48 protein-coding genes and 2 riboswitches (2 of these 50 running past the window's edge) are annotated in these 57,671 nt (G+C 50.8%); of the genes, 34 read left to right on the top strand and 14 right to left on the bottom strand.

The features are described 5' to 3' along the window. Nucleotides 1–538: the 5' portion of an NAD(P)/FAD-dependent oxidoreductase gene (locus tag ACLD72_RS04640; RefSeq protein WP_410996229.1), read on the bottom strand. Its footprint begins 464 nt before the window's first position; the window shows 538 of its 1,002 coding nt (coding positions 1–538); the start codon lies at nt 536–538; its stop codon lies off the left edge, out of view. A gap of 347 nt (nt 539–885) precedes the next feature. Here ACLD72_RS04640 and ACLD72_RS04635 point away from each other — a divergent pair, with 347 nt between their 5' ends. Then, on the top strand, nt 886–2,079 hold the full coding sequence (locus ACLD72_RS04635) for an NAD(P)/FAD-dependent oxidoreductase (RefSeq protein WP_410996227.1): 1,194 nt from the start codon (nt 886–888) through the stop codon (nt 2,077–2,079). Nucleotide 2,080: 1 nt separating this feature from the next. After that, on the top strand, nt 2,081–2,329 hold the full coding sequence (locus tag ACLD72_RS04630) for a hypothetical protein (RefSeq protein WP_410996225.1): 249 nt from the start codon (nt 2,081–2,083) through the stop codon (nt 2,327–2,329). A 396-nt stretch (nt 2,330–2,725) separates the two neighbouring features. Here the strand turns inward: ACLD72_RS04630 and hemQ are convergent, their stop codons facing one another. Next, nucleotides 2,726–3,472 (bottom strand): hydrogen peroxide-dependent heme synthase, encoded by a 747-nt coding sequence (gene hemQ / locus ACLD72_RS04625; RefSeq protein ID WP_251591335.1) that lies wholly within the window; start codon nt 3,470–3,472, stop codon nt 2,726–2,728. A 227-nt stretch (nt 3,473–3,699) separates the two neighbouring features. On the opposite strand from hemQ, the gene ACLD72_RS04620 reads away from it, so the two are divergent. Next, nucleotides 3,700–3,993, top strand: a complete 294-nt coding sequence (locus tag ACLD72_RS04620; RefSeq protein WP_036620114.1) for a YuiB family protein — start codon at nt 3,700–3,702, stop codon at nt 3,991–3,993. Between the two features lie 473 nt (nt 3,994–4,466). Here the strand turns inward: ACLD72_RS04620 and ACLD72_RS04615 are convergent, their stop codons facing one another. The 4 genes from ACLD72_RS04615 to ACLD72_RS04600 form a co-directional block, all read right to left on the bottom strand. Further along, nucleotides 4,467–4,802: a helix-turn-helix domain-containing protein gene (locus ACLD72_RS04615; protein WP_251591333.1), complete on the bottom strand. Its 336-nt coding sequence runs from the start codon at nt 4,800–4,802 to the stop codon at nt 4,467–4,469. 152 nt (nt 4,803–4,954) lie between these two features. Beyond that, the gene (locus ACLD72_RS04610; protein ID WP_410996222.1) at nt 4,955–5,548 is read right to left on the bottom strand and encodes a TasA family protein; all 594 of its coding nucleotides are present in this window, start codon (nt 5,546–5,548) and stop codon (nt 4,955–4,957) included. Between the two features lie 99 nt (nt 5,549–5,647). Continuing rightward, nucleotides 5,648–6,232: a signal peptidase I SipW gene (gene sipW, locus ACLD72_RS04605; RefSeq protein WP_410996220.1), complete on the bottom strand. Its 585-nt coding sequence runs from the start codon at nt 6,230–6,232 to the stop codon at nt 5,648–5,650. Nucleotides 6,233–6,235: 3 nt separating this feature from the next. Continuing rightward, nucleotides 6,236–7,456, bottom strand: a complete 1,221-nt coding sequence (locus ACLD72_RS04600; RefSeq protein ID WP_410996218.1) for a hypothetical protein — start codon at nt 7,454–7,456, stop codon at nt 6,236–6,238. A gap of 600 nt (nt 7,457–8,056) precedes the next feature. Here ACLD72_RS04600 and ACLD72_RS04595 point away from each other — a divergent pair. From ACLD72_RS04595 to dnaI, 3 genes are all read left to right on the top strand, one after another. Beyond that, complete coding sequence (locus ACLD72_RS04595; RefSeq protein ID WP_251591328.1) at nt 8,057–8,233, top strand: anti-repressor SinI family protein; 177 nt, start codon at nt 8,057–8,059, stop codon at nt 8,231–8,233. 223 nt (nt 8,234–8,456) lie between these two features. Beyond that, a complete protein-coding gene (locus ACLD72_RS04590) occupies nt 8,457–9,989 on the top strand; it encodes a helicase DnaB (RefSeq protein ID WP_410996216.1) in 1,533 nt (510 codons plus the stop codon). A 40-nt stretch (nt 9,990–10,029) separates the two neighbouring features. Continuing rightward, complete coding sequence (dnaI, locus tag ACLD72_RS04585) at nt 10,030–10,983, top strand: primosomal protein DnaI (RefSeq protein WP_410996214.1); 954 nt, start codon at nt 10,030–10,032, stop codon at nt 10,981–10,983. A 577-nt stretch (nt 10,984–11,560) separates the two neighbouring features. On the opposite strand, the gene ACLD72_RS04580 is transcribed toward dnaI, so the two are convergent. Further along, nucleotides 11,561–11,716: a YqzM family protein gene (locus ACLD72_RS04580; protein ID WP_115311354.1), complete on the bottom strand. Its 156-nt coding sequence runs from the start codon at nt 11,714–11,716 to the stop codon at nt 11,561–11,563. Nucleotides 11,717–12,039: 323 nt separating this feature from the next. Here ACLD72_RS04580 and trxA point away from each other — a divergent pair, with 323 nt between their 5' ends. Both trxA and uvrC read left to right on the top strand, forming a co-directional pair. Next, nucleotides 12,040–12,357 carry a thioredoxin gene (trxA, locus tag ACLD72_RS04575; protein ID WP_128629680.1) on the top strand — a complete coding sequence of 106 codons (318 nt, stop codon included), beginning with the start codon at nt 12,040–12,042 and terminating at the stop codon, nt 12,355–12,357. A 167-nt stretch (nt 12,358–12,524) separates the two neighbouring features. Continuing rightward, nucleotides 12,525–14,675, top strand: coding sequence for an excinuclease ABC subunit UvrC (gene uvrC / locus ACLD72_RS04570; RefSeq protein WP_410996514.1), 2,151 nt, complete (start codon nt 12,525–12,527; stop codon nt 14,673–14,675). A 624-nt stretch (nt 14,676–15,299) separates the two neighbouring features. Here uvrC and ACLD72_RS04565 read toward each other — a convergent pair. Further along, nucleotides 15,300–17,027 (bottom strand): CPBP family intramembrane glutamic endopeptidase, encoded by a 1,728-nt coding sequence (locus ACLD72_RS04565; protein ID WP_410996210.1) that lies wholly within the window; start codon nt 17,025–17,027, stop codon nt 15,300–15,302. 282 nt (nt 17,028–17,309) lie between these two features. After that, nucleotides 17,310–17,476: riboswitch (cyclic di-AMP (ydaO/yuaA leader) on the top strand. A 64-nt stretch (nt 17,477–17,540) separates the two neighbouring features. On the opposite strand from ACLD72_RS04565, the gene ACLD72_RS04560 reads away from it, so the two are divergent. The 3 genes from ACLD72_RS04560 to ACLD72_RS04550 are packed head-to-tail and all read left to right on the top strand — an operon-like array spanning nt 17,541 to nt 20,874. Further along, nucleotides 17,541–18,884: a TrkH family potassium uptake protein gene (locus ACLD72_RS04560; RefSeq protein WP_410996208.1), complete on the top strand. Its 1,344-nt coding sequence runs from the start codon at nt 17,541–17,543 to the stop codon at nt 18,882–18,884. Nucleotides 18,885–18,907: 23 nt separating this feature from the next. Further along, nucleotides 18,908–19,570 (top strand): potassium channel family protein, encoded by a 663-nt coding sequence (locus tag ACLD72_RS04555; protein ID WP_410996206.1) that lies wholly within the window; start codon nt 18,908–18,910, stop codon nt 19,568–19,570. 56 nt (nt 19,571–19,626) lie between these two features. Then, nucleotides 19,627–20,874 (top strand): cation:proton antiporter, encoded by a 1,248-nt coding sequence (locus ACLD72_RS04550; protein ID WP_410996204.1) that lies wholly within the window; start codon nt 19,627–19,629, stop codon nt 20,872–20,874. Nucleotides 20,875–20,942: 68 nt separating this feature from the next. Here ACLD72_RS04550 and ACLD72_RS04545 read toward each other — a convergent pair whose 3' ends face one another. Beyond that, the gene (locus tag ACLD72_RS04545) at nt 20,943–23,837 is read right to left on the bottom strand and encodes an S-layer homology domain-containing protein (protein WP_410996202.1); all 2,895 of its coding nucleotides are present in this window, start codon (nt 23,835–23,837) and stop codon (nt 20,943–20,945) included. Between the two features lie 107 nt (nt 23,838–23,944). Continuing rightward, on the bottom strand, nt 23,945–24,856 hold the full coding sequence (locus ACLD72_RS04540; RefSeq protein WP_410996512.1) for a LysR family transcriptional regulator: 912 nt from the start codon (nt 24,854–24,856) through the stop codon (nt 23,945–23,947). 347 nt (nt 24,857–25,203) lie between these two features. Between ACLD72_RS04540 and ACLD72_RS04535 the strand changes: the two genes are divergently transcribed. The 4 genes from ACLD72_RS04535 to ACLD72_RS04520 all read left to right on the top strand — a co-directional run bounded on the left by ACLD72_RS04535 (nt 25,204) and on the right by ACLD72_RS04520 (nt 35,199). Next, on the top strand, nt 25,204–25,875 hold the full coding sequence (locus ACLD72_RS04535; RefSeq protein ID WP_251591316.1) for a succinate dehydrogenase cytochrome b558 subunit: 672 nt from the start codon (nt 25,204–25,206) through the stop codon (nt 25,873–25,875). A gap of 212 nt (nt 25,876–26,087) precedes the next feature. Then, nucleotides 26,088–27,833, top strand: coding sequence for a succinate dehydrogenase flavoprotein subunit (sdhA, locus tag ACLD72_RS04530; protein WP_410996200.1), 1,746 nt, complete (start codon nt 26,088–26,090; stop codon nt 27,831–27,833). An 18-nt stretch (nt 27,834–27,851) separates the two neighbouring features. Continuing rightward, nucleotides 27,852–28,631: a succinate dehydrogenase iron-sulfur subunit gene (sdhB, locus tag ACLD72_RS04525; protein WP_251591669.1), complete on the top strand. Its 780-nt coding sequence runs from the start codon at nt 27,852–27,854 to the stop codon at nt 28,629–28,631. 646 nt (nt 28,632–29,277) lie between these two features. After that, nucleotides 29,278–35,199 (top strand): S-layer homology domain-containing protein, encoded by a 5,922-nt coding sequence (locus ACLD72_RS04520; RefSeq protein WP_410996198.1) that lies wholly within the window; start codon nt 29,278–29,280, stop codon nt 35,197–35,199. 83 nt (nt 35,200–35,282) lie between these two features. Here the strand turns inward: ACLD72_RS04520 and ACLD72_RS04515 are convergent, their stop codons facing one another. After that, entirely contained in the window at nt 35,283–35,984 is a 702-nt protein-coding gene (locus tag ACLD72_RS04515; protein WP_410996196.1) for a response regulator, read from the bottom strand. After that, a complete protein-coding gene (locus tag ACLD72_RS04510; RefSeq protein ID WP_458475583.1) occupies nt 35,971–37,524 on the bottom strand; it encodes an ATP-binding protein in 1,554 nt (517 codons plus the stop codon). The genes ACLD72_RS04515 and ACLD72_RS04510 overlap by 14 nt, the downstream gene beginning before the upstream one ends. Nucleotides 37,525–37,970: 446 nt before the next feature. Beyond that, nucleotides 37,971–38,136, top strand: a riboswitch (cyclic di-AMP (ydaO/yuaA leader). Between the two features lie 107 nt (nt 38,137–38,243). Here ACLD72_RS04510 and ACLD72_RS04505 point away from each other — a divergent pair. The 7 genes from ACLD72_RS04505 to ACLD72_RS04475 all read left to right on the top strand — a co-directional run bounded on the left by ACLD72_RS04505 (nt 38,244) and on the right by ACLD72_RS04475 (nt 47,062). After that, a complete protein-coding gene (locus tag ACLD72_RS04505) occupies nt 38,244–38,648 on the top strand; it encodes a hypothetical protein (RefSeq protein ID WP_410996192.1) in 405 nt (134 codons plus the stop codon). A gap of 126 nt (nt 38,649–38,774) precedes the next feature. Then, nucleotides 38,775–38,852, top strand: a complete 78-nt coding sequence (gene kdpF, locus ACLD72_RS04500) for a K(+)-transporting ATPase subunit F (RefSeq protein WP_128635115.1) — start codon at nt 38,775–38,777, stop codon at nt 38,850–38,852. A gap of 248 nt (nt 38,853–39,100) precedes the next feature. After that, on the top strand, nt 39,101–40,780 hold the full coding sequence (gene kdpA / locus ACLD72_RS04495; RefSeq protein WP_410996190.1) for a potassium-transporting ATPase subunit KdpA: 1,680 nt from the start codon (nt 39,101–39,103) through the stop codon (nt 40,778–40,780). A 24-nt stretch (nt 40,781–40,804) separates the two neighbouring features. Next, the gene (kdpB, locus tag ACLD72_RS04490; RefSeq protein ID WP_410996188.1) at nt 40,805–42,838 is read left to right on the top strand and encodes a potassium-transporting ATPase subunit KdpB; all 2,034 of its coding nucleotides are present in this window, start codon (nt 40,805–40,807) and stop codon (nt 42,836–42,838) included. Between the two features lie 46 nt (nt 42,839–42,884). Continuing rightward, nucleotides 42,885–43,502 carry a potassium-transporting ATPase subunit KdpC gene (kdpC, locus tag ACLD72_RS04485; protein WP_410996186.1) on the top strand — a complete coding sequence of 206 codons (618 nt, stop codon included), beginning with the start codon at nt 42,885–42,887 and terminating at the stop codon, nt 43,500–43,502. Nucleotides 43,503–43,889: 387 nt separating this feature from the next. Beyond that, nucleotides 43,890–44,723, top strand: coding sequence for an alpha/beta fold hydrolase (locus ACLD72_RS04480; protein ID WP_458475581.1), 834 nt, complete (start codon nt 43,890–43,892; stop codon nt 44,721–44,723). After that, nucleotides 44,720–47,062, top strand: a complete 2,343-nt coding sequence (locus ACLD72_RS04475; RefSeq protein ID WP_410996182.1) for a histidine kinase — start codon at nt 44,720–44,722, stop codon at nt 47,060–47,062. The genes ACLD72_RS04480 and ACLD72_RS04475 overlap by 4 nt, the downstream gene beginning before the upstream one ends. Before the next feature lie 332 nt (nt 47,063–47,394). Here the strand turns inward: ACLD72_RS04475 and ACLD72_RS04470 are convergent, their stop codons facing one another. Further along, the gene (locus tag ACLD72_RS04470; protein ID WP_410996180.1) at nt 47,395–47,775 is read right to left on the bottom strand and encodes a hypothetical protein; all 381 of its coding nucleotides are present in this window, start codon (nt 47,773–47,775) and stop codon (nt 47,395–47,397) included. After that, the gene (locus ACLD72_RS04465) at nt 47,772–48,032 is read right to left on the bottom strand and encodes a hypothetical protein (RefSeq protein ID WP_251591300.1); all 261 of its coding nucleotides are present in this window, start codon (nt 48,030–48,032) and stop codon (nt 47,772–47,774) included. The genes ACLD72_RS04470 and ACLD72_RS04465 overlap by 4 nt, the downstream gene beginning before the upstream one ends. Nucleotides 48,033–48,358: 326 nt before the next feature. Here ACLD72_RS04465 and ACLD72_RS04460 point away from each other — a divergent pair, with 326 nt between their 5' ends. The 12 genes from ACLD72_RS04460 to ACLD72_RS04405 all read left to right on the top strand — a co-directional run. Further along, nucleotides 48,359–48,856, top strand: coding sequence for a ribosomal-processing cysteine protease Prp (locus ACLD72_RS04460; protein ID WP_410996178.1), 498 nt, complete (start codon nt 48,359–48,361; stop codon nt 48,854–48,856). Between the two features lie 303 nt (nt 48,857–49,159). Further along, complete coding sequence (locus ACLD72_RS04455) at nt 49,160–49,597, top strand: GNAT family N-acetyltransferase (protein ID WP_410996176.1); 438 nt, start codon at nt 49,160–49,162, stop codon at nt 49,595–49,597. An 81-nt stretch (nt 49,598–49,678) separates the two neighbouring features. Continuing rightward, complete coding sequence (locus tag ACLD72_RS04450) at nt 49,679–50,050, top strand: GNAT family N-acetyltransferase (RefSeq protein ID WP_410996174.1); 372 nt, start codon at nt 49,679–49,681, stop codon at nt 50,048–50,050. Between the two features lie 25 nt (nt 50,051–50,075). Continuing rightward, nucleotides 50,076–50,471 (top strand): RDD family protein, encoded by a 396-nt coding sequence (locus ACLD72_RS04445; protein WP_410996172.1) that lies wholly within the window; start codon nt 50,076–50,078, stop codon nt 50,469–50,471. Between the two features lie 66 nt (nt 50,472–50,537). Continuing rightward, complete coding sequence (locus ACLD72_RS04440) at nt 50,538–50,876, top strand: DUF3024 domain-containing protein (RefSeq protein ID WP_251591291.1); 339 nt, start codon at nt 50,538–50,540, stop codon at nt 50,874–50,876. Between the two features lie 39 nt (nt 50,877–50,915). Then, the gene (locus ACLD72_RS04435; protein ID WP_410996170.1) at nt 50,916–51,533 is read left to right on the top strand and encodes a GNAT family N-acetyltransferase; all 618 of its coding nucleotides are present in this window, start codon (nt 50,916–50,918) and stop codon (nt 51,531–51,533) included. 87 nt (nt 51,534–51,620) lie between these two features. Then, on the top strand, nt 51,621–52,064 hold the full coding sequence (locus ACLD72_RS04430) for a DinB family protein (protein ID WP_410996168.1): 444 nt from the start codon (nt 51,621–51,623) through the stop codon (nt 52,062–52,064). 64 nt (nt 52,065–52,128) lie between these two features. Beyond that, the gene (locus ACLD72_RS04425) at nt 52,129–52,878 is read left to right on the top strand and encodes a class I SAM-dependent methyltransferase (protein WP_410996166.1); all 750 of its coding nucleotides are present in this window, start codon (nt 52,129–52,131) and stop codon (nt 52,876–52,878) included. Nucleotides 52,879–53,322: 444 nt separating this feature from the next. Then, the gene (locus ACLD72_RS04420) at nt 53,323–55,128 is read left to right on the top strand and encodes a sensor histidine kinase (RefSeq protein WP_410996164.1); all 1,806 of its coding nucleotides are present in this window, start codon (nt 53,323–53,325) and stop codon (nt 55,126–55,128) included. Next, the gene (locus ACLD72_RS04415; RefSeq protein WP_410996162.1) at nt 55,121–55,876 is read left to right on the top strand and encodes a response regulator; all 756 of its coding nucleotides are present in this window, start codon (nt 55,121–55,123) and stop codon (nt 55,874–55,876) included. The genes ACLD72_RS04420 and ACLD72_RS04415 overlap by 8 nt, the downstream gene beginning before the upstream one ends. Nucleotides 55,877–55,933: 57 nt before the next feature. Then, nucleotides 55,934–56,887: an ABC transporter permease gene (locus ACLD72_RS04410; protein WP_410996160.1), complete on the top strand. Its 954-nt coding sequence runs from the start codon at nt 55,934–55,936 to the stop codon at nt 56,885–56,887. Between the two features lie 43 nt (nt 56,888–56,930). Continuing rightward, nucleotides 56,931–57,671, top strand: the 5' portion of a protein-coding gene (locus ACLD72_RS04405) for a carbohydrate ABC transporter permease (protein WP_410996158.1). The gene runs 114 nt beyond the window's last position; the window shows 741 of its 855 coding nt (coding positions 1–741); the start codon lies at nt 56,931–56,933; its stop codon lies beyond the right edge, outside the window.

Genomic DNA, 57,671 nt, shown 5'->3' with positions numbered 1-57,671 from the left:
CGATCGGTTCAAGCATGAGCGCCCAGTCTACGGCGGAGTCGCCGCCGCCGCTGATCAGCACTTTTTTGCCGCGGAACCGGTTCATGTCGCTGACGAAATAATGAAGGTTCGTTTTCTCGAACGCTTCGGCGTTTTCGAGTTCCAGCCGGCGTGGTTCGAAGGCGCCAACACCTGCGGTAATAATGATGGCGCGTGCCTGATGCACGTCTTTATCGGTCGTTACGACAAAATGGCGTTCGTCCTTTTTCTCGATTTGCAGCACTTTTTCCTCCAGCCGGATGTCCGGCTGAAACAGCTTGAGCTGCTCGTTCAGGTTGTTGATGAGCTCCTGACCGGTGATCTTGGGAAAACCGGCGATATCATAAATATATTTCTCAGGGTAAAGGGCAGCAACCTGTCCCCCCAGTTGAGGCATACTTTCGATAAGTTTGACGGAAGCCTTTCTCATTCCTCCGTAAAAGGCGGCAAACATACCTGCCGGGCCGCCGCCGATAATCAGCAGATCGGTAAATTCACCGCTATTGCTTTGGGATGACACGGGCCAAACACCTCCAGATGGTTTCTCTTTTATAAATGTCATTTCTACTTTATTATAAACGCCCCGCTTCGACTTGCAAAGGAAAGGCCGGTCAGGCGGAAAAACGTCAAGAAAAAGGTGGAAAGTCCCGGAATGGCGGGCAAATTAAGACTTGATCTTTTATGTAAAAGTCGATATTATTCAAATGTATGTACATTTATATGTGACGAAAAAAGTACATTTATGAAAAATACTGCTCCATTGATATAAAGTCGATAGAAGCTTTTCTTATGTGTGAATTTTCACATAAACATAAATGGGGTAATAAATAAATATAGAGTGTTTACATTTGGAAGGAGAACAAGTTCATGAGTACCATACCGAAGATCGTGATTCTTGGGGCGGGGTATGGCGGGATTTTGACCGCGCAACGTCTGCAAAAGGAATTGAACTACAACGAAGCGGACGTTACCCTGGTGAACCGTCACGATTATCATTATTTTACGACCCATCTGCATATGCCTGCGGCGGGAACCGATTCGATCGATCATACCCGCGTAGCGATTTCCAAGCTGATCGATGAATTCAAAATCGATTTGGTGAAATCCAATGTTCAGGAAATCCGCCTGGCCGATAAGAAAGTCGTGCTTCAGGACGGCACGTTGTCATACGATTACCTTATTATTGCGCTGGGCGGCGAACCGGAATCGTTTGGCATTCCCGGGCTGACGGAATACGCGATGACGATCCGCAGCATCAACTCCGTGCGCTTGATCCGGCAGCATATCGAATATCAGTTTGCGCTGTACAAATTGGATGAAACCCGCACCGATCGTTTGAATTTCGTGGTGGGCGGGGCCGGGTTCAGCGGCATCGAATTCGTGGCCGAGCTGGCCGACCGCATCCCGCAGCTATGCAAAGAGTACGACGTTGATCCTAACCTGGTCAATGTCTACAACGTGGAGGCGGCTCCGACGGCGCTGCCAGGCTTTGATCCCGAACTGGTTGAATACGCGATGGAAGTGCTCCGCAAGAAGGGTGTCCAGTTCAAAATCGGCGTGGCGATCAAGGAATGCACGCAGGATGGCGTGGTTTTGGCTACGGGTGAAGAAATCAAATCGGCCACGGTGGTTTGGACCGGCGGGATCCGCGGCAACCGGCTGATCGAAGCGGCAGGCTTCGAAACAGCTCGCGGGCGGGTGAAAGTCGATGAGTATTTGCGGGCGCCGGGACATGACAACATTTATATTATCGGCGATAATTCGCTGGTATTTAATCCGGAAGGCCGGCCGTATCCTCCGACGGCGCAAATCGCCATGCAGCAGGGCGTTACCTGCGCGCAAAACGTCGTAGCTTCGATCCGCAGCAAGGAAATGAAAAAGTTCGTATTCAGCCATAAAGGAACGGTAGCTTCCCTCGGCAAAGGCGAAGCGATTGCTTCGGCTTTCGGCAAGACCTATAAAGGCTGGGTGGCGGCCCAGATTAAAAAATTGGTGGATATGCGCTACCTGTTTATTATCGGCGGCATTCCGCTCGTGCTGAGAAAAGGCAGATTTTTCTAAAATGCGCCACTGCAGCGTTCAGGTGCGCGGACTGTTGACCCGGGAGGAACTGGACCGGTACAATGCGCTGATGGAAGTCGGGTCCTTCCTCGAGTCGCAGCAGCGTTACGATTTGTCATATACGATCCAGAAGGAAGTCGATATTCTGATCCTTCCGGCGATCGAGCGGCTGAGGGAGAAAAGCCGGGACCGCGACCGGGCGACGGCAGAATTCCTCGAATCGCTGAGATCCGGGGAAGAGGACGAGTAAAAGAAGGGTGTAAAAGAAGGGTGTGCCCGTGATGTTAAAGGGGCGCGCCCTTTTTTTCGTCCGTATCTTTTTATGTGGGCCCTTTTTGTTTGAACGAAGTGCAAAAGTACATCTTATTGGGCCGAATTTTCCCTTTTTGAGGCAACGGGCTGCAAAAGTGCAGTTGAAAAGAACGAAATTGTAAAAATATGGCTGTATGAGCGAAGACAAACTGCACTTTTGCATTTGAGCGGCTATTTTGGGGGAGTTTGGCGGAAATAGACTGCACTTTTGCGGTTCGTGGTGGTAGTGGAGTGTGATAGGGGAGCAGTACGACGTTGAACAAAGAAAAAGGGATATGGGGCAGGACAGCGAAAGCGTCCGCGAAGCCTCATATCCCTTATTTGCTTGTTACAGCTACAGCTTCAACATTTCGTCGAGCAGCTCCGAGTTCAGCAGATTGCCAACGTAAAAGCTGCCGAATTCGCCGAACCGTGCGCTCACTTCGTCGAAGCGCATTTCGTACACCAGCTTTTTGAATTGCAGCGGGTCATCGGAGAACAAGGTGACGCCCCATTCCCAATCATCAAAGCCGACGGAGCCGGTGATGATCTGCTTCACTTTGCCGGCGTAGCCTCGCCCGATCATGCCGTGGCTGCGCATCATGGCGCGGCGCTCCTCCATTGACAGCATGTACCAGTTGTCGCTGAGGTCGCGCTTTTTGTTCATCGGGTAGAAGCACAGGTGTTTTGCTTTAGGCAAAATCGGCTGCAGACGGGCCATCACTTCCGGGTTGGCTTTAGGGTCGCCATCGCCGGAGCCCAAATAGTTGCTGAGCTCGACAACGCTGACGTAGGAATAAGCCTTGGTCGTATATTCCGCGAAGGTCGTTTTGTTGAAGGCCGTTTCCAGCGCGTTCAGCTCCTCCATCGTTTCCCGGAGATGCATAAACACGATGTCCGCTTTTTGGCCGACGATCGAGTAGACCGCGGTGCTGCCCGTTTTATTTTGCTCCATGTCGTTCCATTCCTGCAGGAAGTGGTGCAGCTCCTCCAGGGCGCCGGCGCGTTCTTCGTCGTCCGCCGCTTTCCAGGCTTTCCAGTTGATTGTGCGAAAATCGTGGAGGGCATACCAACCGTCCAGGGTTAATGCCGCTTCGTTCATTTATAATCACTCCTAGATCAATATCTAACCATTATCCATGTATAGGAAATTGCGTTGCTCTTATTGTATCGCATGGTAGGCGGACGGGGCAAACCGATTCACCAATATTTCATGCAAAGTTCATTGCTTCGTTACATTTTTTCTAGTAAACTAACTACTAGCTTGAATTCGTGTGATTTATTTTATGGTTCGCGTTTTGAACTACCTCTTAGAAAGGTGGGAGAACGATGGGCTGGCTCATCGTGTTAATTCTGATGGTTTTGTTTTTCGTCATGATGTTTGGCATCGGTTTCATACTGAACATGTTGATGAAAACGACGTGGTTTCCCGCATACATTTTCATTTTGGTCATTTTGCCGATCGTCGTTTATACCTTGTGGAACCATGATAAAAGCTTTGGCGTGTATTTGGCATCGTTTCGGCTGGTCGATTATCTGACGGCGCTGGCCGGGCTGGGCGGAGCCATCTTAAGCGGATGGACGATCCGCAAGCTGCGGCAGGCTGGATACAAAATGTTTTAAGGCGAAGAAAAACTACCTCTAAACGCGGTCGGGCTTCCTTAAAAGTAAAGCGGATGATGCGCAGGTAGAGAGGGGAAGAGGGATCTGGAGGCTAAGGGACACCAGAGCCGTTATTTGCGGAAAAACGGAGGTTTGCAAAATGTAACGGACACAGATGACCTTATTTACCTAAAATCGGCCCGGATGAACTGGGTTTGAGCCAAATAGCGTCATGTGGGTCCGTTAGGCTGGGAAATACTCGGGAAATGGACGGATAAGGTCGCTGGAGTCCCTTAGAGCAGCGTCCAAAGTTTAGAAAGAGCCGAAATCCTCGGTGCTTCTGCTGATGAAAGAAGGGAAGGGTTCTCGGAGTAAAACCGAAGAGGGGAATGGATATAGGGTGAAACCCCATACCCATTCCCCCCGCGCATCCAACATATGGGATTGCGCAGGCAAAGGACCTCGCCGGCGGTGAGGTTTTTTTGCGCTGGCCGTTATTCCTTTTGACCCAGTTTCCACTTCTGGTATTCGAGGAAGTCCTTGAACTCCTTTTTGCTGACGCCAGAAGCCATCGCTTCCTGCACCAGCTCCCACCATTCCGGGTCAAGCAAGTCTTCCGCAGGGCGGTCGCCGTACAAGAGCAGGTTGATCGAGACGTTTAAAGCGTCGGCAATTTTCTCGATGAAGGAAATGGAAGGATTCGATTGAATATTTCGTTCAACATTGCTCAGGTAGGATTTTGCCACATCCGCTTTATCCGCAAGCTCGGACAAGGAATATCCCCGGTCCTGGCGGATTTTCTGGATGCGCTCGCCAATACGTTCTGCCATGTAGCGATCGCCCTTCTATCAGAATAATTTGATGCCATTATATCAAAATATACGTGATAGGACAAAGGCGTATAGTCGGAATTTTCGTGAAGAAAAGAACACCTTAACCCGAGGAATGGGGCAAGGTGTTCTGCTTTGATTTGACGGCTGAATTATTTGGCTTCTCCTGCGCCTTGCTTCGCTTCGAATGTCCATTTCAGGTTCAAAGCGTCACCTTGGAATTCGTTTTGATCCTGACCGTTATCCTTGAATTCAAATTTGACGATCAGGTCGTCGGTATCGCCGGCTTTCAGGCCCCCGTGCTCTTCGAACCAGCCTACCCATTTGTTTTCCACGGCGTCAGGGGCTAGTTTTTGCAGATCATATAGCGTAGTTTCGTAAATGACGATGTCCTTTTTGTCGAGGTTCGTTAAAAATCTAACGATGATATGTTTGCCGAAGTCATCCACGTTTTCAGGGGCTCCCGGCTTATTCGTAACCGTATAGCTCGTTTTCAGCAGTACCTTGGAGATGTCGAGCGTACCGTCGTTTATCAGTTTGAACGTACGGGTTGCGAAATCCCCCGGTTTGAGATTGCCCACGTCAATGATCGCTGTCGGATCGGCGTTGAGATCCAGGGTGCCTGCGGCGAACGTGCCGGTCGTTTCAATGGAATCGCTAAAGTAAGCGAACGTGCCTCCACCGATCAAAGTCAATCCAAGCGCTGCGGTAGCTACTCCAAAACCCAATGTCTTTTTGATACCCATACCCAATTCCTCCCTAATTTTAATTAATTTTTTATTATTGCACCCTTATGAAGTCATAAGGAGAACAACCGAAAGTTAGAAACAAGCGATTTAAATGCCTCATGGAGCCTTGGTGTCCGGTTGGGATGCGTTTGGGTCCGGTTTCTTGTCTTCCAGCGCGGAAATGACTTTCCATAAGGACGCTAAGGCATATAGGAACAAAAGGACCCCCGGGATAATCAACAGCGTGACGTTCCCCAATTTCGTCCCGGCGAAGTTGAGAACATATCCTGCGTAAGGGACGGTAAAGCCGGTGTAAACGCCGGTGATATTGGCCGGATCAACCGGCTCCAGATCGGCGGCATCGTTGTTGTCCCCCTTGGTCCGGTAAAGGAGTTGGCCGGTTTGCTCATTGCTGATTACTTCGACGATGCGGTGGGTAATCAGCTTCTCTTCGTCCGCCCGGAAGGTGATGACATCACCGGCGGCAAATCGGGTCATGTCGCCTCCGGGCTTAATGGCCACGATGGAACCGGTAGGTATGGAGGGCTCCATCGAGCCGGACAACACGGTTTTCAACTGATAACCGTAGAAACTCGGTCCGCTGCCGGACATTTTCGACATGACGACGGAGCCGGCCACGGTTATAAAAGCAGCCACCATCAGAATCGTCAGCGCATTTCCCAACCATTTTCGAATCCGCATAACTCATTCACCGCCTTCCGAATCATTTGCGGAAGAGGGGGCGGCATCGGCATCGGCGGAATCCGCCTGGCTTTGCTTATCCTCATCCTCATGTTCATCTTCGTTTTCGTCCGCCGAATCGCCGCCGTCGTCGCCATCCACAGGGGTCTGTACATCCCCGTTGTCCGTCTCGCCAGCCGTCGGGGACTGCCCACCGCCAGGCGTTTCATCCGTTGCCGGTTGTTCGTCTCCCGGCGGAGGCGTTGTGCCATCGCTTGGGTTCTCGGTCTCGTCCGGTGCGACCGGATCTTCCTCTCCGGCTTGCTCTTCTTGTTTGGCCTGCTCTTCCTGCAGCTGCTTCAGCCGTTCGATTTCCGCCAAACGCTGTTCTTCCGCCTCTGCCAACAGCTGCGCTCTCTGCTCCTCCAGACTGGAGATGTCGGTGGTCAGACCGTCTATGGCCGACTGCAGGGAGGCCTGCACGCTTTCAAAGTAAGCGAGCAACTCTTCTCCCATGAGATCCCCATCGATGGTCCGGCCATGGAAAGGTTGGGCGAAGGCAACAGCTGCGTCGCTATCGGCTTCAACGCCGTCAGACGCCGTCAAACCTAATTGATGAACGGAACGCAAGTAGTTCAGGATCTCTTGCAGCGTCCCGCCTAGCGGACCGGAGTGCAATCCGTGCTGATCCAAAAGGCCGGTGATCCGGTCCAGCAGTGTCGTTTGCGACAGTTCGGCGCAATTCGGCTCCAACTCGTTCAGCGAGGTTAGCAGTTCATGAATCGGCACGGAGGCGGCGGCAATTTCCTGCTGCAGTTCCTGCCAAATGGACTGATTCAAGGCCTTTTGCTGCTCCAACTGCTGAATCATGGCGTTCAATTCGCCGATTCGTTCCGCCAGGCCATCCGCGGCCGCCTCCAACCGGCTGCTGGCCTCGAATCCGCTTTCGATTTCGCTACCGGACGAATCGCCGCCGGCATAAACCGAGTCGGTAGCGGATGGATCATAGGCAGCAGGGATCACGGTAACGCTCACCAATCTTCCTTTTAATGAAACGGCCCGTTCGAGGTGTTCGGCCAACAGCGAAAGTTGGCTTTCGATTTGGCTGGGAAATACCCGGCAAGCCTTAATTTCCGAATTATCCTCGCTTACGCTGGTGTATTCCCCGAAGGTCGTGCCGACTTGCTGGGAGGTCCACAATAACAAGGTAGAAAGGATCAATCCGGATCGCAGCGATTTAACCATATTTTGTTTCTTGCGTTTTTGGCGCCGTTTGCGGATCGCGTCAGTTCGGGATCTTCGCAGAAAAGGTCTCTCCTTTCTATGCGGGATTCAATTCGTTCGTTGTATTGTTCATTATTAAGAACGAATTCCTTGGCTTGAATATACATCAATTCCAAAAGAAAGGAAAATAGGGAATTGATTCAAAAATTCTTAATAAAGAACAAATATCTTGAATTCTCTTGGTATTTTGCCCGTTTACGTTTGTTATTTATAAATTACGTTCTTTTTTAAGAACAAAATCTTGTTTTGCGACTTTCTTCAACATTTTCCGCTTCAAATGTCGATAAATGTAATTTGTAGAGCCCAAAAAGCTAACCTTTTCCGTGAAATCCGCTTGCTTGGCCTACGCGGTGCGACATACTTTTCATATCGGGGACATTATAATAAGAACCAAGGAAGCTTTCTGGCTGAAAGCCCGTTATCCATTAGCAAACTGTGGCACCAGTAAAGGGGATACCTGCCCGAAAAGCAGGGGCACAAAGTCTCAGATCCAAGGTTGAGACACTAGGCCGGCTGGTCTGCCCGGGGACAAGCCCAAATAATGATCTTAGGAGGGGATTGTTGTTGAAAAAGTCCGCCCAGGTTATTGTTCATGATCGGTACCCCGGGGAAATCGACCCTGAATGGGTGCTTCTGCTCGCCATGGCCAAGGAAGCGGGGATATCCATCGAGGAGGTTCGGCGCTTTTTGTCGGGGGAACAATCAAATTATGCACAACGGCATTTATATCATAAATAGCTGGAAAAGGAAGCTGGAGAATCGTCCCCGCGCGCGGAGTGGGACGGTTCTTTTTTTTAGGTGATTTTTCTTCGGAGGCAAAAAGGGGCGTAAAATGCGGCGCCAGCGCGGTGCAAGGGGGAAAACGGCGATTTTTGTATGCCAAAGGCGATTCAGGACGAAGTCTTTTATGCTAAAATAGAGAAAGTCTATTTGCGCGTGAGAGGGAAGGAGCGATGAAGCCGTGCGCATGAACAACATGCTGCATTTTACCGAAAATCACCGTTATTGCGTATACCGCGACTTCAGTCTCAGCCCGGTGGACGGCAAAATGCTGGGTATGATCTACCAGCCGATGGTTGGGGCGTTTGCCGTGGCCTTGTATCGGCTGCTGGCGGAGCAGGTTCCGCTGGAGCAGGTCGGTTATTCCCCGGTCGAGCAGCAGCGGAAGCTGTTTCTGACGCTGGGAGTGGACCCGAGTGAGAAGGGGAGGAAGTTCCTGATCGAGCAGGCTTCCAAGCTGGAGGCCGTCGGCTTGCTGCAGACCAGCCGCCTATATGTACCGGACAGCGATGATTATATGTACGAATATGAGCTGCAGGCGCCGCTGTCGCCTGCAGAGTTTTTCAGGACCCAGCATTTGACCCTGCTGCTGCGCGACAAGATCGGCAAGTTTGCGGTGCTGGCGCTGCGGGAACAGCTGTTCAGCAATGAACCGGACGCTTGGGCCGGCTTAACTTATAACAAAGAGAATATTTCCGTGCCGTTTTACGATATTTTTGAGCTCAATACGCACTCGATCGATTACGAACTGGAGCAGGCGATCGCCGAGACGTCAATCGCCCGGCAGCCGGGCGTGCTGCTGGGATCGGAGGAAGAGTCGATCAATTACGCGGACATCATTCTCCGCTTCCCGCGGGAAGCGCGCAACCGCCCGTTTGTGGAGGCGTTGCGCTTCGATCCGGAAGGGATGGGCGTGGTCAATTATGTGGCCCGCAAATACGATTTGAGCGTTCAGGATCTATGCCGGTTGCTGGATGAGGACGGGGTGTTTGATCCGGGCGGCGTCATCCTGCTGGACGAGCTCCAGCATAAGGCGAACCTGCAGTTCCGGCAGGGAAAACGGCGCAAGGAGGAACGCGAAGTCGCATATGGGAAAATCGTCGCGCTGCGCGGCGAGGGGCAGAAAGAGGCCCCTTCCGCGATCCATCCGGAAGAGGTGGCGGTGCAGATGGAGTATTATGTGGACGTGCCGCCGCAATTTCAGAGCAAATGCGATATTCATCAGTACAATATGATGCTGCGGAACGAGCCGTATACCCGGCTGCTGAAGACGTTTTTTCCGGGGACGGTGCCGGACAACCTGCTTGATATTTTTGAAAAAGTCGACCTGAATTACAAGCTGCCCGGTGAAGTGATCAACGTACTTATCCATTATTTGATGTCGCTGTTAACCTCAGGCGGGGAGCAACGGATCAACCGCAATTTCATCGATGCGATCGCGGCGAACATGCTGTTGAAGCAGGTTGACACCTATGAGAAGGCGGTTCAATACATTAGGGACCAGGCCAAGGTCAAGGACAAAACGGCCGGGAATGCGGCGGCAGCCGGCGGCGCCAAGCGGGGAAGAACCTACGGAAACCGGGGCGCGAAGCCGAAGCCGGAGATTCCGATCGTGCAGCAGTCGGGGGATGATCAGGCTCTGTCGGAAGAGGAATTTGCCGAACTGATCAAGATGGCGGAGCAAATGCAGGCCAAAAAGCAAAAAGGGATATGAATGATAACGGGCCATGGGGGCCGGGGAAGGTGAATGCGACATGGAAACACTTGGGGAACTGCTGTCGCAAATGAAAAGCTCGCAGCTAAGGCAGCGTTCGGAGGAACTGGCCGCGAGACTCATGAACGATCCGCTGGTCTGGGAGCTGCGCAGCAGCCATCCGGAGCTTGAACAGGAGCAGCTGATGCGCGGCATGGCCAAGCTGTATCAGTATGTGAACGACCGCCGGCACTGCGAAAACTGCCCTGGGCTCGAGAACTGCCCGAACGATTTTGCCGGGCATTATACGAAGCTGACGGTGGAGCAGTTGGGCGGCAAGCCGGAGCTGATGGATCTGCAGGTTCCCTGCGGCAAGCAGTTGCAGTATGAGCGGGAAGTATCCGTGAAGAAACGGATTCACAGCTTTTATGTGGATGAACGGGCGTTGGAGGAAGGCTACAGCGAAGTGGAGATTATGTCGAAGGACAGCACGCGGGCGCCGGCTGTGGCCCAAGTGTTCCGATACATCAACGAGGTTAAGGAACAAGGCCTGAAGCCTAGCGGGCTGTACCTTGAAGGGCATTTTGGCACGGGCAAAACGTTCCTGATGTGCTACCTTCTGCATGAGCTCGCCAAAGAGGGGCATTCCGGGGCGATCGTTTACATGCCCGAATTTGTGGAAGAGCTGAAGTCGATGCTGCAGGACAGCGACAAGCTGCGCGACACGGTGGAGATGATGAAGCAGGTGGACCTGCTCATTTTTGACGATATCGGGGCGGAAAATTTGAACCCTTGGGTGCGCGACCATGTCTTGGGTTCGATTTTGAACTACCGGATGAACCGCAAGCCGACCTTCTACACGTCGAATTATTCGCTGAACGCGCTGGAGAAGCATTTGAGCTTCACGAGCAAGGACGGGGAAGAGGCTCATAAAGGCCAGCGGCTGATGGACCGGATCGCGCCGTTTGTGGAGACCGTCCAGGTTCGCGGGACGAATAAGCGCGGGCGGTCTTGACGGGAAGCTTGGCAGGGGCCGCGGATTAAACGGCTGCGGCTTGGAGCCGAACGTGAGGTGAACGTCTGCGGCTTGTGGCAGAACATGAGGTGAACGGCCATTTTGGCCGCATCGATGAAAGCAGCCTAGTCGGCCCCGGGACCGGATATCTGCGGCTAAGCACCGCACGCGCCATAAAACGACTGGGGGGCTTTCATCCGTCAAGTGCACTTGACGTGCCGCCGCTGTGGGCGCGCGGCCCACGTTGCTGAGGCTGCGGAAATAACGGTAAAAAATTCCGCTATTTTCGCCAAGGTGGGGCTTGGCATAAAATAGCGGAATTTTTTTACTCTATTTTTGCCGGATGGGAGGAGAAGGGCGTTTTTTTCAAGCCCAATAAGAAAATAGGGACCAAAAGTTCCGCTATTTTATAAGCGAGGGGCAGCACCGGAGAAATAACGACATAAATTACCGCTATTTCCGCCAGGGGCCGGTACCTTCCCAAAAATCAGCAAAAAACCGGACTTCCCGAAGGAAGCCCGGTTTTTTGCTGCCATGCCGTTGCAGTGTCAATGCCGGAGGTATGTAGGCGCTTCAATTAACCGGCAATAAATTTAATGATAACCATCCCGAAAAAGATCACGATCATTAACGTCAGCATGCCGAAGAAACCGTTCATCAGATCGAACAGGTCGTTGCGGGGTTCTTCGTTAATATGCTGCCGGGGATCGTTCGCATGCGTGTTTGCATCCATAGCGATGGGGCCTCCTCGCGAAATTATCGTATCGTCAATTACATTTGTCATAGACAATTCATTTTCAGGTTATTCTTAGTATAACCAATCGCTTTTCACTTTGTAAAGAAGAAGGGAGGGGCCGAGCACTTTCTTTTTTTTAGTGGGATGTGGTATAATTGGTTCGGCAGTCGTTGCTCATCTGGGCAGGCTCCCCGAAAATGTTCTTCATGGAATGTTTTACCGGCGAGCGGTCTGCATCATTTTCACATTCAATCCAATTGCTGGGCTGCGGCAGCAGGTATTGATGCGCTCCCAAGCAAACCTATAAGGAGGAGAATATCATGGCCATTGTTAATGTATCCGATCAGTCTTTCAATAGCGAAATTGAAGGGCAAGGTCCGGTTCTTGTTGATTTTTGGGCTCCCTGGTGCGGCCCCTGCAAAATGATCGCTCCGATTTTGGAAGAGCTGTCGGCAGAAGTGGGAGATGCGGTGAAAATCGCCAAGCTCAACGTGGATGACAATCCGGAAACGGCTTCCCGTTTTGGCGTAATGAGTATTCCTACCCTGATCCTGTTCAAAGACGGTCAACCGGTCGACAAAATCGTCGGGTTGAACTCGAAAGACACGCTGAAAAACCTGATCGCCAAGCATCAATAAGACAGGGATAAGGCGATAGGGTTTCTTGCTTTGCGCCTTGGATTACGCCTCCGGTTTTGTCCGGGGGCGTTTTCTGTGTAAGCGGCGTACGTGCTTTAGGCGGTGCGGGTGCTTTTTATATTTTATGCGGGAGGAGGACGAAGGGCGTGGATTCATTTGTTAACGAAATGCAGGAGCAGGAGAAGGCCTTGGAAGCAATTCGTCACAAGCTGGCGTTGCTGCCGGATTTACCGGGCTGTTATTTGATGAAAAACAAAGACGGCAAAATCATCTATGTCGGCAAAGCCAAAGTGCTGAAAAACCGGGTCCGTTCTTATTTTACCGGCAGCCATGACGGGAAAACGCAGCGGCTGGTCTCGGAAATCCGCGATTTCGAATATATCGTAACCGGAAGCAACATGGAAGCGCTCATTTTGGAGTGCAACCTGATTAAGCAGCATCATCCGCGTTTTAACGTGCTTTTGAAGGATGACAAGACCTTCCCTTATATCAAAATTACGAATGAACCGCATCCCCGGCTCGAGGTGACTCGGCGGGTGCTTAAAGATAAAGCGAAATATTTTGGCCCGTACCCGAATGCGTATGCGGCCCAGCAAACAAAAAAGCTGCTTGACCGGATGTATCCGCTGCGCAAGTGCAACGTGATGCCCAAAGAGGTGTGCCTATACTACCATATGGGGCAATGCCTGGCGCCATGCGTGCAGGAGGTGCAGCAATCGACCTATGATGATATGACCCAGGAAATAACGTCGTTTCTCAGCGGCGGGCATGAGGAGATCAAAAAAGAGCTGGAGCGCAAAATGCACGAGGCGGCTGAGGAACTGCAATTCGAGCGGGCCAAGGAGCTGCGCGACCAGATCATCAATATCGACGCGCTGATGGAGAAGCAGAAGATCACGATGAAGGACGCCAAGGACCGCGACGTGTTTGGCTTTGCCGTGGACAAAGGCTGGATGTGCGTGCAGATCCTGTACATGCGGCAGGGGAAAATGATCGAGCGGCATGCGTCGGTGTTCCCGTTTTACGGCGATGCTTACGGGGATTTTCTATCGTTCGTCACGCAGTATTACAGTGAAAATCCGGCCTTGCCGCAGGAGATTTTGCTGCCGGAGATGAAGGAGGACGCAGAGGGCGAGACTGCTGGGGCTGAGGGTGATCCGCAGCCCGGTGCTGAGCCGGTTGAGGGCGAGGCTGCGGGCCAGGAAGAAGCTGGAGCAGGCTTGGGGCCGGGGGCCGCGGCTGGGCAGGAAGGCGCGGACGGTGCGATGTCGGTACTGGATGAACAGGCGGGGCTGGCTCCGGCAACGGAAGGCGCGGACGGTCTGCTGCCGGCGCCGGGCGCCCAAGCGGGGGAAGCCTTGCAATGGGAAGGCGAGGCTGACCCGGTACCAACGCTGCATGGTGAGGACGGCTCGGAAGACCAGCCCGCGGACCAGCCGGCGGCGCTGGACTCGGCCTCCGGCGCGGCGGCGCTGCAGGAATGGCTCGGCGTCAAGACGCTCGTGCCGCAGCGCGGCCTGAAGAAGCAGATGATAACGATGGCCGTGGAGAACGCGCGCGTATCGCTTGACGAGAAATTCCGCCTGATCGAACGGGATGAGGAGCGGACCTCGAAGGCGGCGGAAAACCTTGCGCAAGCGATCGGCCTGGAGAAGGCAGCGCGCATCGAAGCGTTCGACAACTCCAACATCCAGGGGACGAACCCGGTATCGGCGATGGTCGTATTCATCGACGGCAAGCCGGCCAAAAAGGAGTACCGCAAATACAAGGTGCGGACCGTACAGGGGCCGGACGATTACGAAACGATGCGCGAGGTCATCCGCCGCAGATACGAACGGGTGCTGAAAGAGAATCTGCCGCTTCCCGACGTGATCGTGGTCGACGGGGGCAAGGGGCAGATATCCGCCGCGACCGACGTACTGGAAAACGAGCTGGGCCTTTATATCCCGGTGTGCGGCCTCGTTAAGGACGCCAAGCATAAAACGGCGCAGCTGATGGCCTTCGACCCGCCAGAGCCGATTCATCTGCCGCGCGACAGCCAGGAGTTCTACCTGCTGCAGCGGATCCAGGACGAGGTGCACCGCTTCGCCATCACATTCCACCGCGAGCAGCGCGGCAAGTCGATGGTCGTTTCGCGGCTCGACGCGATCCCCGGGATCGGGGAGAAGCGCCGTAAGGCACTGCTCAAGCATTTCGGCTCGCTGAAAAAAATCAAAGAGGCCTCAGTCGAAGACTTCCGGCCTCTTTCGATCGGCGACAAGCTTGCCCGCCAAATTATCAACGCCCTGCGGGACGAGGAAGTGCCGGAGGAGTTGTAAACTACGGCTAGTTTCGGAGCCATGGCTTCCCATTATCGATAGGAGCGGGAGCACGCGGCCAGCGTTTTCGTGAGGCCGTCGGCGATGCGATGGCCGCGGAAATAACGGTAAAAAATGTTCTTATTTTCGGCAAAAAAGGGAGTTAAGCTGGAATAGAGGAATTTTTTACCGTTATTTTGGAAAGGTGAGGGCAAAAAGGTGCTTTTACCAAGCTTGACCCGCGGATAGGGACAAAAAGTTCCGCTATTTTGTGCAGGAGCGGGAATGTTTCAAAATAACGCCGAAAATTACCGCTATTTTTCGGAAGTAGCGGCAGGCACTTAAAACACAAGTTTGCACACAAAAAAACCGTCGAAGCGAATGGCTCCGGCGGTTTTTTGTGTTCTGTGGCGTCTACCCTCCCCACTAGCCGCTACGACAGCAGCAGCAACGCGGAGGTTGCAGCGGCTGGAGGCTACGATTGCTGCAGCAGCTGCGGAGGTTGCAGCGGCTGGAGGCTACGACTGCAGCAGCAGCGCGGAGGGTTGCAGCGGCTGGAGGCTACGACTGCAGCAGCAACGCGAAGGTTGCAGCGGCTGGAGGATACGACTGCAGCAGCAGCGCGGGGGTTGCAGCGGCTGGAGGCTACGACTGCTGCAACAACTGCGGGGGCTGCGGCTGCTGTGGTTGCAGCGGCGAAGAGCCCGGGCGCTCTTTGCCCGGCGGGTTGAACAGATAGATCACGTAAGCGACGATCGCCGGCAGGGCGATATAGAACAGGCCGGCGGCGATATTCAGCGCTCCGCCCATAAACATCAGGCTCAAAGCCATAAGGATGCTGTCAAAGATCACATGCGCGAAAACGACGGTCGCAAAGCCGTAACGCAGGAAAATGAAGCTGAACAGCAGCCCGATAAAGGTCAGTTCGATCGGCCGCGAAATGACCGGATAGATCGGATACAGCGTATGGCCGAAAGCCCAGATCAAGGTCGTCAGCAAACTGGCGACAAACGTGCTGCGGAACATCTTTTTCAGCATAGGAATGCCGAACAACCGGTAGACGGCTTCTTCGCCGATCCCGGCCACCCAGGCGAGCAGCGGGAACAGGATCGGGTAGACCATGTTGTATGGCGATTGTGTCGCATCGGTTGTCGACCACGTATGAATCGTTCTTTCCAGGATGAAGAATACGACCGACTGCACCCCGAGCAAAATCAACGCCCACGCGTAGCCGTCGGCTACCGAGGTCAGCACGTGGCGGCCGTACCCTTCCTCCCTGGACCGTGCCCACAAATTGATGCCGTTTTTCCGCCACAGTCCGTCTCCACCAACGAGCGAGAAGTATACGGAAGCGGCAAGAATCAAGGTGACCAGCCCTTGAATCACGAACCCGACCGCCAGCACGATCGGACCCAGCCCATCCTTTTCGAATACCGGCAGCATGTTGACTGTCCCGATGACGGACAAGACGAAGTAGGCAGAGGCCAGAAGAATCCCGCGTTTAAAAGAGGTGTGCGCCCGCGTCAGCGCGCTGTACACGATGGCCAGAATACCGAGCACAACCGTGAACAGGGCGTATCCGGCAAAGGTAAGCCAGTTGGCGAGGCGCGTCTGGCCGGCGACGTAATCGGCATGCGGCTTAGGAACCGTAAAATAGCTTTCGAGCGATGACACGGCGCCGTATTCGTAGCGGATATCGATCGCTGCCCGCGATTCTCCGAGTTCAACCCCCTTTACGTTATAGAGCAGGCCGACATCGCCCTCGCCGGACACGAGTTCGAGCTTGGACGGATCAAAACCAAACGCCGACAGATACGGTGCGGCGAGCCGCTCCTTCTCCTCCATCGTCAAGTCGCCTTCCCAGGCGCGCATCGAATCGTTGGTTTCGGTACCGTAGTTGAGCATCATCTGCTTGTTCGCATTGCTCGACGAAGCGATTTCCTCAAAACTCACGACTTTGCCGGTCGTCATGTGAACGTCCACGGTCAAAGCGCCCAGCACATCATTTGGCTCATTAAAACGGACGCGAAAAACGTCGTACGGAAATTGTTTATCATATGTTTTCATGTACGTGGCAAGCAAATCCGCCTTCGTTAAATAACCGTACAAATCGGAGCGCGATTCATATGTAACGAGCGCATTTTCGGGGTGACCGGACAAATCGATGTTCAGCTCCGACTGGGCAAAATCGATCGCTTTCGTTCTGGCCTGCGCTTTGGTGATAACGTTATCCGACTGTTCCATCTGCAGCGTGTCGGAAGCCGTGGACGGAAAGACCTGGACGATGAAGAAGACGACCAAGCCGATCAGGGCCATTAGCCAAAGCGTTTTTGTCTTCAGCCTGCGGCTGGACGGTTTCATAGGTGAAAACATTACAAAACTCCTTTTTAAAAATTTTTGTGCACGGGTATGATTTTACGGCAACTACATCACAGTAAAGATAACATAGTGGGATTTCCAGCGCCAGTTGCAGGCAAAAATGATGAAAAGACGCAATATTCCCGTTATGCCTTAGCATGGCTCAGATTGAACGGGAAGAAGATCGGGGATTTCCCGTTTCCAGCGCTTTTTCACCGTTTTTAATGAAAATACGCCTTTGTAGTGAAAGTAAATAAGGATTATAATCCATTTGACGAAAATGAATGAAAACAATTGAAAAAAATAGGGCCGAATTTCGACTTCGAAAACGGGGGAACCGATTTTTTTGGGGTGAATTTCGCTTGATTTGGGCAGCAGGCGCATGGCTGCCTAGTCCGGCGATTAGGGCAACTGTGCATGTCCGAATCCGTCAGCTAACCTCGTAGGCCGCATGCAGCAGGAACCAAAAACCGAAAGGCATTGGATTTCCAGTGCTTTTTTCTTTTGTTCTTTTACGACAACAATGGGGTGAATGAATTGCTTTTCAAAAAAATCAGCTTTTCCCCGCCGCAAATTCTGGTGTTGGGATTTGCGCTCATCATTCTGCTGGGATCGCTGCTGCTGATGCTGCCGATTTCCAGTACGACGGGGGAAACGCTGCCGTTCGTCGATGCGCTGTTTACGGCTACTTCGGCGACTTGTGTGACGGGACTGGTCGTCCGTGACACCGGGACCTATTTTTCCACGTTTGGCCAAGTTGTAATCATGCTGCTGATTCAGGTCGGCGGGCTTGGTTTTATGACCATGGCCACTCTGTTTTCACTTGTGTTGAAACGGAAAATTTCGCTGAAGGACCGGCTGATCCTGCAGGAGGCGATGAACCAAAACACGATGGAAGGCATCGTCCGCCTGATCCGCAAGGTGCTGATGTATTCGCTGGTCATCGAATCCTGCGCGGCGCTGCTGTTCGCCATTCGCTGGGCGTTTGACATGCCGCTCGGACGCGCGCTGTACTTCGGCGTTTTTCATGCGGTATCGATGTTTAACAACGCCGGCTTTGACCTGTTTGGCGGATACCGCAGTTTGACGATGTACGTGGCGGATCCGATCGTCAACTTCGTGGCGATGTTTCTGATCGTGTCCGGGGGTATCGGGTTCATCGTTATGTCGGACATCATGGATTTCCGGCGGCGCCGCAAGCTGTCGCTGCATTCCAAGGTGGTGCTGTCGATGACGGCGGCGCTGATTGTGGTCGGGGCTCTGGTTATATTTATATTCGAATTCACCAATTCGCGTACCCTGGCGCCGCTCGGTTGGGGCGGGAAATTTTGGGCCTCGCTGTTTCAGTCGGTGACGCCGCGGACGGCGGGGGCCAACACGCTTGACATCGGCGCGCTGCGGCAGGCCTCGCAATTTTTTATCATCATCCTGATGTTCATCGGGGCTTCGCCCAGCTCAACCGGCGGCGGGATTAAAACGACCACGTTCACCATCCTCGTCGGCGCTGTGTTCTCCATGATCCGCGGTCGGTCGGACCTCGTCCTGTTCCGGTACCGGATGGCGCAGGAGCGTATTTTTAAAGCGGTTACGATTACGATGCTTGCTTTATTCCTGGTGGTAGCTGTCGCCATGGTGCTGTCCACGACCGAGGACGCCAGCTTTCTGAGCATTTTGTTCGAGACGACCTCGGCGTTTGGCACCGTCGGTCTATCGATGGGGCTGACCGGGAAGCTGACGGTGATCGGCAAAATCATCATCAGCTTTACGATGTTCGCCGGTAGGCTCGGGCTGCTTACGCTAGCCTATGCGCTTGGACCGAAGAAAGGCAAGGAATTGTACCGCCATCCGGAAGGCAAAATGATTATAGGATAAGATAAGGGGACTCAGGATTAACCATGAAAATGCAGCAGTTTGTAATCATCGGACTGGGCCGGTTCGGCTCCAGCCTCGCCTTGGAGTTGATGGACCTCGGGTATGAGGTGCTGGGCATCGACCGGGACGAAGAGGTGGTAAACGAAATGAGCGACCAGCTTACGCACGCCGTTGTGGCGGACGCCACGGACGAGGAAGTGCTGAAATCGCTGGGCGTCCGCAATTTCGACTGCGGGATCGTCGCGATTGGCGACGATATTCAGATGAGCATTTTGGCGGCGATCTTATTGAAGGATGTGGGGGTCAAGACAGTGGTCGCCAAGGCGATTTCCGTCTTGCACGGGCGCGCGCTGCAAAAGCTCGGCGTAGACCGCGTTATTTTTCCGGAACGGGATATGGGCGTCCGCGTGGCGCATCAGCTCGTGACTCCGAATCTGCTGGATTATATCGAATTGTCCAAGGAATACAGCATTGTGGAAATGAATGTTCCCGCTTGCCTGGATCGGAGAAACTTGGGAGAGCTGAACCCGCGCGCCCGTTTTGGCTGCAGCGTCGTCGCCATTCATCGCGACGGAAGCATTCTGGTGGCGCCAACCGCCATGGATCAGCTGCAGGAAGGGGACATTATGGTCATCATCGGATCGAAGAAAAATATTGAGGAGTTCGAGGAAGTCATTAACGAATAATTATCGGATCATAATAAAAAGAGTTGATTCACTTTCGATGTTGGGATGTGGCGGGTGTGGAATCGGCTGTAACCGAAGCGATACATCATTTTCTGATCTTAATTTTATTCGTCATCAGCGTTGGGGTGGTTGCGGGCAAGCTGGCGGCATGGCTGAGGCTGCCGGATGTGGCGGTGTTCATCGCCGTAGGCATGCTGCTGGGTCCCGGGCTCAGACTGATTCATGAAACGAGCGGATCGCTGATCAATCAATTGATATTAACGGTGGGATCGGCGCTGATTTTGTTTGACGGCGGGCGGAATTTGCGGCTCAGCGGGCTTCGCAACGTATGGATTACGTTATCTCTGCTGAGCGTGCCGGGCGTGCTGATTTCGACGATCGTCGTCGGTGCTGGTGTCCACTACCTGTTTGGCGTCGATTGGCTGTTTGCCTTTTTGGCCGCGGCGGTTATTGCCTCCACCGATCCGGCTTCGATTATTCCGGTATTCAAACAGGTAAAAATCAAGGAGCGGGTTCGCGAGACGGTAGAAAGCGAATCGGCCTTTAACGACGCTACTGGCTCGATTTTAACGTTTTCGCTGCTGGCCGCGGTTGCCGGCGGCGGGGCGCTGGATTTTGGCGCGATGTCCTGGGAATTTGTCAAAACCGCACTGGGCGGGATTCTTGTTGGCCTTATCATCTCGGGCATACTGACTTATTTGGCGGGACATGCCCGCCACGGCTATTTTCGCAACTATTCCACGATCGTTATGACGGTCTGCGCGTTATCCTCGTACCTTACCGCCGATTTGCTGCATGTCAGCGGGTTTATGGCTACGTTTGTCGCCGGGGTGATCTGGGGTAATGCCGAAACGTTTGGCTTGTCCTTGAAAGAAAGCCATTTGGAAATGAGCTCTTTCGCCGAAAATATGACGGTCATGATGCGCATGCTGATCTTTGTGCTGCTGGGCAGTCAGGTGAACTTTGCGATGCTCGGGCAATGGTTCTGGCCAAGTCTTGCGGCGGTGCTGATCCTGATGTTTGTGGCCCGCCCGTTGTCGGTGCTGGCGTGCGCCTGGCCCGACCGGAAGGTGAAGTGGACGTGGCGCGAACTGCTGTTTATGTGCTGGGTGCGCGAAACCGGGGTGATCCCGGCCGCCTTGTCCGGCATGATCGCCGGGATGGGAATCGCCCATTCCAACGTGATTACCGCGCTGGCTTTTATGGCGATTGTACTGACGATCATCATTCAGGCCAGCACCACCGGCTGGGCCGCCAAAAAACTCGGTTTGGAAATCAAAGAAACCGCCACCGGAAAGCCGTAAGGCTTGGGTGGCGGTTTTAGTTTTCAATAATGTAACTGAAGGCTCTATCATTAGCTCGTCAGATTCAGCTAATTCGAATTCAGCTTATCCAACACCCGCTTGATCATTACCGTAGCCTGTGAGCGTGTTGCATTCCCTTGAGGCTGGAAGGTGTTTGTTGTCACCCCCTGGATAACGCCGGCCTTTACTGTTTTGGCTACAGCTTCTTGATAACGAATCTTGGAGGCATCCTTAAATTTCGCCAAAGCCTGTGCCGGAGTGCCGCTTAAGGTTGGCTGATATTCGCCGTAATTCAGGGCACGCACCATCATCAAGGCCATTTCCTCACGGGTAATATACTGATCCGGTCTGAATTTCCCGTCCGGGTATCCTGTAATGATTCCGGCTTTGCTGGCAGCGCCTATGTAGCCCCCACGCGTATCAAGCTTCACATCAGGGTAAACCTGCGCTTCCTTTATATCTGTGCCTAATCCCAGTGCTTTGGCAATGTACTCTGCGAACTCTGCACGAGTAATATTCCGGTCGGGCTCAAATGCGTTAGATTCGCTATTACGTGGACTGACCACAAATTTTGCGGTCAACTCATCAATATCCGCTTTTGCCCAATGTTTCGCGGTGTCCCCATAATTAGCAGCACCTGAAGCTAGGCCAACGATCAGGCCCCCTGAAGCTGCTGACCCTGCCTCCGCATTGGACGATCCTGATCCCGCCCCGGATGCTGATCCTGTCCCGGATGCCCCAGCCCCGCTATTCGCTGTATTACCGCCAGGATTACCACTAAATACCAGCGTCCCGTTGCTTCCAGAAATTTTAGATGGAATTGGAATGATCATCTTGTTGACTGTATCGTATTTCACTAACGTCGCATTTGCAGCTGTCACCTTACTGCCGGTAATGCGCAAATAAAGCTTCCCTATATGAGAAATATTAAACAAATGGGTAGCCGCATTAAGATTAGATGCATCAGATTCAGAAACTACAATGATTCTAATACGTATAGGATCGCTTGACTGGTTAACATTAACTCCATTTAAAGTCATCGGTATGGAAATCTGGTCACGCGAAACAACTTCCAGCTGAATAATCAAGTATAGCGTATTTAAAGAATCGACACTTAGTGTCCCGGTATTCAAGGACTTAGCAATCTGCGCAAACGGAATCTCCTCGATCGGCAGCTCATACATCGTCTCATTGTATTTAATTGAAAATGAAACAGGCTTACCGCTATTATAACCTTCGAACAAAATGCCAAGCGGGATAGCCAACTCAGCGGCTTTCTCAGTCGTTGGCACCTCAAAAATTAACGGCTCACGTTTACTTGTATTTGTATTAATAGAGATTAAGAATTTAATTGCTTCTTGCAGTTGTGTTATGCCGATGGTATATCTTGAGATGTTTTGCCCACCAACCGATACACTGCTTGATGACTTAGCCGTACTTAGATTTAGCAGATAACCGCCAAGTCCAAAGTTAGAGCTGGGAATCGCCGTTACAAATGACGGCATGCCTTGTACAGCTTGTGGTTCTGATCCTGTATTAGCCTTGCCTTTTACAACATAATCAATAAAATAGTTCCCATAAATTCCGTCTAAGTCCTCGATTAAATCTGCACCTTCGTTAAACGAAATGGTAACGTTATCGTCTTCCGCTAGAGATGAAGCCAAAGTCAAAATAACCTGACTGCCCACAATTTCTACGCGGGTGATCCGCAGCTCTGACTTATTTACAAGCACACTGTATTGATTTGGTTTTAATTTTTTGCTTTTTAGCGTTTTATTATAAGTAATGGTAATTGTGTTCCCGCTGCCCTCTATACCTATTAATGATAATGTTGGTTTACTGCTAGTATTACTTACCTTATAGCTGATGATTTCCGCAAGCACCTGCCCAGAGCTAAGGACTAGCTTGTTACTCGCTGTTGGGGTGTACGATAACTCCACCAAATCACTTGCTTCAATAGCTGCCACCAATTCGATATACAGATAGCTTCCGGAAGAGTACACTTTGGAAATTACCCTCTCACTCTGATTAACCAACACCTTGAAGCTTGTCGTTGCGATGCTATTATTTGTGCCAAGCGGCTTACTATATTTTAAAATAATCGTATTATTCGTAATTTCTCCACTTTGAAGGACAGGAGCCTCGCTGCTATTCTTGTCCGTCTCCGTCTCCGTCTCGTATGCGCTCTCCTTGTTTACCATATATACATCTCCTGTCTGAGCATCTGCTACGGCACCCGGATGAATGCTCAGATAATACACGCTGCCCTTATCCAACTCATGAACAGGCTTTATAAACAAACCTGAACCGGATGCTCTAACCTGAACAGCCAGTTTCAGTTGCGTATTATTTCCTTTTTTCACCAAAAGAATGGCAGATTCGTTGTTAATCTTAATGTTACGATTAAAAGTCACCCTAAACTCGGTATCCACTGGAATTTTCTTACTTCCCCCAAACGGAACAATACCACCTACCATTTGCAATGGCGATGCCTCTTCCGCTGCTCCAGTATGGCTGGCATCTGGCTGGGCTTTTGTTGTGAAAGAATACTGAATTGCGGGGGAGGTTATACTCCGATTCTCTCCATCCACAAAATTACCTTCTTCAGCTTGTACAAGGTATGTCGTGTTATACTTTAACTCCGGCAGCACCAGTGTAATTTCATTCGTACCCTTCCCTGGGCTCCCATCACTAAGGACCATCTCGATATTGGACAAGGGCTCCTTACCTTTTTCGGACACTTTAAGCGAATCCTTATTGATCTGTACCTTTCGATCAAATTGCAGCTTAATAGATTTAGTTACGGCAGGGTCAACATTGCTGGCCCCATTTTGCGGATTCATCGTAATCTGAATTCCGTCAGTGCTGCTGGCGGCGTAAATCATTGGTGCTGGCGCCACGACCCCAAGCAGTAAATTCAGTGCTAAGATTGCAATGATTCCCATTGAAAGCTTTCTTTTCATTCTGCGTTCTCCTCTCAAAAATAACCTGCACTTATATTATCGGCGAAGTGCCCTTCCTTGTTGCGAGGTATTGGAAATATTGCGAACCTGTTAATTGCCCGCCCAAATTACAGCGACAGTTCCTCCACCAGACTTTCCCGAATTTGCGTAAACCACTCCTTCGTTTCGCTGGTGAGCTCCGATTTCTCGCCGTAGATCAAGCAGGTTTCCCGGCGAGTCTGCTCCAGCTCGGGGATCGGCACAGACACCAGCCCGTTGTCCCGCAGCAGCGGCTTGCGCAGGTACGATCTGGGAAGCAGGGAAGCCGCTTTGCAGATCGGCAGCAGCCGGACGATCGCCTCGAAGGAGTCGATCTCCATCCGGACATCGGGAACGATGCCGTAACGCCCGAACAGGTCGTCGATCAACCGGCGGTACCAGGTCCCTTTGGAAAAAATAATCATGGACCGGCCGTTCAAATCGTCCATCGAGGGGTGGCCGGCTTGGGTCCGGGACGCGAGTTCATGTCCCTTGGGGACCACAAGCTCCAGATGGTCCTGAAACAGCGGTATGCACTTTAATCCGGCTTCACTGATCGAGGAGGCGACGACGCCGATGTCCACTTTTTTGTCGCGGACGTGGGAGACGATTTCATGTGTTTTGCCGGTGACGAGCTTCAGCTCTATGTCCGGGAATTTGTCCATCATCGCCTTGACCAGCGGGGGCAGCGTCGTCTGGATGGTCGTCAGACTGGCGCCCAGCGTAACAACGGTGCGTTCCGCCTTTTTGAAACGGGAAACGGCCTGCAGAAAGTTTTGATGGCGCTGCCGCTGCTCCAGGGCGTACAAATAAGCCTCTTGGCCGACACGGGTCAATTCCAGGCGTTTACCTTTGCGGTGAAACAGCGAGACGCCCCATTCTTCCTCCAATTTCGCGATTTTCCGGGAAAGCGCGGGCTGGGATAAATTGAGCAGCTTGGATGCTTTGTTTAAACTGGATTGCTCCACGACGGTGGTAAATACAAGCAGTTCTTCTAACATGGGATAACCTCCTTTTTTGGGGAAGAAAATAACAGGGCTTAAAAGTTGGCGCGGACTGTTGATGGACAAGTGATCGGACTATACCAAGCTATATGATGAAAAGGTGCTTATGTGTTTTTGGTATAACTATTAATAACTATATTGCAATTCCATTATAAGATAAAAAGGAGTAACATGAAAAGTGACACAAGATGTTCACATGTTACTTTTGTAACATAATAAAACGTCCTTGATGGTGTGGGGTATATCATATCCAAACCAAGAGGCTGTATTAATCGACTCGTCGATTATGGTTAAATTGCGCAAGATCAAGGGAAGATGGAAACTAGAAAGGGGTACGCGCACTTATGAAAGGGTTTTATTCCAGAAAACTTCATTCGCTGCTCGGAGTCATTCCGCTGGGATTTTTCATTCTGGAACACATGATCACCAACTTTGCGGCGGTCGAAGGCGGAAGCCAGGGATTCAAGGAAGCTGTGGCTTTACTGAACAGCCTGCCGCTCGTGCCGGTGCTGGAGATCTTTGGCATCTGGCTGCCGCTGTTGTACCACGGCGTCTACGGATTGTATATTGCCTTCCAGGCGAAGCCGAATAACGGGCGGTTCCCGACGGAACGGAATCTGCGGTATTTGCTGCAGCGGATTTCGGGTGTGATCGTGTTAGTGTTTGTGATTTGGCATTTATGGGAAACCCGTGTTCAAGTGGCGCTGGGCAATGTCACTCATGAAGAGCTTGGCGGGGTTATGCACAGCATCGTTACCCAACCGGTTTTCTTCCTATTGTATTTGATCTCGGTTGTGGCCGCGTCCTTCCATTTCGCCAACGGGATATGGTCGTTCATGGTCAGCTGGGGCATCACCGTCGGCCCGCGCGCGCAGCGCGTTTCCTCGTACATCTGCATGGGGCTGTTCGTAATCGTCACGGTGATGTTTGTCAGCTCGCTGATCGCATTTCGCGGGGCTGAATTCCAGGCGGAAGGAACGGCTTTGCTGGAGTCGGCGAAGGCGCTGTTGGCGTAAGGCATATGTTTATTATGGGAACAATTACAGGATAAAGCAGGTAAGATGCGGTTGCTAACAAAACTAAGCAGATGCTTTCGAAGTAAGTTTTGTAAGACGAATATTCGAAGATGTGATGCTATACAAAACTAAGCGGATGCTTCCGAAGCGAGTTTTGTACGAAGCAATTCAATGACGCAACGCTATACAAAACTTTTAGGAGTTGAAATACAATGGCTAAACAAAGCGTAATTGTCGTTGGCGGCGGTCTGGCGGGACTGATGGCTACGATTAAATCGGCTGAGGCGGGCGTGCCGGTGCATCTGTTTTCGCTCGTGCCGGTGAAACGTTCCCACTCCGTTTGCGCGCAGGGCGGCATTAACGGGGCCGTAAATACGAAAGGCGAAGGCGACTCCCCATGGGAGCACTTTGATGATACAGTGTACGGTGGAGACTTCCTGGCCAACCAGCCGCCGGTCAAAGCGATGTGCGAAGCGGCGCCCGGCATCATTCACCTGATGGACCGGATGGGCGTAATGTTCAACCGCACACCGGAAGGTTTGCTCGATTTCCGCCGGTTCGGCGGCACCAAACATCACCGGACCGCTTTTGCCGGGGCGACGACGGGTCAGCAGCTGCTGTACGCCCTCGACGAGCAGGTGCGCCGTCATGAAGCGGCGGGGCTGGTCACGAAATACGAAACCTGGGAGTTTCTCTCGGTCGTGCTGGACGATGACGGCGTATGCCGTGGTATCACCGCGCAAAACCTGCGTTCCATGGAAATCGTAACGTTCGCTTCCGACGCGGTGATTTTGGCGACGGGCGGACCGGGGATTATTTTCGGCAAAACGACCAACTCGGTGATCAACACCGGCACGGCTGCCAGCGCGGTATACCAGCAAGGTGTCCACTACGCCAACGGCGAGTTCATCCAAATCCACCCGACGGCGATTCCGGGGGACGACAAGCTGCGGCTGATGTCGGAGTCGGCGCGCGGGGAAGGCGGACGCATTTGGACGTATAAAGACGGCAAACCGTGGTACTTTCTTGAGGAAAAATACCCGGCTTACGGCAACCTGGTGCCCCGCGACATCGCCACCCGGGAAATTTTCAACGTCTGCGTCGACCAGAAGCTGGGGATTAACGGCGAAAACATGGTGTACCTCGACTTGTCGCACAAGGATCCGAAGGAGCTTGATGTGAAGCTCGGCGGCATCATCGAAATCTATGAAAAATTCATGGGCGACGATCCGCGCAAAATTCCGATGAAAATTTTCCCGGCGGTCCATTACTCGATGGGCGGCATGTGGGTCGATTACAATCAAATGACCAATATCCCCGGGCTGTTTGCGGCAGGGGAATGCGAATACCAATACCACGGCGCGAACCGGCTTGGGGCCAACTCGCTGGTCTCCGCCATTTACGGCGGCATGGTGGCCGGACCAAAAGCGGTGGAATATATCCGCAGCTTGAAAAAATCGGCGGACGACATCAGCCCGGACGTGTTCGATCGCTATCGCCAAGCGCAGGAGGATAAATTCGAAGGCCTGCTGAACATGAACGGGTCGGAGAACGCCTACGTTCTTCATAAAGAACTGGGCGAATGGATGACGGATAATATGACGGTCGTCCGTTACAATGACAGGCTGGAAGCGACGATCAACAAAATTAAGGAACTGAAGGAACGCTACAAGAAAATCAACATCAACGATACGTCCCGCTGGAACAATACCGGGGCGGCGTTCACCCGCCAGTTGTGGAACATGCTGGAGCTGGCCGAAGCGATGACGCTGGGAGCGCTGCTGCGTAACGAAAGCCGGGGCGCGCACTACAAGCCGGATTTCCCGACGCGGAACGACGAGGAATTTTTGAAGACGACGAAAGCGACATGGACGCCGGACGGTCCGCAAATCTCGTATGAGGACGTGGACGTCTCTCTGATCCCGCCGCGGATTCGCGATTACTCGAAGGATAAATAGGAGGGGATAACCATGGCGATGGCGGAAACGGAAGCAGCCGCAAAGCAAAAGTCAGGCAAAAAAGTGAAATTTATCATTACGCGCCAAGACGACCCGAACTCCCAACCTTATACCGAGGAGTTTGAGCTGGACTATCGGCCGAACATGAACGTGATCAGCGCTTTGATGGAAATTCAGCGCAACCCGGTGAACCAGCAAGGCAAGCACACCGCTCCGGTGTGCTGGGAGTCAAACTGTTTGGAGGAAGTTTGCGGCGCCTGCTCGATGGTCATCAACGGCAAACCGCGCCAGGCTTGCGCGGCGCTGATCGATCAATTGGAGCAGCCGGTGCGCATCGAACCGATGCGGACATTCCCGGTTGTGCGCGACTTGGTCATCGACCGCAGCCGGATGTTTAACGCCCTCAAACGGGTGAAAGCATGGATTCCGATCGACGGCACGTACGATTTGGGCCCGGGCCCGCGCATGCCGGAGAAAAAACGCCAATGGGCGTATGAGCTTTCGAAGTGCATGACCTGCGGCGTCTGCCTGGAGTCCTGCCCGAACGTCAACGAGAAAACGGACTTCATCGGCCCGGCGGCCATTTCCCAAGTGCGCCTGTTCAACGCGCACCCGACCGGCGCCATGAACGCCGACGAGCGCCTGGACGCGCTGATGGAAGACGGCGGCATCGAAGGCTGCGGCAACTCGCAGAACTGCGTCCGCGCCTGCCCGAAAGGCATCCCGCTGACCACTTCGATCGCCGAGATGAACCGGGATACGACGAAACGGATGTTTAAACGTTGGTTGACGGAGTAGGGGAATTATATATAGGCATATAATAGTAGGGGAGCCATGAGGGTGGTTCCCCTGTTTTATTTACATTAATAATATTTCCACTATTGCTCAAGATTTCCCGTAAAAGCTACCCGGAACTCTAACGGTTGCAGCAGCGGCTATTTTCCGAAAAAAGACCTTTTCCAAATTCTAACGGTTATGAGCGCCGTTATTCGCACGAATCTAAGCAAAAATAGCCGGATTTAAGTGAAATAAGCGCCATGGCAACCGTTAAAATTTGAAAGCAACGTTTTTGGAACAAATAGCGCTTGTGGCATCCATTAGAAAATTGGTGGGGCTGGAAAATGTATCTTGTCAGATCGGATTTGATGCAACGCTAGTGCCGTTAGGCTGGGAAATACCCGGGAAATGGGCGAATAGTGAATAGGACTATTCCATTCAACAATGGACCAAGAAAGCTGGAGTAGGTAGCAGATTCGCTCGGGTGGGGAAACCGCTTTACTACAACTACTGAATGAGGTGAATTTTCAGCGGAGCTGAACAATTCTATAATCTGACGTTTTTATTTTTTTAATCTGTATATTTACAAAACCCATGAATACATTTCATATTCAGCTTACCTTTCGGCTTTAGTCTTTATTAGGATAAAGACAACAAGGAGGAGCTTATGAAAAAGAAGGTGATAGCCGCTATTTTAGCGTGCAGCATGGTGATGTCCAGCTTTAACTTTGCCGGTTTCATTGTCCCGGCGAAGGCGGATTCATCAGAAGAAATGAACGTGTTTATCTCTGAGATTTACCCGGATGACCAATCCAATCAGAATGTAATTGAGGGAGCGGGCGGTGCGGACCTGTTTGAGTATGTAGAGATCTACAATCATTCCGGGCAGCCTCTGGCCTTCAATGAGGAATATGTCATTCGATATAACTACAACAGCGGCGCCAAAAATTTGACGGTAACCGATACGGTATATGATGATCCGAATACCGTCGTTATTCCGGCTGAAAGCCCAGCGGTACTGTGGGTGAAGCGGACAAGCTCATCCATTACCGGGGCGGCCGCCAATCTGACCGAAGCCGATTTCCGGCAGTATCATTCCGTGCCGGATGATGTGCCGGTTTATATGCTTAAGGGTCAGGACGGCCTGAACAATACGGACCGGGGACTTCTCATTACCCGCAAAGGGGATGCCTCCGTGGTCATCAGTGAGTATTACTACACCGCCGATGATGTCGGTGACGGAAAGAGCGTACATCTGCAGCTTCCTTCGTGCGGAACGGCGATGGTCCCGTTTGCCCGGGAAGCGGCGCCATCGGCCGGCCAGGTTGAACCTGCGCAGCTCACGGCAACAAACAATCACATTCCCGAAATCACTCATGCGCCAATCGCAACGGCGGATCGTTCCCAGCCCTTAACCGTGACGGCCGGCGTATACGATGAGGACGGGGATTCACTTACCGTCAAGCTGTATTATAAAACGGTGGCGAACGGTTCTTACAACGAACTGCTTATGGAAGACCGTGGGAACGGCTTGTTTGCCGGAGAAATTCCTTCCGCTCGCCTTGGAGGGGACAAGCTGTATTATGTGCTGGAGGCGGGCGACGGAACCGAGTGGGCCAGATCTCCGGAGTATGAGACCGTGCTTACCGGAGAATTGTCCGATGTGGATATTCCCCGCATTTTGATCACCGAGATTCTGCCGAATCCTGCCGGCGATTACCGGTGGGGAAGCGGGAACCAGTACGAGTATTTGGAGTTATACAACAATTCCGGGCAAACCCTGGATTTGAAAGATTACACGCTATGGTACCTTTATCCCGGAACGACGGCTCCGAAGAAATGGGTCATTCCGCAGCACACCAGCATTGAGCCCTACAGCGCAGCCGTTATCTGGTTTGCCAAGGAAGCGGTTGCCAATGGCAAAGGGTATACCACAACAGCCGATTTTAACCTGCATTTCAACAGTACTTTGTCGGATAGCGACATTATTTTTTACGATAATTCGCAGTCCTCGGACTTCAATCTTCCGAATGCTACGCATCGCGGGCTGGCCCTGTCATCTCCGGACGCTCCGGACCAATACATAGTGGAAGCCTGGTATGATTCAACCAGCACCGGCAGCTCGGACCGTCTCGTAAACGATGTCCGGAATGCGGTGGTCCGCTATGCTTATCCGGTAACCGGGACGGCCATGATGAGGTTGGATAACCGGATGTATGCCAATCCCGGCAGCATTGATCCGGGCCAGGTCCCGGTTGTGGCCGGTGTGGATATGGTCGCGCCTACGCTTCAGCACGAGCAAACCGTATACAATCTGGGGAAGGGCCAGGCCTACTCCGTTACGGTAACGAGCGACGAACCGTTGGCTTCCGCCCAAATCTTGTATGGAGCATCTGCAGAGGAGCCGACGCTGTTCACGGGTAAGCAGCCTCTTACGCTGACAGGAGAGGACGGCGGCAAATATATCTATGAAGGCAGCCTGTCGTTCGATGAGCCGGGCGTTTACCGTTATATCATCGATGCGGCGGATGCCGCAGGCAACCGGACAAGAGTGCCTTATAATTCCAGAGGCGGCATGCTGACCGTAAATGAGAGCGGGACAGGCAATGAGCTTCCGGACCCGGGCTTATCCATAGAGGGCGGAAGCATGCTGAAAGGAAAAGCTCCCTTCTATGCGTACGGACGTCAGGCGGCTGAAAACATCGAGGTCCTCTTTAACGGCCAGCCGGTGTCCCTGCGCAAAACATTGCCGGGCAAGGCAAGGCTGGGCATGCAGACCCGCGGCGTCGACCAAATCTACCAGGCTTCGGTCAGCGCGCTAAACCCGGCAGCGGAGCCGAGCTTCTTCAGCCGCATTCTGCCGAAATACACCAATGACGCCTGGTCCATGTTCGACGTGCCGGCGGATCTGTTTGTGACCGGTACTAAGGTTTCAGTGCATACCGGCAACGAAAATGCGCCTTATCAATTAAAGGATCATGACAATGTGTTCGGCAGCAACAATCATGATGACTTTGAGGTGAAAAATGTTCACCTGGTGCTGCCGGACGGCAGCGTTGTTAAGCCCGATAAGGTATTGAACTATTTGGGGAACCTGACGCAAACCACCGTCGATTACAGAGAAGACACGTATTACGGCTTCGGCGACGCGGAGTACGGGAGCAACCCCAACAAACCGATGATCAGTGATTTTCATTTCCCGGTCCCGGACGACAAATTCACGGCCCGGTATGCCGAATTGGATACTGCGGCAGTCCAGGACGGAGTATATCCGTTGACGATGACGATTGACGGACAGGAAATCGACGCGATTCAGGTTATGGTGGACAACACGGCGCCGGTTATCGAAGGAGTATCTTACGGTGACGGTCAGCTGCTGGAAAACTCCATGTTTCTCAAAGGCCCGTTTACGCTGAATGTGCTGGCTTCGGACAATTTGAGCGGCGTCGGCAAAATTGAAGCGGAGCTTGACGGGAGAACCGTTGAATTGCCGTACGATTCCTCCTCGACTCTGCTGAGTGCAGGCGAGCACCGTCTGAAGGTGACTGTCTACGACGGGGCGGGGAACACGGCCGTCCTGGAAAAATCGTTCCAAATCGAGGACGAGAAGCCGCTTGAACCTGGCGAGGTATCGCCGGCTGACTTTGCGGACAAAGTCCCGACGAATACCCGACTCCGGGCCAATGTCAGCGATCCTGGCGGCGATGCCATGGATGTCCGCTTCCTTCAAGGGGATAAATATGATTTTGCCAGACAGGATGGAATCAGCGGCTATACCGATGTTGCGGACCGTGAGCCTCCGTTGGTCCTGAACCCGGACGGCGAGGCTGAAATCGGCGAGGCTGAGGCCGGTAAAATTGCCTTTGCGGACGGAGAGTATCTCGTGACGGATACCGACTCCGGATTTCCGTACCACCGCTTTGAAATTGAGTTGGAGGAAGAGGTTCAACCCGCGGACAAGGTGGAGGTCTACTGGAAAGGCCGCACCCTGCCCGGACGCATTGTAACCCTGTATGCCTGGGATTATGATGCGGGCAAGTGGACTGCGCTGAAATCGGAGACCGGACAGGACGCCGAGACCGATATCATCCTGACCGCCGAAATTGAGGCCGGACGATATGTCCGTGACGGGCGTATTCAGGCCATGGTGCAGGATGAGGTCAAGAGCGCGAACGATCCTTTTACGATGCTGTGGTTTACGGATACGCAGTATTATGCCGAATCCTACCCCGAAATTTTTGACAGGCTGGGGGACTGGATTTCCGAAGAATATAAAAAAGGCACTTTTGCTTATGCCATTCATACGGGCGATATCGTTAACGTCGCGAATGATGAGCAGCAGTGGGCGGTAGCCGACCGCAATCTGAAAAAGCTGGATAATGCCGGTGTGCCGTACGGAGTGCTGGCGGGCAATCATGATGTCATCATCGACGGAGTCAATTACTCATACTTCGGCAAATATGTTGGAGCGGACCGGTATAAGGATAACCCTTGGTACGGCGGCGAAATGGACAACAACCGGAATCACTATGACCTGTTTTCATTCGGCGGCCATGATTTTATTTTCCTTTACATCGGCTTTGGCTTGGAGGATACGCCGGAGACTGTGGCGTGGGCCAACGAAGTGCTGCAAAAGCATGCGGACCGGATTGCGATCATCGGCATGCACGCTTATCTGGAAACCAACGGGACATTATCCAATATGGCGCAAAATGTGTTCGATCAGGTGATTGCGCCCAATAAAAATGTACAGCTTGTGCTAAGCGGACATTATCATGCGGCTAAACGGGTCGTGAAGACGGTGACGCATCCGGACGGCACAACCAGACAGGTGATCGAGATGCTGGCGGACTATCAGGGAGGGCCAAACGGCGGCAACGGCTATGTCCGGCTTCTGAAGTTTGATCCGGCAGCGGGCACGCTTGATGTGGATACCTATTCGCCATATCTGGATGACTACAATTTCTTCGATGATGCTACCGAGGACTTTACGGAGCCTTTTGCGTTCAGGGATATCCAAAAACGGGTGGCTACCGATTATATTGCGGTTAATGTGTACAAAGATACGCTGATCGGGGAGCAAAAGGGAATAACCTCCGGCAGTGTTGCTTCCGTGCCGTGGGACGGTCTTACGGCACGCCAAACCTACTATTGGTATATGGACATTACGGACGAATACGGCGCTTCGGCACGCAGCCCGATTTACCGCTTTACAACAGCCAATAATGGAACTACCCCAACGGTTCCGGGCGACAACAACGGAGATGATGACGATGATGAAGATGACGACAGGGGAAATAACGGTGGCGGAAAAGGAAATAATGGAAAAGGTTCCGACAGCGTAGGCGGCGGCGCGAGTGTCAACCCGGGGGGCAATGTCAAGCCTGCTCCGTCCGGTTCCGGCACGATCACCGCTCAAGCGGCTATTAACGGAAACCAGGCTGTTGTCTCCATCACTGAAGAGGAGCTCAGCGCAGCCTTTTCCAACGTCAGCGCAGACAAGAGAGGAATTAAAAAAGTATCCGTTGTACTGGACGACAGCGGGAACCGTTTCGACGGCGAATTTATCACCCAGCTTCCGTCGGCATTCTTTAGCGAAACGGATGGACGGAGCCTGATTGAGGTTGTTACTCCGCATGCCCGCGTGACTCTGCCCTCGGGTATGCTGAGCCGTACCGGTACGGCCGGTCCCATCGTGGAACTGGTTATCCGTCCCGACGTTCCAGCCGGATTATCATCGGAAGTGCTGGGGCTGATCGGCGGCAGACCGGCCATCGAGCTTGCGCTGCTCATTGACGGCAAGGACGTTGACTGGCAGGGGAGCGTGACGGACGTTGCGGTGTCCGTTCCTTATGTCCCTGGTGAAGGCGAACAGACCGACTCCCTTGCGGTCTGGTCCATAAATGCGGGCGGCCCTGCAAAAGCGGTGCTGAACAGCCATTACAATAAAGATTTGCAGGCGGTAGTATTTCATACCGGCCGTCTGGGGCATTTTGTCCTCGGGGGCAAGACGGTCTCCTATCAGGATGTGAGCCCTTCAAGCTGGTATGCCCAAGCTGTTAATTACCTGTCGGCAAGGGATGTAGTCAAGGGCAGCGGTGAAGGACGTTTTCTGCCGCGGAACGACATTAGCCGTGCGGAGTTTCTCGTGATGACCATGAATGCTTTCGGGATTGAGCCGGCGGCTGGTGAGGCCGGAAGTAATTTTGCGGACGCCGGCGACCGGTACTATAGCTCGTATTTGGCGGCGGCCAAGAGCATGGGACTGGTTCAGGGAACAGGGGATAACCGTTTCAGACCGGAAGCGAAAATTACCCGTCAGGATATGGCCGTGATCCTTCACTCCATCATCGCGGCGGCGGGAACCGAGCTGTCGGCGGATCACCCAAGTACGGCACAGAGCTTTAGCGACGCCGGCGATATTGCTGACTACGCGCAGCCAGCCATCAACGATATGTTGGGGGCTGGCCTGATGCAGGGAACCGACGACGGCCGTCTTTCTCCGCAGAGCTTTACCAACCGGGCGATGGCGGCGCAGGTAATTTACAATTACCTTATTAAAAGCAGAGAAGCTATTTCATTAGAATGACACTTTTCTAGTGGAAGAAACGCCCCGCAGGCCTGCAGCTTGCGGGGCGTTATTCCGTTTTCTAAGGGGCAGATATGGGTGGATTACTCCCCGGAAAGCAGGCGATATCCGATCCCCGGCTCCGTAACAATTAACTTCGGTTGTGTCGAATCTTCTTCCAGTTTCTTACGCAGATGTCCGATATAGATCCTCAGGTAGTGACTTTCTGACTCATCATGATGGCTGCCCCATACTTCCTGAAGCAGTTGCCGCTGCGTTACGATCTTCCCGGCGTTCGAGGCGAGGACTTTCAGCAGGTCATATTCTGTCGGGGTCAATTTTACCCGTTCTCCATTCATTTCCACAATTCGCTGCGCCAAATCGATAGTTAGTCCACCAATCCGAAGTACTGGTTCGTTTGCCGATTTGGCTGCGTGGCGCAGTGCTACACGAATTCTGGCCACCAGTTCTCCCATGCTGAACGGTTTGGTCACATAATCGTCGGCACCGCTATCCAAGGCCACGATCTTGTCTTCTTCCCTGTCTTTAGCCGTCAGTACGATGATCGGCACACTTGACCAGTCCCGTATCCGATTCAACACCTCCATCCCGGAGATATCCGGCAATCCGAGATCCAGCACGATCAGGTCCGGATGAATCAATGAGGCCTGCAGTACTCCTTCCTCTCCCATGGACGCTTCATGAATTGAATACTGATGAGCCAGTAAAGTCACCGTCAGCAGCTTGCGAATTTGAGGTTCGTCATCGACAATTAATATACGGGCTCCATGTTTATTTATAGCCATCCTCCTCCATTTCTTCTAAATGTACTCCGCACTGCTTGCTTAGGGGAAGTGTAATTTTAATTACGGTCCCTTGCGGTTCATTCGGCTTCGCCGTTATGGTTCCATTGTGCAACTCCACGATTCCCTTGCAAATGGCAAGTCCCAATCCCGTGCCCGTTACTTGCTTGGCAGTAGCGGAACGGTAAAATTTTTCGAAGATCCGGCTGTATTCGTCACCAGCAAGTCCGATTCCCGTATCGGAAACAAGGATAACAAGCTTGTCGTCCTCGGGTCTTACCGTTATGAGAATATCGCTGTAATCCGAACTGTATTTGATCGCGTTGCTGACCACGTTGACCAGCATTTGCTCGAGCAAAATTTCATCGCCCATTACCATAGGAACGGATGCTGGAAGGTCTACCCGCAGCTTTCGATGCTGCTGAAAATCTTTGACTTGTGCCAAGGTGACGCCGATCAGATCTTCTACATCACACCAATTTTTTCTGAGACGCAGCATGCCGCTTTCCAATTGCACCATGCTGAGCAGGTTTTTGACCAACCGATTCATACGGAGGGCGCCATCCCGAATGGTAAGAAGCAATTCCGTACGATCCTCCGAAGAAAAAAGAGAATTGCCTTCAATTAGGCTGGTTGCCGAGCCGATAATGGCGGCTAACGGAGTGCGCAATTCATGAGAAACGGAATCCAGAATAGCTGTGCGAAGCCGTTCCGATTCAGCCGTCAAATGAGCGATTTTGGCTTCCTCCGCCAGTTTCACGCGAGCAATGGCGCTGGCCGCCATACCGCCCAGGGCATCCAACATCCGCAACTGCTCGGTGGTGAACCCGCTTTTCCGATCTTTCAGATTGAGCGCCAATACCCCGTGCACACGGTCTTCGGTTCTCAGCGGCAGGTAATGGCCTGGAGAATCTCTCAAGGTATTGGTTCCGTATCCGACCGCTTCGCCGTGATCGAACGCCAGCTTGGCCATCACTTTTTCCGTTTCGCCCTGTCCCCAATCGCTATGAACCGAGGAGCAATGGGTCAGCACTAAATTGCTTTGTTCGCCCGGCAAATAAATCGCAATCTCCGTACCGATGGTTTGTGAAACTTGCTGGGAAACATTATTGAGCAGGGAATGAATGTCCGTGATATCGCTCATTTGCCGGCTCAGCACGTAGAGCGCGGCTGTATGCTCCTCCCTCTGCTTAGAGTATAGCAACTGCCTCTTCAGCTTTACCGCCAGGCTGGCCGTTAACGCGGCTACTGCCAAATAAACGCCAAACGAGATCAGATAGCGCAAGTCCGCGATCGTAAAACTCAAAGTTGGAGAAACGAAAAAGAAATCGAATGCCAAGACTCCCATAACTGCGGCATAAAGAGCTGGACGCAGTCCCCAGAGGGCGGCACTCAATAGCACGGGCAGCAAATAGAGAAGTGCAATGTTGACTAAATCAAACGCTAGTCCGAACGGCTGCATGGCGACGGTCATGAAAGCGATGAGCAAAGTGATGCTTACATAAGGCTTCCATAGCATCCACCTCGATTCCGGCTTATACATGTAACCCCTCCTGTCCGTCTATATTCCCGCTTCTAACTATAGTTCAAGGTAATGTAAAAAAGGAATAAAATAAACCGTTCAAAGGTGTAAAAATTCCGTAAAAATACATGAAAAGCCATATAATCATGAGTATTTGCGAGGAAAATAAAGATTTAATGTTCTGAGAGCGCTAACCTCATCTTAAAGTTTCTTTTTTTCACGGATATGCTAGCTGCATCGTTTTACAACAATTTAGCTAAGGAGTAAGATACAATCCATGAATTGAATGGCCATTCGATTCTGAATGGATTTGCCGATCGAATACGAAGTCAACGAGCCGAAGCTTGTGTGAGAGCAAGCCGATCGAAACCGTTGGGGGCGTCATCATCGGTCATAACTCATTTGTCAAAGACGGAGGGCGCCTCTCACCGCCCGAATCGTCAGCTAGCTGTAATTGAAAATGATGATTTCATGTATCGCTGAATCCTTGAAAGACACAAGGAACGGGGGAACCAATAGAAGCCATTAGCCGGCTTCATGGGGTGAATCACCCGGCATATTCAAATGCCGGGTGTAGGGCGACTCTCACGCCCGAATCCGTCAGCTAACCTCGTAAGCGTGTGGAGAGGCAACATTTTGTCGCGGGCCGGTCGGGTCGACTGCAAGAAGCCGCGGAAAAGGTTCCTCTTTTCCAAGGCTTCTTTTTTGTTGCCTTCTTTCTTGATCCGGGGGAGGAAATTATGGAGAAAAGCCGTATTTTAGTGGCCGCTTCCAATCAAGCGGGGAGAAACTTCGTTCAGTTGCTATTGTACCGAAAAGTCCCGGTAGCGGTCCTAACCAATAATAAAAGGGAAGAAAAGTTGCTGAGGGAATTGGGAGTGGATGAGATTTTGCGTGTAAATACCACCCGTAATCAAATGGGCGGGGTGCCCGCATTTCCGATCGGTCGCGTGTTTATCTTTGAGACCAGCTTGCCGCTGAGCTGCCAGTATTTGCAGGTCGCTTCCCGCTGGTCGTGCGGGGCGGTAACTGTCGTGACGACGGCGTGGCACCCGGATGCGATTTATAAGCAACTCGGTGCTTCCTACGTGGTGCACACAAAAAGCGGGGAAGTCGGGTTTCTGCTCAGCCACCTGACGGATTAACCATTGGAGGAGTGTCATGATGCTGGATATTTGGATGGTACTAACGTTGACCGTCGCCTTCGCGCTTATAGTTGGATTTGTCGTTTGGTGCGGTAAAACGGTGGAGGATACGGGAGGCGAACGCGAATGACCATCGTGTTGATTTTTACGTTTGCATTGCTGATCTATCTAATCTATGCGTTGCTTCATCCGGAAAAGTTTTAACGAGTTTTGTTTATGGTGAAAGTTCAAAACGTCGAGTTTTGTTTATAGTGTAAGTTCAAAAAGTCAGGTTTTTAGGACCGAGAAGGTTGGATGAAGCTAGGGACTGAGTAGCGGAGCGTACGTTTTGGGTACGTGAGCAACGGAAGGCCCGGCTGAATTCAAGATTCGACGTCGAGTCCTCTTCTTTGAACGGCTTCGTCATGGAAAGATGACTTTTTGAACTACCTCTAATAGTGGGAGGAACGGTCATGGATATACTGCAAATCATAATCGTAATCGGTATTTTAATGCTGATCGCCAAACCGCTCGGTAATTATTTGTATCACGTTTTCTCTAACGAACCCAACCGCACGGATAAAATATTCGGGTGGGCCGAGAAACCCATTTATGCGGTCATCGGTCTGAAGCATCGCGCGGGCATGAGCTGGAAACGGTACGCGATCAGCTTTATCGCAACCAACCTTATGCTCGTCGCGGTAAGTTACTTGCTGCTGCGGGTGCAGAGCGGCTTGCCGTTGAATCCCAACGGTATCGGCAATATGGAGCCGACGCTGGTGATGAACACGGTGATCAGCTTCATTACGAACACAAATCTGCAGCATTACAGCGGCGAGACGGGGCTGACGTACTTCTCGCAAATGGCTGTGATCATGATGATGATGTTTACGTCGGCGGCTACGGGCCTCTCGGTCGCAGTCGCGTTTGTCCGGGGCATTACGAGCAAGGGCAAAACCTTGGGTAATTTCTTTGAGGATTTCGTTAAGGCGCATACGCGGATTTTCTTCCCGCTGGCGTTGATCGTCACGCTCGTACTGGTCGCGCTGCAGGTGCCGCAGACGCTTGGTTCTACCCTGACGGTAACGACGCTTGAAGGCGCGAATCAGCAGATTGCGATCGGGCCAATCGCTTCGCTGGAGTCGATCAAGCATCTGGGCACCAACGGCGGCGGCTTTATGGGCGCTAACTCGTCGCATCCGTTTGAAAATCCGAACCCGCTGACCAATGTGATTGAGATCCTGTCGATGTGGTCGTTGGCCGCGTCGCTGCCCTTCATGTACGGCAGATTCGCGAAAAGCCGGAAGCAGGGTTGGGTTATATTTTCGGCGATGATGGTCTTGTTCCTTGTGTTCCTTACTGTTGCTTACACCGCCGAGAAGAGCGGCAATCCGGTGCTGAACGCGCTTGGCATCGATGCTTCGCAGGGCAGCATGGAAGGGAAAGAGGTGCGCTTCGGCATCGCTCAATCCGCGCTGTTCACTACCGTGACGACGGCGGCGACGACCGGCACGGTCAACAATATGCACGATACGCTGACCCCGCTCGGCGGTCTTGTGCCGCTGGCGGAGATGATGCTGAACGTCGTATTCGGCGGAAAAGGTGTCGGGCTAATCAATATGCTGATGTACGCCATACTTGCCGTGTTCATCTGCGGGCTTATGGTCGGCCGTACGCCGGAGTTCCTTGGCCGCAAGATCGAGCCGCGCGAGATGAAGCTGATCGCGATTGCGATTCTGGCGCACCCGTTCATCATCCTGGCGCCGACGGCGATCGCCTTCCTGACCGATCTCGGCAAAGGGGCGATCTCGAATCCCGGCTTTCACGGCATCACGCAGGTGCTGTACGAATATACGTCGTCGGCTGCAAACAACGGTTCCGGCTTCGAGGGGCTGGCGGACAATACGCCGTTTTGGAACATGACGACCGGCCTGGTGATGTTTTTCGGGCGGTATATATCGATGATCGCGATGCTCGCCGTCGCCGGATCGTTGACGCGCAAGCAATGGGTGCCGGAGACGATCGGCACGTTCCGCACGGACAATGCGCTGTTCACCTTCCTGCTGATCGGCACCGTCATTTTGATCGGCGCGTTGACTTTCCTGCCGGTGATTGCCCTGGGGCCAGTCGCTGAGCATCTGACGATTCGTTAAGTAAGAAAATGGGGGGAAGTTGCCATGAACGAAAAACGTAAAAAAAGCATGTTTTCCGGTCCGCTTGTTGCGCAAGCCTTGAAGGCTAGCGTCATCAAGCTGAATCCGGCCGTTATGATGAAAAATCCGGTGATGTTCGTCGTTGAGGTTGGCACAGTCATCGTACTGCTGATGACGGTGTTCCCTGGTTACTTCGATGCGGAGGACCGCATCGGCTTTAATCTCACTGTGTTTGTGATCTTATTGTTTACGGTACTGTTCGCTAATTTCGCCGAAGCCTTGGCGGAGGGCAGAGGCAAGGCACAAGCCGATACGTTAAAGCGGACGAAGAAAGAGATTACCGCGAACAAAGTGGTTGGCAATGGCGTTAAAACCGTGCCTTCGACGGAGCTGCGCAAGGGGGATATCGTCGTTGTTTCTCAAGGGGAGATGATACCCGGTGACGGTGAAGTGATCGAAGGGCTCGCCTCTGTCGACGAGTCGGCGATTACCGGCGAATCGGCGCCGGTGATCAAGGAAGCGGGCGGCGATTTCAATTCGGTCACCGGTGGAACGCGCGTAATTAGCGACCGGATTAAGGTGAGAATTACCAGCGATCCCGGGGAGACGTTTATCGACCGGATGATCGCACTTGTCGAAGGCGCGAAACGGCAGAAAACGCCGAATGAAATTGCACTTAATACGCTGTTGATCAGTCTGACGCTTATTTTTCTGATCGTCGTCGTGACGCTTGGACCGATCGCTTCTTATGTGGATATTGATTTGGAAATTCCGGTACTCATCGCCTTGCTTGTTTGTTTGATCCCAACGACGATCGGGGGCCTGCTGTCGGCCATCGGCATTGCCGGCATGGATCGGGTGACGCAGTTCAATGTGCTGGCGATGTCCGGTAAAGCGGTTGAGGCTGCGGGAGATATCAACACAATGATTCTCGACAAAACCGGAACGATTACCTTCGGGAACCGGATGGCCAGCGAAATTATACCGGTTGGAGGCGCGGGCAACGATGAGGCGGCTGCTTGGGCAGCGGTATCTTCGGTGCAGGACGAAACCCCGGAAGGCCGCTCGGTACTGGAGTGGATGAAGAAAAACGGGAAATCCTATGACGCCTCGCTCGGCGAGGGTGGCAGCTTTGTTGAATTCAAGGCGGAAACGCGAATGAGCGGCGTCGATCTGAAGGACCGCCGCCAGGTGCGCAAAGGGGCGGTTGACGCCATTCGCAAATGGGTGGCTTCACAAGGCGGGTTGATCCCGGAGGATTTGGAGAGACAGGCCAATCGCATCGCCTCGGAGGGCGGAACCCCATTGGCCGTGGCGGTCGACAAACAAGTATTCGGTGTCATTTATTTGAAGGATACGGTAAAGCCCGGCATGCGGGAACGGTTTGACCAACTGCGGGCGATGGGCATCAAGACGATCATGTGCACCGGCGACAATCCGCTGACGGCAGCGACCATCGCCCGGGAAGCAGGCGTCGACGATTTTATCGCCGAGAGCAAGCCGGAGGATAAAATCGCCGTGATCCGCCGCGAGCAGGCCGAAGGCAAGCTGGTCGCGATGACCGGCGACGGTACGAACGATGCGCCGGCATTGGCGCAAGCGGATGTCGGGCTGGCGATGAACAGCGGCACAACCGCGGCTAAGGAAGCGGCCAATATGGTCGATCTCGATTCCGACCCGTCAAAGATTATCGAGGTGGTGGCGATCGGCAAGCAGCTGCTCATGACGCGCGGCGCCTTAACCACGTTCAGCATCGCCAACGACATCGCCAAATATTTTGCGATCATTCCGGCCATGTTCATGCTGGCCATTCCGGAAATGGAAGCCTTGAACATCATGAAACTCGGCTCGCCGCTTTCGGCGGTGCTATCGGCTTTGATCTTTAACGCCATTATCATCCCGCTGCTGATTCCGCTGGCGATGAGGGGCGTCGCCTACCGGCCGATGAGCGCCTCGCGCCTGCTTAGCCGCAACTTGCTCGTATACGGCTTAGGCGGCGTTGTTGCCCCGTTCATCGGCATCAAGTTGATTGATTTGCTCGTTCATTTGTGGATTTGAGATGACTTTTTGAACAACATCTTAAAGCGGAAAGAAGGAACCGGCTATGAGTAATATTGCGCAAGAGGGACGGGACGGGCGCTCCGGGGGAGTTGTTTTCTGGATTGCCCTGCGCGCCAGTCTATTGTTCATCATCCTTTGCGGTATCGTATACCCGCTTGTCAGCACAGGCCTCGCGCAACTGCTGTTCCCACATCAGGCGAATGGCAGTTTATTAAAAGATAAGGACGGCAACGTGGTCGGCTCCGAATTGATCGGACAGTCGTTCACCGACCCAAGCTATTTCCAGGGGCGCGTATCGAGCATTGATTACAAGGCGGAGGCGTCCGGTTCCAACAACTACGCGCCTTCCAATCCAGATATGCTTGCGCGTACGCAAGCGTCAATCGAGCAATGGCACCGGGACAACCCGGATGTACCGATTGATCAATTGCCGATTGCCCTCGTTACCAACTCAGGCTCGGGACTTGATCCGCACATTACGCCGCAATCAGCGTTGGTACAGGTGCCGCGAATCAGCAAGCTAACAGGCATTTCCGCGACTGACCTGGAAACGCTGGTAGGCAAATATACGGAGAATCGCGACCTGGGAGTATTCGGCGATAGCCGGGTCAACGTGCTCAAACTTAATTTGGCTTTAAAAGAGATGCTGGGATTTCTATAAGTCGAGTTCAAAAAGTCGGATTTTAAGCACCAAAGCGAATGCTTCCGAAGTGCGTTTTTTCAAACGCTTTAGGTCGGATGAAGCTAGGGACGTAAGGAGCGGAGCGTACGTTTTGGGTACGTGAGCAACTGAAATGTTTCCGTAGGAAACATGCTTCGGAAGCATATGCCCCACCCGGCTGAATTCAAGATTCGACGTCGAAACCACTTCCTGACCTGCTTCGTGATAAGAAAAACGTTTATCGACGTAAATTCTAGGAAGACAGACCGCGTTTAGCGGTAGCTTTTCTTGCGATATAAGGAAGCTAATACGTGGATGCCTATTCTTTCTTATATCTTCAAAAGACGACTTTTTGAACAACCTCTACAAAAAGACGAGGTGATCCAATTGCCTATTGCACAACTCAACGGAGCTTCGCTCTATTATGAAACGCAAGGAAACGGGACTGCTATTTTTTTTATCCATGGACGCGGCTGGACGCATCGTATGTTTAAACCGCAGCTGGACTATTTCTCGAAACATTACCAAGTGATCGTTTGCGATCTGCGCGGCAATGGCCAATCGGGTAAGTTGCGGCAATCTCCGGATGAGATTATTGACACCCAATGCCTTGATTTGATTATGCTGATGAATATGCTGCACATCCGCGATGCCGTGTTTGTCGGTATTTCTTATGGCGGGTTGATCGTTCAGCAGATAGCCGCACAGTATCCGGAACGGGTGAGAGCGATCGTGATCGCCGACAGTTTCTGCCGCAGCGGAGACTCGACGATCGCCGGCAAGCTGCAGCTTGCCGCGGCATATCTTAGTTGCCTGGCTGATTATGCTCCTCCTCAATTGCTGTTCCCTTCGCTTCGCCTCATGTATCAGCGTTGGGACTTGGCTTATAGCGAGCTTAGGCGAAATTTGCTGGATAAACGTCCACGTGAGCTGTACCGGCAGCGGTTGGCAACGAGCCGTATCGATTATTCCGCCCAGTTGGCTTCCTTTGATCGGCCGGCGCTTTGTGTGGTTGGCGATTACAGCGAGTATAGCTTCGCTTGCATGAGAGAAGTGGTCTCTCATCTTTCCCATGGACGATTGGATGTCATACCCGACGCTGTTGATCCAAGCAATCTGTGCCAGCCGGACGCGTTTAATGCCATCGTACAGCAATTTTTAGAGGATGAAGTGATGGTGGAGCGATCGTTGACCCCATCTCGGGAGGTGGCCAATGAGTGACCGAATTTAGGCGAAAAACGCCGGAAGAAATTTTACGATCGATTTCGCAACTGCGGAAGGGGCGGCTCAAAATTTTGATTGGCCCGGTTAGCGGTTCGGGCAAAACGTATCATATGTTGAACGAAGGCAATCTGTTAAAACAGCAGGGGATCGATGTGGTCATTTGTGCGATATCGACCATGCAGCGAGCGGAAACCGTGCAACAGACGATGGAACTGGAGCGAGTGCCGAGCATCCACTGGTGGAAGGCAGGCAGGGAGTACAAAGATTTGCCGCTTGAAGCGATTTTGGCCCGCAATCCGGAGGTGCTGCTGGTTGACGGCCTCGCTCATCGCAATCGTAAGGAGGCGAAGTTTAAGACGCGCCTGGAAGATGTTCGCTACTTGATGGAGCGCGGGATCAGCATTATTACGACGATTAACGTATATGAGCTGGATGGAGTGGATGAGATTGTTTTTAAGCGGACGGGAATTCGGGCGGAAGAAACAGTGCCTTCGGACACGCTGGACCTGGCTGATGAAGTGCGGCTTATCGATGTTTCGCCGGAGACGATGTTGAAGCGGATTGACGAAGGGGTACTTGGCGATCAAACGCTTCCGGCGCTGGCCCGGCGCGGCAATCTCGGCATCTTGCGGGAAATTTCGCTGCGGCTGATGGCGGAAGGGGTTAACGATTCGCTCGAGAAGCATCGCGAGGAGCTCGGGTTGGTCGGTCCATCGGGTGCGGCGGAGCGGATCCTTGTTTCGGCGCAATATCACTGGAACGGATCGCTTTATGTGCGCAGAGGGCAGCAAATCGCCAAACGGTTGAATGGCGACTTGATTGTGGTTACGTTTGTCTTGTCCAGACGGAAATTATCGAAGGATCAGCAAATGTTCAAGCGTTCGATCCGGAAGCTGGCAGAGAAGATAGACGCCGAATTCGAAGAACTTCCCCTTCTGCATCTGCGCACGCTTCCGTCCATGCTCGTACGTTATGCCATTCAAAATAACGTCACCCGAATTGTGATGGGGCATTCCCAGAAAAGCCGCTGGCAGGAGCGCTGGCAAGGTTCAATTGCAGGCAGGGTGCTGAGAAAAATGCGGAATGTGGACGTGTTTTTGATGGCGGATCGCGCTAAGCATGAGGGAGAGCGGATACTGCCGATCAAACCGAAATCAAGCGGCGGGGCAGAGCCGTTCCGCAGGCTTAGCTCCAAAGAAATAGAGAGGAAAATTGAAACGATCCGCCGCGGTACGTTTAAAATATATATTGGTGCTGCTCCAGGTGTAGGCAAGACTTATAAAATGCTGCAAGAAGGCAATAGTTTGCAATGCAAAGGAATCGATGTTGTGATCGGTTTATTGGAGACGCACGGCAGAAAAGATACAGCGGAACAGATAGGTGAATTGCCGCTTATTCCAAGGGCGAAAATCGCCTATCAGTCGGCGCAATTGGAGGAGATGGACACGGAAGCCATCATCGCCCGTCATCCCGAAGTCGTGCTGGTTGATGAGCTCGCGCATACGAACGTGCCGGGCAGCCGCAACAAGAAAAGATACGAGGATGTCATTCGTTTACTGGAAAGCGGTATTTCCGTAATTTCTACGCTCAACGTACAGCATCTAGAAAGCTTGAACGATGCGGTGGAGCAGTTGACTGGCGTCCGCGTGCGGGAGACGGTGCCGGATGCGATACTGAAAATGGCGGATGAGGTCGAACTGATCGATGTGACGCCGCAAATGCTGCAACAACGCATGCGGGAAGGGAAAATTTATGCTTTTGAAAAAGTGGATCAGGCGCTGGGCTCGTTTTTTAAAATCGGCAATTTGATTGCCTTGCGTGAACTGGCGCTCCGGGAAATTGCCGACGATGTAGATGAACGTTTAGAATCATGGGATTGCAATACCTCACAGCGCGGATCACGGCATAGGCAGGAGGTTATCTTCGTCTGTGTAAACACTGGTCCAAGAGCTGAACGATTAATTCGCCGCGGCTTTCGCATCGCCCATCGGCTCAAGGCGGAATGGTACGTTCATTATGTACATCGTGGCGCAGCCATATCCGATACCGATAACAAGCGGTTAGATACGCTACGCCAATTATGCGAACGGCTCGGGGGAAAGATGGAGGTGTCTGAGCTTGGGGGCCATAGGAATATTGGTGAAGCGTTACTGCAACGAATGGGTGAGGTGCGCGCCACCCAACTGATCATCGGGCAATCCCGCAGGCCCCTATGGTATTCGCTGGTTCAGGAAACGGTTGTTCATTTCATGCTCCGCCGTGCCCGCTGGATCGATATGTTGATCGTGGCTGATTTCGATCGGGCGGTTTCCGAGGAAGGGCTGCAATCGATTTAGGTTATAGGGTTCTGACAAGCGCCGAAGCAACAATACCGGAAAACAACAAATACGAAAACAACACCGGGGGAACAAGCCGTTCCCCAGTTTCATAATCACAAAGTTAAATCCCCAGATTAAACATAAAAGTAAACTTAACAGTTGCATATTCTAGAATAAGATCCCCGGCATTCAGTCTCGTCCTTATTTTAAAGAGAATGTACAAGAATTAGGGCCAAAGCTAGAACAACTTTTGAAAGCAGATCGATAACACTTCCGACAAAAAGCAATTTGTTAATACATTTTTTAGGGAGAGTTATGTGAAAAGAAACTGGCTTGATAAAAATCAAAAACTAATAAACTATAAAGTTTTTGAAGTCAATGATTGTTTGACTTCTTATGAAATAATCAACCCCGAGTATTGCCTCAAAACCGTAAGGAATTTTTGTCATGGCTAATTGCAAAGTGTAATTTGACAGATTGTTTGAATTGATTGAGATTTCGTCCACAGTTTGTTGAAATGCTAGTTCACTTTTACCACCAATCCCATACATCCGAACAGCTCTGCCGATCTCAGTATTAATCAAGAGACCAATCGAAGATACAATGTCAGTATCAAACACCGAAATTGCACAGCCAGTGTCAAGAAGGACATTTTCTAGAATAATTGTGGTAGATTTGTAGCGTAATTCAAGGGTGACAAGCGGCAGGCCATTCTTCATGTTAATCTTCATTGTAAGCCACGCACTCCAGTAAAGGGTTGCTCAATAATCTCAAGATTCTCATGAGAGGTGTGGTAAATGTAATATTCCCGACTGGGGTCAGCGAGGTGGTGTTCTTTATAAGCTTGCCAAGCATAATTTGTATCATCAAAATCTGAAATAACCGCCAGTTCCTCCACTTGACGCTGTTTATTGACGGATTTTGCAGAGATAGCTTCAAATAATACCCAACGGTCAGGAAACTGCTTTCGAACCTTAGACCATTTCATCAATAACACCTCAGATCCTTTCCAGATGTTATTATTGTACTATAACAAACATGAAGATGAAACCAATTGACAGTAGCTTGAAGAAGGCCGCTGGGCCCTTAATTCATTTGAATAGCAATTCATTAAAAAGATACATGTATAAAAAAATAGGGTGTGTTGAAGGTTACTGGAGGTATAGCAGGGGATGAAGACGAAGAATACATGAAAAATGATAATAATCATGCTATTTTTCTGATTTGGTAATAAATAACAACTTTTTGGTGGATCGAGAAAGCCCGTGCTTCTGGTAAAATCGAACCTTATATGACAATAAGCAGAGGTGCTAAATGGATAATCAACGTTCAAAGTTAAACATTTCTGAAACAAATGATGATCGATTGCAGGATGAATTAGATGAGGAAATAGAGTTGCAACGGAGGATTATGGATAATGAGGAACATTACGACCCATTTGTAATCACGTTTCTTTTTAATAGCCGTAGTATCCTTTACGGTTTCACTGCTAAGGGTTCAACGGGTTTTGTTCAATATGGTCTAGACATTATAGCAGCAGGAGTCTCGGCACTTATCATCAATACAGTACATTCAATTCAATACTTAACTAATGATGAGCCAAGCATTGAAATGCACAATAAGTATGTGAAGTGTATTGTTGACGCTTTGTATAGAAATAAAGGTTCGGCCGAATCAAAAGTTCTTTTGAGGTCACTGGAAATGGGGATCCACAGCATTCAAAACACATATGGCGAGAAGTACATAACGATTGAGGAAGTAAGGGAAGAAGAAGATAAACAAGGCATGTTTAGCAGGTTTTTTGGCAGATGATTTTATAACTCATGGTTAACTGAATTTTATAATGAATGGCGGGAAAGCTCATGGGGTAATAAAATTTAAAAAGGTTTATCACTAGTGAAGAAGCCGATCTATTAAATCATAAATTTTCCAAAAAAATGGCATTTTCCGATGATCATTTAGCAGGCTGCTGCCATTTACTTTTACAGATCATAACAAAACTGATGCGAGAGGTTGAGGGAATAGCAAGGAAGAATCAGTGTGAATTCATGAAGGTGGATACGTTAAGTTTTTAAGCGTTGGATTATTACAAAATGTATAAAAGGAGTACCCTTAATGCAATATTTTATCAGAAGAGCAGAGCCAAAGGATATTGAATACTTGTCGGATCTTTTTCATAATTTTATCGGCAAAGACTCTAATAAAGACAAGATGGAAGAACAGCTAAAAATAATGAATGAAAACCCAAATTACTTTGTTGCTGTTGCCGATAACGGTATTAAAGTGATTGGAACTGCAATGGGAGTAGTCTGTTATGATCTAGTAGGGGAATGCGGCACTTTTATGATAGTAGAGAATGTAGTCGTTGCCTCCGATGCTCAAGGTTATGGCGTCGGCAAAGCTCTTATGAATCGCCTAGAAAGCTTTGGGGCAGACAATCAATGTAAATATGTAATTCTTGTATCTGAGAGTGAACGTGAAGGCTCACATGAATTTTATAGAGCCATTGGATACACTGCCGACCAGAAGGGATTTAAGAAGAAATTAAAGTAATGATGAAGATATCAAAGAAGACGTTAGATGAAACCTCGAGATTATGCGGTATTGAAAGCTGAGGTGCAATGAAGTGACCATATGTATCCTGTATTAGAGAGAAATCAGGCTTTATTCGATCACTGGCGTGAAATGTTAGAAGATCAGAATATGAATATTCTAGTAGTTGAACATGAAGGGAGAATCGTAGCGTCTTGTGTCCTGGTTATTATTAAGAATTTGACCAGAAGCGCAAGACCTTATGGTCTAATCGAAAATGTCGTGACGCATGAAGAATATAGACGAAATGGATTCGGTTTACTGGTATTAGAAAAGGCTAAAGAAATTGCCGGAAAAATGAACTGTTATAAAGTGATGCTAATGACCAGTTCACGGAAGTATGAGGTACATAAATTTTATGAAAAGGCAGGTTTTATAAAAGGCAAGAAAACTGGATTTATAATAAATATGTAAAGACTAATGAGGAGAGGGCAAAGTTATGGTGGCTGGCTTTTGGATTAGACTTGGGGCATTGCTATTAGACGGAGTCATTGTCGGTATACCGTTAGGAATAATCTCTTTTATTATTACTGGTGGAGCCAATCAAGAATATATAACAAATATATTATCCTTTTTATATTCATTACTACTGCCTGTTTTTTGGGGCGGCTACACCATTGGAAAACGTATTTGCGGGATCAAAATTAGAAAAGTGAGCGATCATTCCTCACCAGGGCTTGGAACCATGTTATTGCGTAACGTAGTTGCGGGTTTAATCTATGGTCTTACTTTTGGGATATGTACCATTATCAGTGCATTCATGGTCGGGCTGCGGGAAGATAAAAGATCGATTCATGATTTTATTGCGGGGACGGAAGTAGTTTATGATAAATAAGATGACAAAAACTGAAATGAATGTAATGCAAAACCGAAAAAATCTAACACAATGGAGCGGATCGATATGGCAGGATTTGATGCATTTACAAAGAAGAGGCTGGAAAAAATTCTCGATCGTTATATTGAAGAAAAAATTCCCAAGCACCTCAGGGATGAATTTAAAATCATTTATAAATTTAGAGGGAACACAGTCACTCTTTCACAAGATAGACCCTCGTTTAGGCCTGGACAACGCGTTGAATTGCCGATTGCTCAATTTAGATATGAAGAAAACAAGTGGAAGATCTATTGGAAGGACAGTAAAGATAAGTGGCATTTTGTGGAGGATATAAAACCGATAGAAGACTTTGAAAAACAATTAAGGATGCTTGATCGAAATGAATATGGGTATTTTTGGATGTGAATAAAACTATGTCCGAAACTTTATTTTGGTTATTTATTGTTGCCGTGGAAAGAAGGGATTAATCTGTTTTCCTTTTCAGAGTTGGAAGGCAAGAGGGTTAGGCTCGTACCACTAGAAACAGAACATATCACACCTTTATTTAAATGTTCAAGACATCCTGAGATTTGGGCTCATTACCCAATAAAGATTAAAACAATTGAAGATATGAAGAGCTTTGTACATAAAGCGATAGAAGGACGTGAACGTAAAGAACAATTTCCGTTTGCGGTATTTGATAAAGAGTTAAATGAGTATGTGGGCACAACCAGATTTCTCAGAATATCTGAAGAAAATAACAACTTAAATATCGGGTCTACATGGTACTGTCCTAAAGTTTGGCGAACAAGAGTGAATACAGAATGTAAATATTTGATGTTAAAACATGCATTTGAAACCTTAAAGGCAATAAGAGTCGAGATCGTCACAAGTACGGATAACATTAGATCGCAGAGAGCCATCGAAAGACTAGGTGCAGTTCGCGAGGGGATACTAAGAAAGAAATATTATAATTTAGATTACGTAATATATAGTTTTCTGGATAATGAATGGAGCACAGTCAGAAGTAAACTTGAAAGTTTTCTTGAAGATGAGCGGCTCAACCCCCAGAATGGAGCATAACGGGGGACGCCGCTATTTTGAAGATCGAGGGCGCCGTACCAGTACCCGGTGTTCTGCTGAAATTGTTAAAAGAAAGGGTGATAACCAATGAGTTCAATTAAGAAATTCGAAAAACTTCTTAATGATCTTCCAAAGATCATAAATAATATGGAAGAGAATGAATTTCGTAAAAAAATCTCTATAAATAAGTGGTCAAAACAGGAGATCCTTGGGCATTTATGCGATTCAGCGGCTAATAACCATTCCCGATTTGTCAGGATCATATTGAGTGACGAACTCGTTAGTATAGATGGATACAAGCAGGATGAATGGGTTGAAATCCATGATTATCAAAATAGCTATAACAAATCAGATTTGCTTGCATTATGGGTTCAACTCAACAAACACATATTAAACGTCATAAAAAAAGCCGAATCATCGGACTTCAACAAACAATGTGCCTTAAGCGATAAAAGCACAGTAACCCTTGGTTGGTTATTTGATGATTATGTGAATCATCTGGAGCATCATATCAGACAAATTCTAAGTTAGGTTTCGATAATCCGAAGTAATCCAATACAGTATTTTCAGGAATATATAGGGGGAGGGCGCCAGCATGGACAAAAATGCGGTTTATAAAACAAACAGCTTCTACTGGGATACAAAAGGAAATGACTTTTTAGGGGCAATCGTTCTTCCTTTTTATGGATCATTTGTCTCAGAAGAAAAATGCCAACTTTTTGGTGATGTCTCAGGAAAAAAGATGCTGGAGATAGGCTGTGGAAACGGTCAATCCTTGCAGTATCAGGGGGACCGCAAAGCATCTGAACTATGGGGGATGGATATATCAGAAAAACAAATCGAAAAGGCAACGCAACATTTGACGTCGTGTGGGCTTTCCGCAAAATTGATCTGTTCTCCCATGGAAGAAGAGTGTGGCATCCCAGAGGATTATTTTGACTTTGTTTATTCGATTTATGCCATAGGCTGGACCACCGACCTTGAGGGTACTTTTTGCCGGATCGCTTCTTACCTGAAAAAAGACGGCGTATTTATTTTCAGTTGGTCTCATCCTATACACAAATGTGTTGCTGCAGAAAATAATATGCTTGCTTTTAACAAGTGTTATTTCGATGAATCTTGGTATTCGGTATCTCCTGATTTGGCCGGAGAAGGTGTGCTAACATTATCGGACCGTAAACTATCAACTTATGTGAATGCGCTCTCCAAAGCGGGATTTGTCATTGAGCAAATGATTGAGCAATCTGATGATGAAATTATGCAATCGTGGGACGATAATAGCGATTTTGCCAAAAAAGCAAAGATGCTCCCTTTAACTTTTGTAATCAAGGCGAGAAAACTATAACAATTCTATGATACCAGAATTTGTATCATTTCGATGATCAGCACTTGCTGTTCGGACGCTTTGCACGATTATCCCGTTTGACCAGGTAGCAGAGCTCTGCCCATCGTTTCTTCCGCATTAATTTCCATGTCCGTTCGCCCCTGAACGAGAGGGATAACCGTGCAAAGGCAGCATGCAGGGATACCAAGACACGAACTTATGAACCTGAAAGCAGCAGTATTGCAAATCGCCATCTTCTATCAATCGTCCGCCCCTTATATTTACCGCGCTAACGCCCCTTAAAAATGAGGAGTCAAACATTATAAATCATAAGTATCGAATTCGGGAGGGCACTCCTATAATTAAATTAAGCTTTTGAAAGCGAATACAAAATGCCGATGGCTTCCAAAACAACGTGCTATAATAAATAGCCAAATACCATTTTGAAGCCTGAAGGTGTGAGCTATGAATATTTTGCAAGCGATTGCAACGCGTCTTCGAAGTCTGCGTCTTGTTCACAAACTGTTTATCGGATACATCCTGCTCATCTGTATTCCTTTTGCTGTCTTCGGATTCGTCTTCTATAGACAAATGTACATGAACCAGCTGGATCACTTTAAAAGCGGCAAAACGCAAATGATAGAGCAGGCTTACCGGAATCTGGAGGTGGATCTTACCAAAATTGAGGCGATGTACCCGCTGTTTCAGAACAACACCAGTCTCATTGACTATTTGGGAGGCTTCAGCGCCGAAGATTGGGATCAAGCGTACATTTATAAAAAAGAAATCGGCCCTACTTTTTCATTTGCCTATATATCGAATCAGCTAGTCGATAAGATAACGATGTATAAAGCCGATCCCAAAGTGCCTATCCTCTCTCCTGAGGTGGAGGATATCGCCAGATTTACGGATCAGCAGCACGCGGAAGCGGAAGCGGAAGCCGTAGATGGGCTGCCTCCGAACAAGGGGCTGTGGGTGTACGAAGCATCCAGTGACCGCGATCGGCTGCCATCCATTCGATACTTGCACAAAATGTATAACACCAGCTACACGCGCACTGTCGGCTTGCTGCAGTTGACCTTAAACGACGGGTTGATCAAGCAGTTTTTCAATACGCAGCAAAGCAAAGATGAGGTATGGCGGATGGTCGTGGACGCAAGCGGCCGTGTGCTGTTCGAGGACCCGGGTCTGGAGCTTGATGAACAGGCCAAAAACGAAATTATGTCCCGGTTTCCCAAGGCCGGCATGGCCAGCTTTTACACCAAGGACCGTCGTTATCTGATCGGTGCGGCTCGTATCGAACGTTTTAACCTCACGTTGGTGGAAGCTTACAAAACGCGGGATGCGCTGAATATCGGAAAAGAAACCGGGTTAGCCATAGGTCTTGGCCTACTGCTGCTCACGCTGTTATCGGTTATGTACTTTACGATTGCTTCGTCGATTACGCTAAGGATTGTGCGTTTTTCCCGCCATATGAGAAGGGTCGATGATCCGAAAAATGCCATTTACCCGGCCGACGAAGGCGGTGACGATGAAATTGGTTATCTGATATCGGCGTATAACTCGATGATCGGCCGGGTTGACGAATTGAAGCAGGTGGTCACGCAGACGGAGCTGCTCAAGAAGGAAGCCGAGATCAAAATGCTGCAAGCGCAAATCAATCCGCATTTCCTGTACAACACGCTGGAAACGATGTGTATGCTGGCGGCCATGAACGAAGACAACGAAGTCGCCGACATCGGCTGGAAGCTGGGGAAACTGCTCAGATACAGCTTGTCCAAAACCAAAGATGAAAGCACACTGGGCGAAGAACTCGAAAATGTCAGGCATTACCTCGATATCCACCGGGTTCGGATGGGTGATAAACTGATCACCGATTTTGTGATCCATGAAGAAGCGCTGCTGATTCCTTGTCCGAGGTTTATCCTTCAACCGCTTGTGGAGAACAGCATTCTTCACGGATTCAAAAACGTTCGCGGACCGGGAGAGTTGCGGCTGGAGCTGCTGGCTGAGGAATCGGGGGTTCTGCTGCGGATATCCGACAGCGGGTCCGGCATTCCGGCTGAGCGGCTGACCATGATCCGCGAGGTGCTCGAAGGGCGGCTGCCCTTGGCGGAAATCTCATCCTCCGGGGGGATTGGGTTACACAATGTGAATGAACGGCTTAAAGCTTTTTTTGGCAGTGAGTCAACATTGAATATTCAAAGCACCGAAGGACAGGGAACCACGATAACGTCTTATCTGGCCAAAGGAGGGCGGCGCCATGCTTAAACTTTTGATCGTTGACGACGAAGCCATCATTGTCAAAGGATTGCAGCATGTCATCCGCAGGATGAAGACGCCGTTTACGGATATTGTCGGGGTCAGCGACAGTGTGGAGGCGCTGCGCATGGCCGAGGAGTTTAAGCCGGATCTGTTGATTACGGATATCCAAATGCCTGAGCTGAGCGGACTTGACTTAATTCAATCGGTTACGGAAAAGAAAGCCGCTTCCAAATTTATTATTTTGACCGGTTACGAAACATTTGATTATGCGCGGAAGGCGATACGTCTTCAGGTCGCGGATTATTTGCTCAAGCCGGTGGATCCCCAGGAGTTATCCGGCCTGCTGAACCGGTTGTCGATGGAGATTGTCGAGGAGCGAAGCCGACTGCAGGCAGTCGCGAATTCGGAAGAGATGGCATCGGATCAGGACAGCAATCATAACATCCGCAGATTCAAAGATTTCATTCACGGCAACTATATGAGGGACATCTCACTGGAAGATGTGGCCGACTATCTGAACCTTCATCCTAGCTATGTGTGCAGTCTGCTCAAGCGGGAGACCCATCAGACCTTTGTGCAATATTTGCGCGGATTTCGGATTGACAAAGGCAAAGTACTCTTGCGTGAGCTGCCGAATCTTCCGCTGGAACAGGTTGCGAAGGCGATAGGCTTTAGGAGCCAGGCGCATTTCTATAAAGTGTTTAAACAAGAAAGCGGGGTTACCCCCGGAGACTACCGGAATATGAGAGATTAAGCTGAAAACCCGACTTTTTGGACTTGTATTTAAATTAAATCGTAAGGGGTGTGGTTTGTGAACGTAGCTAAAATCGAAGCAAGGGCAGCGAAGCCGAAGCTGGGAACCCGTCCCCGGTTCGGTGCCGTCTGGAAATACCGCTGGCTGTACGCGTTTATGCTTCCGGGCATCCTCTATTTTATTATTTTTAAGTATGTTCCGCTTTGGGGGTTGATTATGGCCTTCAAAAATTATCAGCCTTATGCGGGGCTTATGGGAAGCGAATGGGTGGGATTCGCGCATTTCCAGCGTTTCTTCGGCATGGACGAATTCTGGCTGCTGTTCCGGAATACGCTCCTGCTGGGCTTATACAACACGATTATCTACTTTCCTATCACGATTGTGCTCGCCCTGCTTTTGAACGAGATAAGAAAAGAGGCCTTCAAAAGAGTCGTGCAAACGCTCGTTTATGTACCGCACTTTCTGTCATGGGTCGTGATCGCCGGGATCTCCTATGTGCTGCTTTCGACTGAAAACGGTATCATCAATAGCGGGATTACAGCTCTGAGCGGTCAGCCGGTTGAGTTTCTGACCAGCACCGACTGGTTTCGTCCGCTGATTATCCTCCAGCTTATTTGGAAGGATGCCGGGTGGGGCACGATTATTTTTCTGGCCGCGCTTGCGGGTGTGAACACGCAGCTGTATGAAGCAGCCAGGATGGATGGCGCCAGCCGGTTCAGGCTGCTGTGGCATATTACGCTTCCGTCCATTCGCAGCGTGATTGTGGTGCTGTTTATCCTCCGGATGGGCACCTTCCTTGACCTTGGCTTTGAGCAGATCTTCCTGATGCTGAACGCGATCAACCGCGAGGTCGGCGAGGTGTTTGATACGTATGTGTACCGGGTAGGGCTGCTGCAGGGACAATTCAGCTACAGCACCGCCGTGGGTTTGTTCAAATCCGTGATCGGTTTCATCTTGGTCATTCTCGCCAATAAAATCGCCAAAATGTTTGGCGAAGAAGGGATTTATTAATGTAAGTTCAAAAAACTACCTCTACTAGAAAGGAGGGGCTGGTGTGCATACGCATCCTACCCTATTAAGCCGGCTGTTTGACGCCTTTAACTATGTGCTGCTGAGCCTTGTGGGGTTGGCCATGTTTTTACCGTTTGTTTATGTGGTGATCACTTCATTTTCGAATCAGAACACCGTGTGGCCCACGGAATTTTCCTTGGAACCTTACCGGTATATTTTCTCCACCCATACTTTCATGCAGAGCATAGGGGTTTCCGTATACATTACCCTGGCAGGAACGTTTCTCAGTTTGCTGACGACCGCTCTAATGGCGTACTCGCTATCTTACAAGGTTCTGCCCGGAAGGAGCGGCATTCTCCTGATGGTCCTGTTTACCATGGTGTTCCAGGGGGGGATGATCCCTACATATTTCGTCGTCAAAAACCTGCACATGCTGGATACGACTTGGTCCCTGATCATTCCGGGGATGATCAGCGCGTTCTATTTGATCGTAATGCGCGATTTCTTCTCCAGTGTGCCGCCCGAACTGCTTGAATCCGCAAAAATCGACGGCGCCCATGAGCTGACGGTATTGCTCCGGATCGTGTTTCCCCTGTCGCTTCCGGCTTTGGCCGCGTTTGGATTATTTTATGCGGTGGGCATCTGGAACCAGTATTTCAACGCGATTCTGTATATCAATAAACCGGATTTATGGCCGGTCCAGGTGATCCTTAGACAGATCGTAATCCTGGCTTCCGCCGGACTCGGTTCGGGAGACGGGGGAGAGAGCGTGGCCTACTATGGG

The organism is Paenibacillus lacisediminis (assembly GCF_046567315.2).
This window is presented reverse-complemented; position numbering and strand designations above follow the sequence as displayed.

What these genes read in the sequence shown, in the direction of transcription:
- ACLD72_RS04635 (WP_410996227.1), top strand. Translation starts at nt 886, where the DNA reads ATGAGTACCATACCGAAGATCGTGATTCTTGGGGCGGGGTATGGCGGG.
- ACLD72_RS04630 (WP_410996225.1), top strand. Translation starts at nt 2,081, where the DNA reads ATGCGCCACTGCAGCGTTCAGGTGCGCGGACTGTTGACCCGGGAGGAA.
- hemQ (WP_251591335.1), bottom strand. Translation starts at nt 3,472, where the DNA reads ATGAACGAAGCGGCATTAACCCTGGACGGTTGGTATGCCCTCCACGAT.
- ACLD72_RS04620 (WP_036620114.1), top strand. Translation starts at nt 3,700, where the DNA reads ATGGGCTGGCTCATCGTGTTAATTCTGATGGTTTTGTTTTTCGTCATG.
- ACLD72_RS04615 (WP_251591333.1), bottom strand. Translation starts at nt 4,802, where the DNA reads ATGGCAGAACGTATTGGCGAGCGCATCCAGAAAATCCGCCAGGACCGG.
- ACLD72_RS04610 (WP_410996222.1), bottom strand. Translation starts at nt 5,548, where the DNA reads ATGGGTATCAAAAAGACATTGGGTTTTGGAGTAGCTACCGCAGCGCTT.
- sipW (WP_410996220.1), bottom strand. Translation starts at nt 6,232, where the DNA reads ATGCGGATTCGAAAATGGTTGGGAAATGCGCTGACGATTCTGATGGTG.
- ACLD72_RS04600 (WP_410996218.1), bottom strand. Translation starts at nt 7,456, where the DNA reads ATGGTTAAATCGCTGCGATCCGGATTGATCCTTTCTACCTTGTTATTG.
- dnaI (WP_410996214.1), top strand. Translation starts at nt 10,030, where the DNA reads ATGGAAACACTTGGGGAACTGCTGTCGCAAATGAAAAGCTCGCAGCTA.
- ACLD72_RS04580 (WP_115311354.1), bottom strand. Translation starts at nt 11,716, where the DNA reads ATGGATGCAAACACGCATGCGAACGATCCCCGGCAGCATATTAACGAA.
- trxA (WP_128629680.1), top strand. Translation starts at nt 12,040, where the DNA reads ATGGCCATTGTTAATGTATCCGATCAGTCTTTCAATAGCGAAATTGAA.
- uvrC (WP_410996514.1), top strand. Translation starts at nt 12,525, where the DNA reads ATGCAGGAGCAGGAGAAGGCCTTGGAAGCAATTCGTCACAAGCTGGCG.
- ACLD72_RS04565 (WP_410996210.1), bottom strand. Translation starts at nt 17,027, where the DNA reads ATGTTTTCACCTATGAAACCGTCCAGCCGCAGGCTGAAGACAAAAACG.
- ACLD72_RS04555 (WP_410996206.1), top strand. Translation starts at nt 18,908, where the DNA reads ATGAAAATGCAGCAGTTTGTAATCATCGGACTGGGCCGGTTCGGCTCC.
- ACLD72_RS04545 (WP_410996202.1), bottom strand. Translation starts at nt 23,837, where the DNA reads ATGAAAAGAAAGCTTTCAATGGGAATCATTGCAATCTTAGCACTGAAT.
- ACLD72_RS04540 (WP_410996512.1), bottom strand. Translation starts at nt 24,856, where the DNA reads ATGTTAGAAGAACTGCTTGTATTTACCACCGTCGTGGAGCAATCCAGT.
- ACLD72_RS04535 (WP_251591316.1), top strand. Translation starts at nt 25,204, where the DNA reads ATGAAAGGGTTTTATTCCAGAAAACTTCATTCGCTGCTCGGAGTCATT.
- sdhA (WP_410996200.1), top strand. Translation starts at nt 26,088, where the DNA reads ATGGCTAAACAAAGCGTAATTGTCGTTGGCGGCGGTCTGGCGGGACTG.
- sdhB (WP_251591669.1), top strand. Translation starts at nt 27,852, where the DNA reads ATGGCGGAAACGGAAGCAGCCGCAAAGCAAAAGTCAGGCAAAAAAGTG.
- ACLD72_RS04520 (WP_410996198.1), top strand. Translation starts at nt 29,278, where the DNA reads ATGAAAAAGAAGGTGATAGCCGCTATTTTAGCGTGCAGCATGGTGATG.
- ACLD72_RS04515 (WP_410996196.1), bottom strand. Translation starts at nt 35,984, where the DNA reads ATGGCTATAAATAAACATGGAGCCCGTATATTAATTGTCGATGACGAA.
- ACLD72_RS04510 (WP_458475583.1), bottom strand. Translation starts at nt 37,524, where the DNA reads ATGTATAAGCCGGAATCGAGGTGGATGCTATGGAAGCCTTATGTAAGC.
- ACLD72_RS04505 (WP_410996192.1), top strand. Translation starts at nt 38,244, where the DNA reads ATGGAGAAAAGCCGTATTTTAGTGGCCGCTTCCAATCAAGCGGGGAGA.
- kdpF (WP_128635115.1), top strand. Translation starts at nt 38,775, where the DNA reads ATGACCATCGTGTTGATTTTTACGTTTGCATTGCTGATCTATCTAATC.
- kdpA (WP_410996190.1), top strand. Translation starts at nt 39,101, where the DNA reads ATGGATATACTGCAAATCATAATCGTAATCGGTATTTTAATGCTGATC.
- kdpB (WP_410996188.1), top strand. Translation starts at nt 40,805, where the DNA reads ATGAACGAAAAACGTAAAAAAAGCATGTTTTCCGGTCCGCTTGTTGCG.
- kdpC (WP_410996186.1), top strand. Translation starts at nt 42,885, where the DNA reads ATGAGTAATATTGCGCAAGAGGGACGGGACGGGCGCTCCGGGGGAGTT.
- ACLD72_RS04470 (WP_410996180.1), bottom strand. Translation starts at nt 47,775, where the DNA reads ATGAAGATTAACATGAAGAATGGCCTGCCGCTTGTCACCCTTGAATTA.
- ACLD72_RS04465 (WP_251591300.1), bottom strand. Translation starts at nt 48,032, where the DNA reads ATGAAATGGTCTAAGGTTCGAAAGCAGTTTCCTGACCGTTGGGTATTA.
- ACLD72_RS04460 (WP_410996178.1), top strand. Translation starts at nt 48,359, where the DNA reads ATGGATAATCAACGTTCAAAGTTAAACATTTCTGAAACAAATGATGAT.
- ACLD72_RS04455 (WP_410996176.1), top strand. Translation starts at nt 49,160, where the DNA reads ATGCAATATTTTATCAGAAGAGCAGAGCCAAAGGATATTGAATACTTG.
- ACLD72_RS04450 (WP_410996174.1), top strand. Translation starts at nt 49,679, where the DNA reads ATGTATCCTGTATTAGAGAGAAATCAGGCTTTATTCGATCACTGGCGT.
- ACLD72_RS04445 (WP_410996172.1), top strand. Translation starts at nt 50,076, where the DNA reads ATGGTGGCTGGCTTTTGGATTAGACTTGGGGCATTGCTATTAGACGGA.
- ACLD72_RS04440 (WP_251591291.1), top strand. Translation starts at nt 50,538, where the DNA reads ATGGCAGGATTTGATGCATTTACAAAGAAGAGGCTGGAAAAAATTCTC.
- ACLD72_RS04430 (WP_410996168.1), top strand. Translation starts at nt 51,621, where the DNA reads ATGAGTTCAATTAAGAAATTCGAAAAACTTCTTAATGATCTTCCAAAG.
- ACLD72_RS04425 (WP_410996166.1), top strand. Translation starts at nt 52,129, where the DNA reads ATGGACAAAAATGCGGTTTATAAAACAAACAGCTTCTACTGGGATACA.
- ACLD72_RS04420 (WP_410996164.1), top strand. Translation starts at nt 53,323, where the DNA reads ATGAATATTTTGCAAGCGATTGCAACGCGTCTTCGAAGTCTGCGTCTT.
- ACLD72_RS04415 (WP_410996162.1), top strand. Translation starts at nt 55,121, where the DNA reads ATGCTTAAACTTTTGATCGTTGACGACGAAGCCATCATTGTCAAAGGA.